This window comes from Brachybacterium sp. GCM10030267 (assembly GCF_042666875.1).
Taxonomy (GTDB): domain Bacteria; phylum Actinomycetota; class Actinomycetes; order Actinomycetales; family Dermabacteraceae; genus Brachybacterium.
On the sequence record NZ_JBHTCX010000005.1, the window covers coordinates 1 to 56331 of the forward strand.

Consider the following 56331-nt stretch of genomic DNA (forward strand, 5'->3'; position numbering starts at 1 on the left):
GCGGTACCACGATCACCACGGCGTCGGCCTGCGGGATCGCCTCGGCGTAGTCGGTCGTCGCCCGCAGCTGGCCCGCCGGGACCAGTTCGCTCAGCTTCTCCTGCAGCTGCGCCTCGCCCGGGAACGGTTCTCTCGCCTGGTTGATCAGCTCGACCTGGCGGGGATTGGTGTCCACGCCGATGACCTCGTGCCCTGCATCGGCGAACTGCACCGCCAGCGGCAGCCCGATCTTCCCCAGTGCCACGACAGCTGTCTTCACGGCGATTCCTCCTCCTGCGGCGCCGACGGGGCGCCGTGTACGCGATGACGGCCACCGGCGGCGGCCCACCGGGACAGGGTATCCTCCTCGGGCGTCCGGGAAGGTCAGTCCCGCACCGTCACGTCGTCGAAGCCGCAGTGTCCGCGCGGCCCCGAGATCCGGGCCGCGCGGAGCCCAGAAGGAGAGCCCTTGAGCACGTCCGAGCCCGAGCGCGAAGGGCCCGATCCGGGAGCCGAGAGCACCTGGTTCGTCGTCCCGCTGTTCAACGAGGGCGCGGTCGTCGGCGACGTGATCCGTGACCTGCGCATGCGCTACCCGCTGGTGGTCTGTGTGGACGACGGCAGCCAGGACGACTCCGCCGCCATCGCGGCCGAGGCCGGTGCCGCCGTGGTGCGCCACCCCTACAACATGGGTCAGGGAGCAGCGCTGAAGACGGGCATCGACTATGCGCTCAGGGACCCGGGCATGCGGCAGGTCGTGACCTTCGACTCCGACGGCCAGCACCAGGTCGATGACGCCGCCTCGATGATCGCCATGCGCGAGGCCGAGGGCGTCGACATCGTGCTCGGTTCCCGCTTCCTCGACGCGCGCACCCAGCCGGGACTGCTGAAGCGGATGGTGCTGCGGGGAGCGGTCTGGTACTCGAACCTCACCAGCGGCGTGCGCCTGACCGACGCGCACAACGGGCTGCGCGTGATCGGCCGGGAGGCGTGCGAGAAGCTCACCATCGAGCAGAACCGGATGGCCCACGCCTCCGAGATCGTCGAGGAGATCGGCCGCCACGGCTTCACGGTGCGCGAGCACCCGGTGCACATCCTCTACACCGACTACTCCCGGTCCAAGGGCCAGTCGATGCTGAACTCCGTGAACATCGTCATCGACATGCTCTTCCGCTGACCTGCGGGAAGCGCGGCGCGGGCCGCAGGGACGTTCCCGCGGGAACGCCTCGGCGACCCCGCGGGAACGTCTCCGCGCGAGCCCGTCCTATCCCTCCGCGGGGGCCTCGGCCGAGCCGTCCTCGATGGAGTCGAAGAACGCGGCGATGTCGTCGTCGTCCGTGAGGATCGCGATCCCGGAGTTGTTCGTCCGGTACTCCGGATCCTCGATCGGCATCGCCAGCGTGGTGCCCTCGTTCATCGCCTTCCGTGCCGTCAGCGCCATGCGGCCGGCGGCGAAGATGCCGGTGCCCTCGCTGGTGATCAGGGCGTCCGAGCCCGCCCCGGCCAGGCGCACCTGCGCGATCGGGTTCAGCAGCACCGAGGGCGAGGTGGCGCGGTCCATCAGCGCGCCGACGAACTGCTGCTGACGCTGCTGGCGACCGATGTCTGCCGTGGGGTCGAAGTAGCGGGCCCGCACGAAGGCGAGCGCCTGCTCACCGCCCACGTCGTGGCAGCCCTCGGTCATGGACAGACCGGACTTCTCGTCCTCGACGTCCTGATCGATGCACAGGTTCACGTGTCCCACGGCGTCGACCATCCCCGAGACGCCGTCGAAGCCGATCTCCACGTAATGGTCGATGGTCAGGCCCGTGAACTCCTCCACGGTCTCGACCAGCAACGACGCCCCGCCGAAGGCGAAGGCGGCGTTGAGCTTGTAGCCCCCGTGCCCGGGGATGTCCACCAGGGTGTCGCGGGGCAGGGAGACGAGATAGCTGTTCCCGCCCGGGGCCTTGTGCAGCAGCATGATCGTGTCGGTGCGGGCGCCCTCGGTGCCGTCGTCGCCGACCGCGTCACCGCCGCGCCGGTCCGAGCCGGCGATCAGGTAGGTCGTGCCGGGCGTGTTCTCGGCCTCCGAGAGGGCGTCGATGTGCTCGATGCGGCTGTTGGCCCACAATCCCAGGCCGGCTCCCCAGCCCAGCACGATGACCAGCAGGAGCACGAGCAGCGTGGCACCCAGCCGCATCGGCCGCGGCACGCGCGACCGGCGCCGGGGGTTGCGGCCCGCCCCGGGAGGCGGTGGCGGGGGAGGGCCGCCGGGGCTGTCGGGTCCGCCCGGATCGGCGAGGCCGCCGGCCTGCCCCGCAGTGCGGTATCCCTGTCCGTGGTGATGGACGGGAGCGCCAGCCGACCCTGCAGGCCGGCCCGGCCCGGGCCGAGGCTCCTCGGCGCGAGGCAGCGGCCGGGTGGGAGCGGGTCCTCCGTTCCGCGGCTCCGCGTTCCCGGGTCGCGGCACGGGGCGGGCGCTGCCTCCGGCGCGGGCGCGGCTGCCCGCAGGTCTGCGGGGTCCTCCGCGTCGCGGGGAGCGGGGCGGCTCCTGATCGCTCACAGCGGTCTCCTCTCCGGCCGGGGCCCGGCTGGTGTCTCGTATAGCGCCCGCCAGAGTAGCGGGCCGTGCGGCCCGACCGTCCGTGCCGTCGGACCGATGCCCGCGATGTCCCGAGAACATTCCGCGAACCTTCACACGTCCGGCATCCGGCCGGTGTCCTGGCCAGTCGTGGTCTCCGTACACTGGGACCCGCGCCGCCGAGGCGGCCACGCTCACCAGCAGGAGGCGACGTGACCCCATCCGCACCCGCAGGCGGCCAGATGCCGTCAGCAGGGACCGCTCACCCCGACGCCGCGACAGCACGGGTCGTCGCCGTGGTCGTCACCTACAACCGCGAGCAGCTGCTGCGCGCGTGCCTGGACGCCCTGGAGGCCCAGGAGCGCCGGCCGGATGCCGTGGTGGTCATCGACAACGCCTCGAGCGATCTCAGTGGCACGGTGGCCGACGAGCACCCGATCGGGGCCGACGTCGTCCACCTGCGGCGCAACGTCGGTGGGGCGGGCGGCTTCGCGGCCGGGATCGCCCGCGCCCTGGCGCGCCACGGAGCCCAGTGGATCTGGCTGATGGATGACGACACCATCCCGCGGCCCGGCGCTCTCTCCGCGCTGCTGAGTGCGCTGGAGGCCTCCCCGGTACGGCTGAGCGTGCTGAGCTCGCGCGCGGTCTGGACCGACGGGCGCGATCACCCGATGAACAGTCAGCGCGTGCGCCTGGGGGCGAGCGCGCAGGAGCGCCGCGACGCGGCTCGTGCGGGCGGTCATCCCATCCGCACCGCGAGCTATGTCTCGGCCCTGCTCAACGGTGAGGACGTGCGCCGCCTCGGGCTCCCGTGCGCGGACTACTTCATCTGGTCCGACGATTTCGAGCACACCGGCCGCCTGCTGCGCCACGGCCGCGGCCTCCACGTGCGCGACTCGGTGGTCGAGCACCGCACCGTGCGCTTCGGGGACGCCCAGGCCAACCCGGGCTCCCGCTTCTACTACGACGTGCGCAACCGGCTGTGGGCGCTGCTGCGCACCAGGTCCTTCACCCCCGTGGAGCGGGTCCTGTACGGCGGGCGCACCGCGCTGGGATGGGCGGGACAGCTCGTGCGCCACCGCGGCGACCTGCTGGGAGTCGGCACCCGCGGACTGCTGGCCGCGCTGCGCCGAGGGCCGCGCCCGACCGCCGTGGTGCTGCAGGCCGACGGGGAGATCGCGGCCGACGTCCGCGCCATCGAACGGGCGGCCGGCCGGTGAGCTCATCCCCGTTCGCGACACCGCCCTTCGCCGTCCTGATGCCCCTGTGGGGGCGCGATGTGCCCGCGCGCGTCGAGCTGGCCCTGGCCTCCGCGACGCTCGAGCAGGAGCTCCGGCCGGAGCTGCTGATCCTCAGCGTCGACGGCCCGCTGCCTCCGGCGCTGGAGCGGCTCGTCGAGCGTGTCGGATCCGGCGAGTTCGGCCCCGCCCGGGTGCTGCGCCACGAGACCCATCGCGGAGTCGCGGCCGCGCTGCAGGACGGGCTGGAGGCCTCGCCCCATGAGATCGTCGCCCGGGCCGACGCCGACGATCTCTGCCAGCCCCAGCGGTTCGCCCTGCAGATCCCGCGCATGGAGGGCTCCGCGCCTCACGGCCACGAGGGAGAGTGCGAGCCGCTCGACCTCCTCGGCGGCGCGATGCGGGAGTTCAGCGACCGGGTCGCACCCGGCCGGGGGCCGCTGCGCACCCGTCCGCTGACGCACCGCGACATCGTCGCCTACATGCCCCACCACAGTCCCTTCCACCACCCCACCGTGGTGATGCGGCGCTCGGTCGCGCTCGCCGTCGGCGGCTACCGCGACCTGCCGCTGCTGGAGGACTACTGGCTCTGGGAGCGCATGATGCTGGGCGGGGCAAGGATGGCGAACCTCTCCGAGGTGGTCGTCGACTACCGGGTCGAGGACGAGCTGTTCGCGCGCCGTGGAGGCTGGCGGCTGTTCTCGAGCGATGTGCGTCTGCAGCGTCGGCTGCTCGCCGACAAGGTCACCTCGCCCGCGCTGTGCCTGCGCAACCTCACCCTGCGCGGCGCCTACCGTTTCGCGCCCGGATGGGCCCGGCGACTGGGATACCGCCAGTTCGTGGAGAAGGCGGTCCAGGAATGACCTCGCGGCACGAACCCACGATGAGCGTGCCCACACTGTCCGACGCGCCGTGCCGACGTGCTCGGGCGCCCCGCCCGCTCCGCTACTGTGATCGGGTCTCCGGCGGACCTCCCGCCTGCTTCGAAAGGATCCTCTGTGTCGACTCCTGATCTCCTCATCGTCGGCTCGGGCCTGTTCGGCCTGACCATCGCCGAGCGCGCGGTGGCCGAGCACGGCGCGAAGGTGACCATCATCGACCGCCGTCCCCATCTCGGTGGCAACGCCTACTCCGAGGCCGATGAGCAGACGGGCATCGAGGTGCACAAGTACGGGGCCCACCTGTTCCACACCTCGAACCCGCGCGTGTGGGACTACGTGAACCGGTTCACCGAGTTCACCGGCTACCAGCACAAGGTGTACACGAACCACCGCGGCGTGGTGTACCCGATGCCGATCAACCTGGGCACCATCAACCAGTTCTTCCAGGCCGCCTACTCGCCCGGCGAGGCGCGGGCGCTGATCGCCGAGCAGGCCGGTGAGCTCGCCGGCACCGATCCCGAGAACCTCGACGAGAAGGGGATCTCCCTCATCGGTCGCCCGCTGTACGAGGCGTTCATCAAGAACTACACCGGCAAGCAGTGGCAGACGGATCCCAAGGACCTGCCCGCCTCCATCATCTCCCGCCTGCCCGTGCGCTACACATACGACAACCGGTACTTCAACGACAAGTACGAGGGCCTGCCCGCGCAGGGATACACGGCGTGGCTGGAGCGGATGGCCGATCATCCCGACATCGAGGTGCAGCTGGAGACCGACTACTTCGACACCTCGCAGCCGCTGAACAAGGACGCCACCCGCGGGAACCTCCCCGTCGTCTACACCGGCCCCATCGACCGGTACTTCGACTACGAGCAGGGCCGACTGGGCTGGCGCACCATCGACCTCGAGACGGAGCACCCCGAGGTGGGCGACTTCCAGGGCACCTCGGTCATGAACTACGCCGACGCGGAGGTGCCCTACACCCGGATCATCGAGCCGCGCCACTTCCACCCCGAGCGCGACTACTACCCGGACGATCGCACCGTGATCCAGCGCGAGTACTCCCGCTTCGCCGAGTCCGGGGACGAGCCGTACTACCCGATCAACTCCGGCGGTGACCGCGAGACCCTGCTGGCCTACCGGGAACTGGCCGACGCCGAGCCGCGCACGCTGTTCGGCGGCCGCCTGGGCACCTATCAGTACCTGGACATGCACATGGCCATCGGCTCGGCCCTGTCCATGGCCGACAACAAGCTGGCCGACCTGCTGCGGGCGTGACCCGCCCGCCCCGCCGAGCCGGGGCACCCCACCAGCGCCGACGAGGAGCACCATGAATTCGACCCCTGCCCCTGCTGCACCGCACCAGGAGGCCGCTGCCTCCGCAGCCAGCAGCGACGGCGTCGCCCCGCAGCGGCTGCTGCAACGGGTGATCCTGCCCGCCGAGGCGTCCCCGGACGTCGTCCCGCTGTACATCGAGGCGGAGGACGCCCGCTCGGGCGTCACCGGCGGCTCGTTCGGCCTCGGCGGCAACGCCGGGACCGCCGGCGGGCAGGAGGAGGCCTCCGGCTCGCGGTTCGGCTCGCACGCACAGGTCGAGATCAGCGAGCTGGACGACCGCCACTCCGTGCGGATCCCCGCCCATGCCATGCGCTCGTTCGGCACCTATTTCAACGCCTTCCCCGCGGCCTACTGGCGTCGCTGGACCCCGGTGCGCAGGATCCGCCTGACCGTGCGCACCGCCGGATCCGGCCACCTGGTGGTGATGCGCTCGACCGCGCGCGGCACCCTCCAGCGCCATGAGTCCCGCACCGTCAGCGGCGCTGGCGACCAGGTCTTCGACCTGCCGCTGACCGCCTTCGGCGACGGCGGCTGGTACTGGTTCGACGCCTACGCGGGCAGCGAGGACCTCACGGTGATGGGCGCGCAGTGGACGGCCGACGCCGACCTCGCCCGCACCGAGGGCAGCTTCTCGATCTCCATGACCACCATGAATAAGGTCGAGTACTGCCTGGACAACATCCGCACGATCGCGGAGGACCCGGACCTGCGCGCCCTGCTGGACGTGATGTACGTCGTCGACCAGGGCTCCGACCGGCTCACCGACCACCCCGACGAGCTCGGCCCGCTCCAGGAATCCCTCGGTGGGCAGTTGCAGATCATCGAGCAGGGCAACATCGGCGGCTCCGGCGGCTTCTCCCGCGGGATGTACGAGGCCGCGACCGCGGGCACCTCGACCTACGTCATCAACTGCGACGACGACATCGTCATCGAACCGGAGTCCCTGATCCGGATGACCACGTTCGCCGACTTCGCGACGAAGCCGACGATCGTCGGCGCGCACATGTTCGACCTCAACAACCGTTCGGTGCTGCACACCTTCGGCGAGGTCGTCGATCCGTGGCGCATCCAGCCCGCACTGGCCAACCCCTCCAGCGAGATGGGGCACGACTTCACCCTCGCCCCGCTGCGCTCGACCCCGTGGCTGCACCGCCGCGCCGACGTGGACTACAACGGCTGGTGGAGCTGCCTGATCCCCACCGAGACGGTGCGCGCGATCGGGCTCAGCCTGCCGGTGTTCATCAAGTGGGATGACGCGGAGTACGGACTGCGGGCCAAGAAGGCCGGATACCCCACGGTCTCGCTGCCCGGCGCCGGCGTGTGGCACATGAGCTGGGTCGACAAGGACGACCTCGTCGGCTGGCAGGCCTACTTCCACGAGCGCAACCGCCTGATCACGGCCCTGCTGCACTCGCCGTACGAGCGTGGCGGCCGGGTGATCAAGGAATCGCAGTTCATGGACGTCAAGCACTTGATCTCCATGCAGTACTACACCGAGGCCGGCCGCCTCATGGCTCAGCGGGACGTGCTCGAGGGCCCCGGTGCCCTGCACCCGGCGATCGGCACCAAGCTGCCCGAGATCCGCGCGATGGCCTCCGACTTCGACGACGCGGTCGCGAAGAAGGATCAGGACCTCTACCCGCCGGTCCACGTCGACAAGCCCCCGCGCAAGGGCCGGCCCTTCACCGAGCCGCGCCGGGTGCTGCTGCCCGCATGGACGGCCAAGACCCTGGTCAAGCAGCTCATCAAGCCGCCCAAGCCGCGGGCCGATGAGAACCCGCAGGCCGCGATCGCCCACCTCGACGCCAAGTGGTGGCGGCTGTCGGCCTACGACAGTGCACTGGTCTCGAACGCCGAGGGCACGCAGGTCGCCTGGTACAAGCGCAGCCCGCAGCAGGTGCGCGAGATGCTTGCCGAGGCGATCCGCGCGCACGTCGAGCTCCACCGTCGCTGGAACGCCCTGGCGCGCGCCTACCGGGAAGCCAGCGGGGCGATCACCAGCTTCGAGGCCTGGGAGAAGACCTTCGCGGACAACCCCGCGCCGGTGCGCGAGATCGATCGCGCAGACGGCCGGGAGTCAACCGGGACGAGCGGAGGCTCGACGGCGTGAACGACGCAGTCGAACCGCGCACTGCGAAGGTCCCCTCGCGCGCCGAGCAGGCCGAGGGGTGGCGGGCGCCGGGGCAGGACGCCGGCTGGCTGAACCCGCTGACCGAGCGCTTCCTGCTGCGGCTGCTGGTGCGCAAGGAGCTTCGGGTGCGCTACCGCGGCAGCGTGCTGGGCATGGTGTGGAGCTACGTGAAGCCCGCCGTGCAGTTCATCGTGTTCTACATCGCGCTCGGGGTGTTCCTGCAGCTGTCCAAGGGGACCCCGGCCTACGCCGTGTACCTGTTCAGCGGCATCGTCGTCATCAACCTCTTCGGCGAGGTGTTCGGCAACGCCACGCGCTCGATCACCGGCAACCAGGCGCTGGTCTCGAAGATCTACCTGCCCAGCCAGCTGTTCCCCTGGTCGAGCATGATCGTGGCGCTGGTGCATTTCGTCCCGCAGCTGCTGGTGCTGGTGGTCGGCGCGCTGCTGATGGGCTGGATCCCCTCGTTCACCTCCGCGGTCGCCTTCGGACTCGGCATGATCATCCTGCTGGTGTTCACGATGGGACTGGGCATGATCACCGCTGCCCTGAACGCCGCCTTCCGGGACGTCGAGAACTTCGTGGACCTCGTGGTCATGGTCGCCACCTGGCTCTCGCCGGTGCTGTATCGGATCTCCATGGTCCAGGAATCGATCGACGGCACGATCTGGTGGTGGCTGTACCAGCTGAACCCCCTGACGATCGTGGTCGAGCTGTTCCACACCGCGTTCTGGCGCTACAGCGAGCCCGTCGTGCTCAAGGTGCCCACGGATCCGACCCTGGTCACGCCCGGGGAGCCCTACGGGCTGTGGTGGGCCGGACTGCTGATCGCAGGGGCCGTCTTCGTCCTCGGCACCATCGTGTTCGAGCGCTCCAAGCGGCGCTTCGCCCAGGAACTGTGAAGGGAGGAGGCCCGTGAGCCCGAACGTGCAGGACATCCCCGACTCCGCAGCCGTCCCCACCGACCGCGAGATGGTGCGCATTCAGCGCGTCACCAAGCAGTTCTCCCTGCGTCATGATCGCGCGCTGAAGGAGCTGGTCTTCTCCGCGCTGCAGCGCAAGAAGCTGGCCGATACCTTCCTCGCGCTGGACGACGTCGACCTCACCGTCCATGCGGGGGAGACCGTGGGCCTGATCGGGTTCAACGGCTCCGGCAAGTCGACGCTGCTCAAGACCATCTCCGGGGTGCTGTTCCCGGACCGCGGGCGGGTGCTGCTGCGCGGGCGCGTCGCCGGGCTGATCGAGGTCGGCGCCGGCTTCCACCCCGACCTCTCGGGACGCGAGAACGTCTACCTCAACGGTGCGATCCTCGGGATGAGCCGCGAGCAGATCGACGCGAAGTTCGACGACATCGTCGCCTTCAGCGAGATCGAGGAGTTCATCGACACCGACGTGAAGTACTACAGCTCGGGCATGTTCCTGCGGCTGGCGTTCGCCGTCGCCGTGCACACCGAGCCGGACATCTTCCTGGTCGACGAGATCCTCTCCGTCGGGGACGAGCCGTTCCAGCGCAAGTGCCTCCAGCGCATCCGCGAGCTGCAGCAGGCCGGGCGCACGATGATCGTGGTCTCCCACGAGCTCGAGATGCTCGAGAAGCTGTGCTCGCGCATCGTGGTGCTGCGCAAGGGCGAGATCGTCTACGACGGCGATCCCACCGAGGCCGTGCGCACGCTCCGCGCGAGCTGACACGGCTGAGCGGGTCGCCCGGCTCAGGCTCGGCCGGTCACCGACTCCTCCTGCGCCTGGCGCTCGCTCACCGCGGCGGCGGGGCCGACGATGCCGCCCCCGGCCAGCAGGGCAGCCAGCACGGCCGGCGCCGATTCCAGCCCGTCCCCGGCCACCAGCAGCCGGGGCGGTGCCGACGTCGACGCAGTCCCGTCGCCGGCTGCTGCAGCCACCGGGTCCGGTCCGCTCCAGGCCGGCAGAGCCACGCCGAGCCGGTCCGAGCTGGCGCGCACCTCCGCCACCCAGTCGTGGGCGAGGGCGGGCAGCTCGGAGGAGAAGCGCGGGGCGAGGGAGAGGGGCTCCAGGGCCAGCACCTCGTCGGCATCCGCGGCGAGCTCGGACTCGGGACGGTCGGTGATCACCACCCGCGGCCCGGTGCGCTCCGGGCCGGCGCCGTGCCCGTCGGCGATCGTCACCTCGGCGCCCAGCGACCAGGAGGCCAGGGCCAGGACCAGTCGCTTCCAGTGCGGCGGCAGATCGATCAGGACGCTGTCGCCGAGCTCCAGCGCGATCTCGTCGTGGAGATGGCCGACGGCCTTGATCACCCAGTTGGCCAGCACATGCCCCGACAGCTCGATGCGGGACGCCTCGCCGTACCAGGCCAGGACGGGATGGGGGCCGCCGCGCTCGAGCGCGGCCAGCAGGCGGGTGGAGAGGTCGACGGTCATCGGGAGTCCTCCTGCGGGTGGGTGACGACGACGGTCAGGGGCGGCAGCGGCGCGGCGATGGCCTCGGCCCCGAGGGCGGTGCGGACCCGCTCGGCCAGTTCGCCCGCGGCGACCCAGTCTGCGGGATCGGCGCCGCCGGGAGTGACCAGGATGCGCCGCGGCTCGCCGCCGCCCTCGGCGGTGGCGTCCTCGGCGAGGTGGGCAGTGGCCGTGCGCGGCCTCCGGCCCGCCCGGGGCAGCGCAGCGACCTCGAGGGCGCGGGCGATCCGCTCCGCGGCAGGTTCCGGGGACATGCGGGCGATCGGCTCCTGGGCCGGGGCGAGCCCCAGCGCCACCCACACCGACTCGAGGCTGGGGCGGCGGAACCAGTCGTCGGCTCCGGTGCGCGAGAGGTCGCGGGCGGGGACGTCGTCAGCGGTCGCGCCGGGCACGCCGCGCACGATCGCCGCCGGGACCCCGGAGGCCTTGCCCTTGACCAGATCCGCGGCGGCGGCCAGCTCGTCGGCCAGGGCGCGTACGGTCACGGTCAGGGGGCGCCCGTCCGCGTCCGCCCCGCCGCGCAGATCCTGCAGGGAGGCGACCCCGGCGGCGCCGAGCGCGATGTCGCCGCTGCCCACCCGCCAGACCCGCGAGGAGGTGTCGGTCAGCACCACCCCGATCCGGACGCCGAGGGCGGCGATGAGTCCGCTGCGCAGCTCGGCGGCGCACGCATCGGGGTCCTCGGGCAGCAGCAGCGGGCCCTCGGGCGCGTTGGAGGAGTCCACGCCGGCGGCCGCGAGCACCGGTCCCGAGGCGATCTGGACGACGGAGGTGACCAGGCGGGTGTGGCGCCGGCGGGCGATGGTCCGCACCGCCGCGGCCTCGATCGCGGCCTCACGCCGGGCGGCGGGGACGGACAGGCCGAGCGACTTCGAGACGATCTTCGTCGAGACGCACAGGACGTCGCCCTCCTGGACGCCGGCCTCCCGGACGGCGGCGGCCAGGACGGCGGGGAGATCCTCGCCCGCCCGGATCTCCCCGAGGCCGGTGACCGGGATGACCTGCACGGGGCCCGGGGCGCGAGGCGAGGATCCGGCGGGGGCCGACGGCCGGTGCTGCGGCACTCGCGACGGAGGGTGCGGGGTGGCGATGAGGGATCCTCCGGGTTCTGTGATTCGGGACCGCCGGGCCGCGGGACGCGCCGGTGCCGCTTGACGGGCCATAACTACACGGGTGTATTTTAGGCCGCATCAGGCCGTCGGTGGTCATCGGTGGGCAATCAGCAGCGGAAGGAGAGGTGGCGATGGACGAGGAACAGGTCGAGGACGACGCGCGTGCAGAGCTGTCCCTGCTCGACTTCGCCGGGCAGGACTCCGACGATACCGAGCTGTCATGGCAGGAGCGCGCCCTGTGCGCGCAGACCGACCCGGAGGCGTTCTTCCCCGAGAAGGGCGGCTCCACCCGTGAAGCGAAGAAGGTGTGCGTCTCCTGCGAGGTGCGCGCCGAGTGCCTCGAGTACGCCCTGGAGAACGACGAGCGCTTCGGTATCTGGGGCGGACTGTCCGAGCGTGAGCGCCGCAAGCTCAAGCGCCGGGTGGTCTGACATCCTTCCCCGGTGAGCGAACCTCATGTCACTGCTGTCGTCCTGCTGAGCGGGTCGACGACCGCGCATTCCCTCAGCACAGCCCTCGAAGCCGTCACCGGCCAGTCCCGGCACGCCGACCGCCTCGTGGTGGTTGCCACCTCCGATCTCTCCGACGACGTCCAGGATGCCCTCGACGCGCAGGTCGCCGACGGGGTGGTCGACGACGTCGTGACCATATCCGCCTCCGCCGGCCCGGCGGGAGCGGTGCGTGAGGCCGCCGATCTGCTCTCGCGGGGTTCGCGCGAGTCGGGCCGCGCCCCCGCCGCCGACGTCGACGCCGGGGATATCGAGGACACCGCCCGGCCCTCCCGGCGACGCGCCCGAAAGGTCGACCGCACCGCGATCGAGAAGCGCCGCACCCAGCAGGCCGAGGACCTCGCCCGCATCCCGCAGCGGCTGCGCACGCGCCGCTCCCGCCCTGGCCGACGCGTCGGCCTCGGGGGCGGCGCCGATTCCGAGTCCTGGTCGTCCTGGCTGTGGTTCGTCGTCGACGGTTCCACGCCGGGGCCGACCGCTCTCGAGCACCAGCTGCGATTCGCCGCCGAATCCCCGAACACCGGCGTGGTCGGGGCCAAGCGCGTGCGTCCTATGGGGCCGGCACCGGACGGCGACGGCCCCGACCGGGACGGCCTCGGCCAGGACGGTCCCGGCCAGGAACGCCTCGATCACGACCAGCTCGATCACGACCGGAACGACGAGAGTGCGCCGGGAACCGCCCCGCATGCCGATGCCCTCGTGGACGTGGGCATCACGCTGACCCACGGCGGCCGCATCATCACCGGGGTCGACCCCGGAGAGATCGACCAGGGACAGGCCGACTGGCGCCAGGACGTGCTCGCCGTGGCGCTGCCGGGCATGCTGATCCGCGAGCAGACCCTGCGCGACGTGGGCGGTCTGGACCCCGACCTGCCCGCTCCGTGGGCCGAGATCGACCTGTGCCGGCGCGTGTGGCGCTCGGGCGAGCGTGTCGCGGTCCAGTCCGCTGCGACGGTCCTCTACCCCGCACCGACGCGGCCGGGCCTGGAGCGCCTGCAGGAGCAGCGCACCGGGCAGATCCTGGTGCTCCTCAAGCATCGCTCCCTCCTCATGGCCCTGGCCATGCTGCTCGTGCTGCCGCTGAGCACGATGCTGCGGATGGCCGGGGCGGTCGCCGCCTCCGCGCCGCGCCGCGCCGGGATGGAGCTGCGAGCCTGGATCGCGGCACTCGCCCGCGCTCCTCGGGTGCTGGGCCGGGGCCTTCGCGAGCGTCGGCGGGCCCGTGTTCCCAGCGGGCGCCTGGCCCCGCTCTACCTGCCCCGCGGTGAGGGCGCCCGGCGCCTGCTCGACGACACCTGGACCCGGCTGGTCGCCGACGACGACCGGATCCGCCGCATCCGACGCACCACCTGGGGCGTCGCCGGGACCCGTCACGGGATCGAGGACGCCGACTACGGTCGCCACCTGGTGTGGACCGTGGTGGTGGCGCTGACCGCGACCGTGCTGGGGCTGACCGCCCTGCGCCGCCTGTTCGGCAGGGGCGAGCTCACCGGCCCCGGGCTGCGAGCGATCCCTGAGAGCTGGGGCGCGCTGTGGGAGGCCGCCTGGTCCAGTTGGATCCCCGGCGGGCTGGGGGAGCGCGGGCCGGGCGACCCGCTGGTGCGCCTGCTGGGTCATCTCCCGCTCGGCGGTTCCCTGTTCATCGAGATCGTCGTGTTCGCCGCGGTGCCCGTGAGCGCGCTGGCCGCCTGGTGGGCGGCCGGCGCCGTGACCCGCGCCGTCGGGGCGCGGCTCGCGCTGACCACGGCGTGGGCAGTGGCGCCGTCGCTGCTGGCCGCTCTGGCGGCCGGGGCGTGGCCGCTGCTGCTGGTGCACATGCTGCTGCCTCTGATCGCGCTGTCGATCGGCCGGGCCGTCGGCCTCCCGCACAAGGTCTCGCAGGCGAGCATCTCGGCCGCCGCGATCGGCGGCCTGCTGCTGCTGGTCGCCGGCGCGATCCAGCCGGTGCTGGTGCTCCTGGGGGCGGTGGCGCTGGTGCTCATCGCACTCGGCGTGCCCGGCCGCCGGGCCCGTCTGCTGTGGGTCCTCCTGCCCTCCCTCGCTCTGCATGCCCCGTACCTGCCTGTCTACCTGGGCCACCCGCGCACGCTGCTGGCCGTGGGAGGTATGCCGGCCCGCGCAGGCACCGCCTCCACGACGGATCTGCTGTCGCTGTGGCCCGTGGCCCCGGGCCTGCAGGACGCGCTGGCGCCTCAGCTGGGGGGACCGGGCGGGACGATCGCCCTGCTGGCACCGGTGCTGCCGGTCGCCCCCGTCATCCTCGCCGCGATCTTCTCGCCCCTGCTGGCCGGGCAGGCGGGGCGGGTCGGCCGCTTCAGCGTGCTGATGGCCGCCGTGAGTCTGCTGACCGTCCTGCTGGCGCGCGAGACGCCGACCGCCCTCGGCGACGAGCAGCTGGTGACCGCTCCGCTGCACGGCCTGCTGAGCGTGACCCTGCTGCTGCTCTGCCTCGGGGCCGCGGCGAGCTTCGACGCCCTCGCCCGGCGGGAACCGGGTGACGGCCGCCTCCGTCGCCTCCTGACCTCGATCACGGGGGCGGCTGTGGCCGCGGTCTGTCTGGTCACCGTCGTCGGCGGGACCGCGCTGCTGCCCGGCCAGCTGCGCGTGGACCGTGTCGAGGGCGGCGAGGTCCCGGCCGCCGCCGCGGACCAGGGCCGCACCTCCGCCCGCGCCCGGGTGCTCGTCCTCGAGCAGGAGGCCGACGGCTCCGTCGGCGCCAGCGTGGTCGTCCATGGCGGCGACACCGTCATCCAGCACGCCGCGATCGACGACGCCCGGCACGTCGAGACCGTCCGCTCCGGAAACGCCCCCGACGAGGATCCCGGCTCCACCGCGCTGCGGGGTGCCGTCGCCGAGATGCTCTCCTCCGGGGCCGACGCGGCCGCGAGCGACGAGGTCCAGCAGGCCACCGCCACTCTCGCCGTCGCCTATGTCGTCGTCGAGGGCGACCCGGAGCAGCAGGCGGAGCTGATGCGGACCCTGGACACCTCCTCGACGTTCGAGAAGGTCACCGAAGGCGCCCGTGGCGGCATGTGGCGGGTCATCGACTCCGCACCCCGCGCCCGAGTCACCGGCGGAGACGAACCCGTCGCGCTGGACAGCGGCGTGATCGGCGCCGAGGGCACCGTTCCCGCCGCCCGGGATGAACGCACCGTGGTGCTCGCCGAGCGCTACGACACCCAGTGGGAGGCGACGCTCGAGGGCACCGAGCTCGAGCCGGTCGTCGTGGACGGCTGGGCGCAGGGCTTCACCGTCCCGCCCGGCACCGGCGGCGACATCGACATCCATCGCGAGCAGCCCTTCCGCCTGCTCTGGCAGGTCGGCCTGTACGCCGTGCTGGCCCTGACCGCGCTGATCGCGATCCCCTGGCGCGTGCGCCCCCGGGCCGCGGAGGAGATGTATGGCTGAGAGCGATCTGCACACCGACCGGGAGCTGGCTCCATCGCGCCGCGCCCCCCACGGTGGTCCCTGGCGCCCGCTGCTGGCCCTGGCTGCTCTGATTCCCCTGGCCGCCGCGGTGGGGGCGATCGCCGCCACCCCGGGGCCGGAACCGACGACACTCGCCCGCGCCGAGGCGCAGTCGCAGCCGGGGGCGACCTCGCTGCAGTGCCCCGGCCCGCTCACGCTGCCCGAGGAGCTCCTCGCGGAGGGGCCGGACGCCGATCTCGCCGTCACCCCGCCCACCGAGACGGTGGACCTCTCCTCCGTGGCCCTGGAACCGGAGTCCTCCCTGCTGTTCGGGGAGGTCAGCGCTTCGGAGACGCTGCAGGAGGACGACGGCTCCGTGCGAGCTCCCGACATCGTCACCGAGGGCAGCGACGGCACGGCCCTCCAGGACCGGACCGCCGCCCAGGACCTGGGAGCAGGCGTGCAGGCCGTGACCGGCATCGAGGATTCCCCGGTGGTGCGTGCGGCGACCTCGCAGGGTGGCCGCCCTGTGGCGGACACCGTGCAATCCACTGCCACCGACGCCGGCGACTATCGCTCCCTGTCGCTGACCCGCTGCGCCGAGCCGACCACGGACGCGTCGTTCCTGGGGGTCTCGACCGCCACCGGCGACAGCTCGGCGCTGGTCCTGCGCAACCCGACGCAGCGGCCGGCCACGGCCTCGGTGCAGGTGTGGACCGAGGACGGACCCGCCGCGATGGAGGGCCGCAGCCAGGTCGTGGTCGCTCCCGGCGCCGAGGAACGGGTGCTGCTGGAATCCGTGGCCGGTGGCCACGACGTCGTGGGCGTGCGCACCACATCGCTCGGCGCGCCGCTGGCGATGCACGTGCAGACGACCGAGCGCGACGGGCTGACCCCCGGGGGCGCCGAGATCCTCCAGCCGCTCGCACCCGCCGCCGAGGAGCAGGTGATGCCGGGTGTGGAGGTCGCCGGGACCCCGCCGGTCCTCGTGCTCGCCAACCCCGAGGGTGCGGACACCACCGCCTCCGTGGACGTCGCCGGTGACGACGGCCCGGTCGACGAGGCCGCCCTCGAGGATGTCGAGGTGCCCGCGGGCGCTGTCGTCAGCGTGCCGCTGGAGTCTCTGGGTGATGGCACCTTCTCCGTCTCGGTCACCTCCGCGGATCCGGTGCTGGCGGTCACGCGCTCCTCCGCCACGGGCGCGGACCTGCCGGGGGACACGGTGGGCAGCCCGGTCAATTTCACCCTCGTCGGCTCCGCGCCTGCCATCGCGTCCCACGCCATCACGGCCCTGCCGGCCGAGGGCGCGGCGGGGGAGCTGACCCTGGCGGCGACGGCGGATTCCGCGGTCACCGTCATCCCGATTGCCGCGGACGGGTCCGCCGGGGACCCGGTCCGGACCGAGGTCAGCGAGGGCGGCTCGACCTCGGTCGTCGCCGCCGACCTGGAGATCGACGGGCAGTCCGCGGCCGGTCTCACCGTGGTGCCGGACGTCCCCGGTGCCGTGCATGCCACCTGGATGCAGCGCGAGAGCGACGGCGCCGGCGGCGTGCTGCTCTCAGCCCTGCCGGTGCACACGGCGCGCAGCGGCGGCGACCCGCTCACGGTGCGGCTGCAGGAGTGAACCGCGGGGGAGCCGGGACCGATCGAGGTCACTCGCTCCAGGCGCCCGGATCCACGTCCTCGGGAGCGATGTTCAGCAACGACCCGATCTGCTCGGCGAGCACCTGACGCACCAGCAGCTCCAGGTCCTGCTCGCCGGCGCAGCGGGTCTGGACCGGCCGGCAGTAGACGATCACCCGCGCCGGATGCTCGCGGGTGGGCGGCAGCGCCCGTCCCAGCAGCACCGTAGCGTCCTCCCACGGGGCCGCGTCGGCGGGAGGCACCTCCTCGACCAGCACCTGCAGATGGGCCAGGCGACGCGGGAAGCGCTCCGTGAGGTCCGCCCCGGCGTCGGCGACCAGGTCGTCGAACTGCTCGCGGCGGGTCCGGTAGCCGGGAAGATGCGGCGGGATCAGATCCCAGCGCCTGCCGCGGCCCCGGCGATCGCGGCGACGCGGCCCCGGGCGCGGTCCCGGCACCGCGGGTCGGATCGGCTCGACATCCATGGAGGCACTCTAACGGCCTGGGGGCGACGCCCGGAGGTCAGGGCGCGCCGCCGCCCGAGGGTCGGTTCGCCTGCGTACACTGCTGGACGTGCCTGCTCGTGAATGCTCCCGGACCTCCTGCTCGAGACCGGCCGTCAGCTCGCTGACCTTCGTCTACGAGGACTCGACGGCGGTGCTGGGGCCCTTGTCGCGCACCAGCGAGCCGCACGCGTACGACCTCTGCAGCGAGCATGCCGGCCGCATGACCGCGCCCCGCGGCTGGGAGATGCTGCGGGTGCCCGGCGGCTCCGACGTCAGCGATGATCTCGTGGCCCTCGCCGACGCGGTCCGACAGCGCCCGGCCCCCTCCGGACAGCCCGCGCCGAGCGCGGGGCCGGCGCCGCGCAGCGGCACTCGGACGCATCGCACCGCGGGGCCCGACGAGGTGCCGGAGCGCCACCTCCGCGTCGTCAGGAGCACCGATGACTGAGCGCCCTGCAGCCTCGTCCCCGGACCTCTCCGCACTGGTCACCGCCAATGACGTGCGCGGCGTCGCGGGCGAGGAGCTCAGCGAGGGCGTCGCCCGCGCGCTCGGCGCCGCCTTCACCGACTTCCTGGACGGCGATGCGCTGATCGTCGCCCACGACATGCGGATCAGCTCGCCGGATCTGTCCCGTGCGGTCATCGAGGGGGCCGTCCGGCGCGGGGCCATCGTCGGTGACGCCGGGCTCGCCTCCACCGACCAGCTCTACTGCGCCTCCGGGCTGCACCGTGCAGCCGGCGTCATGGTCACCGCCTCGCACAACCCCGCCGCCGACAACGGGCTCAAGCTGTGCCTGCCGGGCGCCCGGCCCCTCAGTCGCGACACCGGCCTGGACGAGATCCGCCGGGCCGCCGAGGCGTACCTGGCCGCGGGGGAGATCCCGGAGCGGGGCGAGGGTCGTACGCAGCCGCTGGACACGCTGCCCGACTACGTCGGGACGCTGCACGGCCTGGTGAGCGTGCCGGATCGCCGGCCGCTGCGGGTCGCCGTCGACGCCGGCAACGCGATGGCCGGCCTCACCGCCCCTGCGGTCCTCGAGAGCCTCGAGCAGCTCGACGTGGTCCCCGTCCACTTCGAGCTCGACGGGACGTTCCCGAACCATCCGGCCGATCCCCTGGACCGCGGCACGCTGCGCGACCTGCAGGACGCGATCCTCGCCCACGGTGCGGATCTCGGACTCGCCTTCGACGGCGACGCCGACCGCTGCGTGGTCCTGGACGAGACGGGCGCGGCCGTGCCGCCCTCGGCGATCACTGCGCTCATCGCCCGCCGCGAAGTGGCCCGCGCCCGTGCCGCAGGCGAGGAGCGGCCTGTCGTCGTCGCCAACCTCGTCTCCTCCCGCCACGTCGCCGAGGCCGTCCTGGAGGCCGGGGGAGAAGCGGTCCGTTCGCCCGTCGGCCACTCGCTGCTGAAGGCCCTGATGGCCGAGCACGATGCCGTCTTCGGCGGCGAGCACTCCGCGCACTACTACTTCCGGGACTTCTTCTTCGCCGACTCCGGCATGCTCGCCGCCCTGCACGTGCTCGCCGCACTGGGGGAGAGCGACGGACCGCTGTCCGCCCTGATCGCCGAGCACGACCCCTATCCCTCCAGCGGCGAGATCAACACCCGCGTCCAGGACCCCTCCGCTGTCAGGGAGCGGGTACGGGAGCACGTGGAGAACCTGCCCGGGGCGCGTCTGGACGACCTCGACGGGATCACCGCCGTGCACTGGGATCCCGGCTCCCTGCCCGAGGACCGCTGGTGGTTCTCGCTGCGCTCGTCGAACAACGAGCCGCTGCTGCGGCTGAACGTCGAGGCCGAGCTGGAGACGACGATGATCCGGATCCGCGAGGAGATCCTGGCGATCGTCCGCGACCAGGACCTCACCACGGCCCCGTCCTCGGCCGACGCCGACGCAGCGGACTCCGACGGGGGGTCGGTGCCGCCGGCGGAGTCGGAGCTTCCCCCCGGCGCTAGCGGAGCCGACGTGCCCAGCTGGGTGCGCTCGCGTCTGCGCTGCCCCGACTGCGGAGGCGAGCTGCGAGACGTCGACGCGGCCCTGCAGTGCACCGGATGTGCGCGCCGGCACCCCGTCGAGGACGGGATCCCGGTCCTCATCGCCGGTCGCCACGACTCTCCGTCGGCCTGAGCAGGAGCCGCACCGGTCGGCTCAGGCGGAGAACGGCACCGCGCGGACCTCGGCGGACAGCTCCCGCTGACGCTCCTGGCCGCGCCGCAGCCGCTCCTCGTCCCGGCGGGACCGTTCGGCGATCACCGCAGCCAGGAACTCCTCCGGATCCGTCCCCGGCGGCGGGGCCGGAGCGACATGGGGCAGGGTGCGCCGCAGCAGATCGCGCGAGAGCTCGCGGCGCGAGGTCGGGTGAATGGTCGCCGCGCGCGGCAGGAACGAGCGGATGTCCTGCATCAGCGTCACGGGGAGCCGGCCGACGTCCGCCGCGCGGACCCACTCGCTCAGCGCGGCCGGCACCTGCACCCGGCTCGCCTCGAGATCCCGCATCCGCTCCTGGATCACCATGGTCCCGGCCAGCAGATCACCCACCCGGCGTGACCTGCGGTCGATCACCGAGCAGGTCAGCGCGAGCGAGCCCGCGGTGGACCAGATCTCCAGCATCGCCATCACGGCCCGCAGCAGGCTCTGGCGCACGTGGACAGGGCCGCCGTCGTCCCGCACCACTCGGGTGCCCATCACGAGGCGGCCGACGGAGCGTCCCTGCAGCAGCAGCTCGCACAGGACCGGGTAGCCCACATAGACCAGCACCGAGACCAGCACCACTGCGGCGGCGACCAGTCCGTCATCGAGATCGGCCCGCGCGGCCGACCAGGCCACGGCGACCGTTCCGGCGATCAGGATCGCCAGCTGCACCGCGCCGTCGACGGCGGCCGAGAGCATGCGCGTGGCGAACGTGGCGGTGCGCAGGTCCAGCAGCACGGCATCGCCGGTGATCAGTGCTTCCCGATCGGGGCGCGCGGGTACCGCCGCCGTCGAGCCCATCGTTGCCATGCCCCCATCCTGGCAGGATCGGCCCGCGCCGGTGAGCGCCGAGCGTCGGCTTCCGACGGCGGGGCCTCCGACTTTCGTCGGCCGCCGCCGGGCGGCTGCGGATCCTAGGCTGACCCCGTGGACACCGACGCCTTCATCGCCGTGCACCGCCCGCAGTGGGAACGTCTGCGGGAGCTGACCCGCGCCCGGAGACTGGACGCGGCCGGCATCGACGAACTGCTCTCGCTCTACCAGGAGACCGCCACCCACCTGTCCACGGTGCGCTCGACGAATCCGGACCCGGCCCTGACCGCGCGACTCTCGCTGCTGGTCCATCGTGCCCGGCTGCGGATCACCGGCACTCGGACCCCGCTGTGGAAGCACGCGCGCAGCTTCTTCTGGGAGGACCTGCCGGCAGCCCTGTACCAGGCCCGGTGGACGGTCGCGCTCGCAGCCGGGATCTTCCTGCTCGCGGCGGTCGTCACCGGTGTCTACTTCGGCACGGACGCCACCGCTCGCGAGCTCGTGATCTCCGAGGCGGATCAGCGCGACCTGGCCGAGCACGACTTCGTCGCCTACTACTTCCAGGGCGAGGCCTCGGGCTTCGCCGCCCAGGTGTGGACGAACAACGCCTGGATCACCGTGCAGGCCGTGGTGTTCGGCGTGACCGGCATCTGGCCCGTGGTCATGCTGCTCCAGAACGCTCTGAACGTGGGCCTCTCCGGCGGGGTCATGGGCGCCTACGACGGGCTGGGCACGTTCTTCGTGTTCCTGCTGCCCCACGGTCTGCTCGAGATCACCGCCGTGCTGGTCGGGGCCGGGGCCGGGCTGCGGACGTTCTGGGCCTGGGTGCGGCCCGGGCCGCTGCCACGGCTCTGGGCGCTGTCCCGCGCCGCGCGCGCCCTGGTGACCGTAGCGATCGGGCTGGTCCCGGTGCTCCTGGTCTCCGGAGTGATCGAGGCCTTCGTGACGCCGAGCTCGCTGCCGCCCGCGGTGCGCATCGCCATCGGGGTCCTCGCCTGGCTCGCCTTCCTCGTGGTCATGTTCGGCCGCGGCCGGCAGGTGCACCGTCAGGGCGTCACCGGCGACCTCCCGCAGGAGATGGTGGGCGACCACGTCGCCACCGCCGGCTGAGGGGATCGCCCGGCGCTCAGAGGCGCCCGGCGGCCTTGAGGGCGAGATAGGCGTCCGCGAGCGCCTGCGGGGCCCGGTCGGGCGGAGCGTCGGCCACATGGGCACCGACCCGTTCCAGCGCGCGGGCGACCCCCGCCCGCTCGGCCCGAGCCTGCTCGGCGGCGGCAGCGCTGTAGACCGCCTCGACGTCTCCGCGGCCGGCGGCGAGCGCCTCCAGGGCGGGATCGGCGACGGAGGCCACCAACAGCGGATGGTCCCGGGCGATCCGGGCTGCGACCGGCAGCAGACCGGTGTGCACGACGGACGCCTCGACCGGGGTCACCAGGACCACCAGCGCACCGCGCCGCGAGCGCTCCGAGATGGCGCGGGCGGCGCGTTCCCAGTCGGTCTCGACCAGCGCCGGGTGCACGGCCGCGGTGGCGGTGACCATGTCGTTCAGCACCCGGGTGCGGTTCGCGCCCAGCACCGAGACGTGGGTGATGCGATCGATGCACATCAGGTCGACCCGGTCTCCGGCCTGGCCGGCGAGCGCGGTCAGCAGCAGTGCGGCGTCGAAGGCCGCGTCCAGGCGGGTCGAGTCGCCCAGACGGCTCGCCGAGGTCCGGGAGGTGTCCACGACGATCAGCACGTGGCGGTCCCGCTCCGGGCGCCACGTGCGCACCACGACGCTGCGCCGGCGGGCGGTCGCGCGCCAGTCGATCGAGCGCACGTCGTCGCCGTCCACGAAGTCCCGCAGGGAGTCGAACTCCGTGCCCTGACCGCGCTGATGGACGGCCGCGAGACCCTCGATCTCGCGCAGCCGCTGCACCCGCGAGGGCAGGTGCCGCCGGGAGCCGAAGGGATGCAGGGCCAGCATCCTGCCCGGGGCATCGACCCGCGCCGTGCGGCGAGCGAGGCCGAGCGGGCCGCACGAGGCGACCAGCAGCGCGCGGGAGCTGTGCTCGCCGCGACGGGTGGGTGTGAACGACTGGGTGAGGGCGCGCCGCTCCCGGGCGGGGATGCGCAGTGCGGAGCGCTGCCGGTCGAGCCCGGCCGTCGGATTCCAGGCGTCGCGCACCTCCAGGTCCGCGGTGCGGCCGGTGGGATTGGTCAGCAGCAGCCGACCGGAGGTCTCTCCGCCCAGCCGTACCTGCAGCGGGGCCTCGCGGCGCACCCGGATCGCCCCCGGACGCGGGGCGGCGAACGCATCGGCGAGAACCACCAGCGCCCACAGCCCCAGCAGCACCAGCAGCACCCACCAGATCGGCCACAGGACGATGACGGGCAGAGCGAGCAGCGCCAGCAGCGCCGCGCGCGGGGTCAGCGAGATCCTCATCGACGCGTCCCTCAGCGGGGCACCGGGACGGAGGCGAGGGTCGCGGCGAGCACGGACTCGACCTGGGTTCCCTCCAACTCGGACTCGGTGGTCAGGCGGACGCGGTGGGAGAGCGTGGCCGGGGCCATGGTCTTGACGTCGTCGGGGGTGATGAAGTCACGGCCGGCGAGGTAGGCCCAGGCGCGCGCGGTGCGCAGCAGGGCGATCGCGCCGCGGGGGGAGACACCGAGCGAGAGACTGGGCGAGCGGCGGGTGGCACGGCACACGTCGACGATGTACTGGACGACCTGATCCTCCGCGACGACGCGGGCGACGTCCTGCTGGGCACGGTGCAGGGACGGCACATCGACCACGGGGCCCAGTCCCATCGCGGCGAGGTCGCTGATGTCGAAGCCCTCCGCGTGGCGGCGCAGCACGTCGATCTCGTCGTCGCGCTCGGGCAGCGGCATCACGGCCTTGAGCAGGAACCGGTCCAGCTGCGCCTCCGGCAGGGCATAGGTGCCGTCGAACTCGATGGGGTTCTGGGTGGCGATGACCAGGAACGGGTCCGGCAGCGGACGGCTCGCCCCGTCCACGGTCACCTGCCGCTCCTCCATGGCCTCCAGCAGCGCCGACTGGGTCTTCGGGGGAGTGCGGTTGACCTCGTCGGCCAGCAGCAGGTTGGTGAACACCGGGCCCTCACGGAAGACGAGGTCGCTGGTGGTGTTGTCGTAGATCAGGGACCCGGTGATGTCGCCGGGCATCATGTCCGGCGTGAACTGGACGCGACGCATCCGCACGTCGAGAGCGGCGGCCAGGGACCGCACCAGGAGCGTCTTCGCGACCCCGGGCACGCCTTCGAGGAGCACGTGCCCACGGCACAGGAGAGCGACGACGAGGCTGGTCACGGCCGCTTCCTGCCCGACGACGCCCTTGTGGATCTCGGTGGCCAGACCCTGCAGCTGATCGCGGGTGTCCACGTCGACGGCGGGGCCGGTGGTGGGACCTGCGTCTGCAGTCCGGGGCGGGTGCGGTGCGGCGGGGGTGGGGTCGGTCATCGGTCGATCTCCTTCTCGAGACTGTCCAGGTCCTGGGCGAGGCGCACGAGGTCCTGGTCGCTGGTGACAGGGGTGGGGCCGAGCAGCGTCCGCAGCTGCTCGGGGGTGCGGTCGACATGGGACGCGAGTGCTGCGATCAGGCCGTCCAGAGCGGATTCGCGGCGCAGGCCGAGGCGATCGGCGAGCCGGGTCGAGGCCGCCGAGCGCAATGCCGTCGCGGCCGCGTCCCGCGCTTCGGCCTGCTGCAGCAGGCGGGCCCGTCCCAGGACCAGCTCCTGGGGGCGGACCGTGACCGGCAGGGGCTCGACCACCACGGGGCCGAAGCGCCTGCCCAGCGCGAGCAGCGCGATCGTGCCGGCTACGAGGATCCACAGTGCCAGCGGACCGGCCCAGTCGGGCAGGTACGTCAGGATGCTCTGCGCGCCCGAGTTCATCGGGTCGCTGGCCGAGGGCAGGTACCAGCTCAGCTCGCCGGAATCGCCGAGAGCATTGAGGACGACGGCGGAGTTGTCGGCCTCGCCGACGCCGTCGTTGGTCAGCAGATCCGCGCTGCCGAGGACCAGAAGACGGTCCTCGCCCACCACCAGGGCCCCGTCACCGGAGAGGAAGCAGTTCTCGCCCCCCTCACCGGCGCGGTACAGGGTGGAGCGCCCCCGCAGCCCGTCCTCACCGGGCACCCGCAGCTGGCGCGCCCCGTGGGCGAGATCCCCGCAGCCGGCACCGGCCTCCAGCTCGGTGGGGCTGCGGAGGGCGCCTGCGGGACTGATCCCCGTGCTCAGGGAGGACAGCGTCATCTCGTCCGGCTGCACCAGCACCATGCGGCCGCCCCCGTCCTCGTGGGCCTCGGCCAGGGCGTCGAGCTGTTCGGCGGTGAGGCTGTTCGGGGCCGCGACCAGCACCGTGCGGCCGGCCCGGAGGGAGTCGGCGGTATCGGCCGTGAGACGTTCGACCTGCACGTCGACGCCGAGATCTCCGAGCACCTGGACCACGGCCTTCGAGCCCTGTCCGGTGGGCGCATCGGGCTCCAGCGGTCCGTCGCGGTAGATGCCGCGGGCGATGGAGGCCACCACCGCGGCGACCACCGCGAGCGTCACGAGCACGATGAGCCAGGGGCGGCGGCGCCCTGCCTCGGGGCGGGGAGCGGCCGGCGAGCTCATGAGGCGGCTCGTTCGTCGGCGGCCGACAGGTCGGGGGTCGACTCGGAGATGTATTCGGCCAGACGCAGCAGGTCGTCGGCCTGCTTCGGCGACGTCGCGCGGCGGGAGTAGGCGGCGGTGTCGAAGGCATCTGCCCCGCGCAGCAGGCGGCCGCGAAGGTCGGGGAAGGACTGGGCGGCGCGGTTCGCGGCCTCGTGCGCCGTCATCCCGGCGGCCACGTCCAGCAGGGTGCGCTCGTCGAGATCGCGCACCAGCGCGCGCAGGGCGAGCACCGTGCCGTCGTCCGTCCGGCCCGCATCGATGGCGGAGCGGGCCGACGCGCGCAGCTCCGAGGCGCTGAGCACCGGCTGCGCATCGAGTCCCGCGGGGACGGCGAGGGTATGGCTGCGGCGGATCAGCCCGGTGCGCCGCAGCACCAGGAACGCCGCCAGCAGCAGGGCGAGAGCCACGGCGACGGCGAGACCGGCCTGGGCGGCGGAGGAGCCGTCGATGCCGTCGACGAGGTTCGTCAGCCACCGCTCGATCACGCCGAGCAGCCAGCTGACGAAGCCGGGGGAGTCGTCGTACTCGGATTTGGACAGCTCCTCGAGGATGCGGGAGCGGGCCTCGTCCGGGTCCAGGGGCGGGGGGCCGGCAGGGTTCATCGCATGCCGCCGGTGTCCCAGTTCTCCCGCGAGCGCCGCGTCAGCTCGACGTCCCACGCCTCGTGCCGCATGCGGTTGTCGGCGTAGACCGCCGCGAACCCGGCCGAGAGGAACGGCGCCAGCAGGAACGTCGCGATGTAGCTGCCGATCATGGTGATGAGTGTGAGCACGGTCATGGCGACCACGAGCGCCTGCATCGAGCTGCCCAGGAGGATCGCGACGTAGACGATGCCGCCGACGAACCCGAACACGCCGGCGACGACCTGCAGGGCGATGGTGTAGACGAGGTAGAGCAGCGCACCCGTCCCCAGCACCCGCCACAGCCGGCGCCCCCGGGTCATGGCGAAGCTGCGACGCAGTGACCCCAGGATCCCGGCGTCCTCCACCACCAGTGCCGGGACGGCCAGGATCGTGCGGGCCCAGATCCAGATCATGGCCAGCACGCCGAGGGCCAGCCCGAGCAGGACCGCGCCGATCGTGACGACGCCGGCCTCCTGCACCAGCAGCACCGGCAGCGCGCCGAGCGCCAACGGCACGGAGAAAGCGAGAATCGAGGCCACGGCGATCAGGGCGCTGATGGCTATCGCCGGCACGGCCAGGCGCCGGGCGGTGGACCACATCTGCGAGCCGGAGACGGGTTCACCGGTGGCCTCGCCGATCGCGACGCGGGTCAGGGCCACGGTGACCAGGGATGCGGCGAACATCGAGATGATCCCGGAGATCGCCGAGGAGACGACGGTCAGGACGAGATCCGAGGCATCCGGCCCGATGGGCGCCGCATCCGGGTTGTCCATGGTGGCCTGCATCTCACCGATGAACGGAACCATCCCCGCCCCGGTCAGGACCGTCGTCAGAGCGAACGCGACGCCGTAGACGGCCGCTGCGAGCCCGAGGACGGTCTTCGCGCGCAGCCGGTAGATCCGCACGGCGGCGCCGAACACCTCGCCGAGGCTCAGAGGCCGCAGCGGGAACAGCGGGACGTTCTCGGCCAGCTCCCGCCGTGGTCCCCCAGGGTGGCCCGCCTCGCCGTTCGCGCCCCCGGGCACCTCGTGAGAAGCGTCCTCGGAGGTCTCCGGGGCTCCGGGGCCGGGCTGATCGGAGCTCCCGCTCGTTCCCGGTGCGGTCCATCCGGTGCTCATCGGTTCCTCCTGCTGCTGGTGCCGTCCTGGGCTCTCTCCTGGGCCCTCGCAGGACAACTTACGGACTCCCGGCCCGGTACCCGATCCGACGAACGTCGATGACCATGTGTCGTGCGGTGGCACAATGAGGCGCATGACGACGCCTTCACGGATCCTCGTGGTCGACGACGATCAGGCGATCGCCGAGATGGTCGGCATCGTTCTGCGCGGCAAGGGCTACGAGGTCGCGACCTCCCCCGACGGCGCCTCCGCACTGGAGACGTTCCCGCGACTTCGCCCCGACCTCGTCCTGCTCGACCTCATGCTCCCCGGGATGGACGGGATCGAGGTGTGCCGGCGGCTGCGCCGGGACTCCGGGGTGCCGATCATCATGCTCACCGCGCGCACCGACACCGCCGACGTCGTCGAGGGCCTCGAGGCCGGCGCCGACGACTACCTCACCAAGCCCTTCGAGCCCGAGGAGCTGGTCGCCCGCATCAAGGCGCGGGTGCGCCGGGTCGAGCCGCCCACCACGGAGCAGCTGAGCATCGGCGACCTCGTCATCGACGTCGACGGGCACGAGGTGCGCCGGGGCGATGAGCTGATCTCGCTGACGCCGCTGGAGTTCGATCTGCTCACCCAGCTCGCCCGCAAGCCGTGGCAGGTCTTCACCCGTGACGTGCTGCTGCGCGACGTGTGGGGATACCGGCACAGCGCGGACACCCGACTGGTCAACGTGCACGTCCAGCGGCTGCGCTCCAAGGTCGAGCACGACCCCGAGAACCCGCGCATCGTGGTCACCGTGCGCGGCGTCGGCTACCGCGCCGGGGGCGTGTCCTGACATCGCCGGAGGATCCGTGATCACCCGGGCCGCACCGGCGACGCGCGCGGCGGATCCGCGCAGCTGGCCGCTCGCGCTGCGCGTCGTGCTGGTGACCACGCTGCTGTCGATCGTCTCGATGCTCGCCGTCGGCGCCTACCTCTCCTCCGTCATCGCCGACGGCCTCTACGAGCAGCGCCGCGACCGCGTCCTCGAGGAGACGGTGGAGGTCCGCCGCGACCTCACCGAGACCCTGGGGCAGCTCTCCGGCGCCACCAGCACCCAGCAGCAGGATGCGGCGAACGCCTTCGTCCAGACCGCGGGCGGCCAGGGCGGCGGTGACCGCCGCGAGGTGGCGCTGGTCCCGGTGCAGACCTCCGGCGTCGCCTTCCCGGTCGCCTCCTCGGACCGAACACTGTTCGACGAGGTCGATGAGGACTTCACCGCCGCCATCGCCGATCAGCCCGACGCCGTCTCGTGGCGATCGATCGGCCGCGAGGACAGCGAGGGCAACACCGAGCCGGCCCTGCTGGTGGGCACCCGGGTCCTCGTGCCCGGCGTCGGATCCTACGACCTCTACCTGGTCTACTCCCTGCAGGAGGAGCAGGACACCCTCGCCTTCGTCCAGCGCGTGATCCTCGGCGGCGGGGCCGTGCTGCTCGCCCTGATCGTCGGCATCGCGATCGTGGTCGCCCGCATGGTGACCACACCGCTGAAGCGGGCAGCGGGAGCCGCGGAGCGACTGGCCGGAGGGGACCTGACCAGCCGCGTCGAGGTCGCCGGCGCGGACGAGCTGGCCAGGGTCGGGGAGTCGTTCAACGACATGGCCCGCAGCCTGGAGTCGAAGGTCGAGGACCTCACCGAGCTCTCCCGGGTCCAGCAGCGCTTCGTCTCCGACGTCTCCCACGAGCTGCGCACGCCGCTGACCACGATCCGGATGGCCGCCTCGGTGCTGGACGGCAAGCGCGACGAGCTGCCCGGGGAGCTCCAGCGCACCGTGGAGCTGCTCTCGGCCCAGGTCCAGCGCTTCGAGGTGCTGCTGACCGACCTGCTGGAGATCTCCCGCTTCGATGCCGGCGCCGCCGAGCTCGAGGCGCAGCGGGTGGATCTGGACGCCCTGGTGGTCCGCGCCGTCGATGACGTGCGGCCGCTCGCCGGTGCCCGCGGCTGCCTGCTGGACGTCCGCCTGGCCGGGGAGGGGATGGACGCCGTGGTCGACACCCGGCGTGTGGACCGGATACTGCGGAACCTGCTGACCAACGCGATCGAGCACGGGGCAGGCGGTCCCGTGCTCGTGGAGACCGGGTTCAGCGACGACGCGGTCGCGGTGGTGGTCCAGGACCACGGCCACGGGATCTCCCCGGAGGCGGCCGAGCGCGTCTTCGACCGCTTCTGGCGCGCCGACCCGTCCCGGGCGCGGACCCTCGGCGGCACCGGGCTGGGGCTGTCGATCTCCGTCGAGGATGCCGGACTCCACGGCGGCTGGCTCCAGGCCTGGGGCCAGGAGGAGGAGGGAGCCGTGTTCCGGCTGACCCTCCCGCGCCGGCCCGGCGGCGCCCTGGCCCGCTCCCCGCTGCGCCTGGAGCGCTCCTTCGACCGTGACGCCCGCGAGAGCAGCTCGAGCACACCCACCGGGGAGATCCTCATCGGCCCCGGCCTGGTCCCCGACCTCACCGAACCCTCCGGCGAGCCCGGCCCGGGCCCCGGCTCCACGACGGCAGGAGGAGAGCGATGATCCCCGCCCGACGCGACATTCTGCGCGCGGCAGGTGCCGCGACCGTGCTCGGCCTCGGTGCCGCCTGCGCCCGTATCCCGACGTCGTCCCCGATCGACAGCCGTCCCTTGAGCGCACGCTCCCAGCCCGGCGTCCCCTACGTCCAGGCGCTCCCGCCGCCGGCGGACGCCACGGCGGAGCAGGTCGTCTCCGGCTTCGTGCAGGCCGGGGTGGGATCCGAGGGCGACTTCGCCGTCGCCCGCGAGTACCTCACCGACGAGCTCAGCGAGGTCTGGGAGCCCACCGCCGGGATCACCGTCTACTCCGGCAGCCGAGAGCTGGAGGTCGAGGCGATCAGCGACACCGAGATGGTGCTCGTTCTCGAGGTCCTCGCGCTGGTGGACTCCGAAGGCGTGCGCAGCCTGCTGGCGGGACCGACCTCGCGGGAGATCGAGGTCGGCGTGGAACTGGTCGAGGACCAGTGGCGCCTCAGCGACGTGCCCGATGGGATCTTCCTGTCCGAGGCAGCCTTCGAGACCCTGTACGCCCCGGCGCGGCTCTACTTCATCGATGCCCGTTCCCAGCACCTCGTGCCCGACCACCGGTGGTACCCGCTCCAGCGCGGCGCGGAGGCCGTGCTGGAGGGACTCCGCGGCGGCCCGGTCGACTTCCTCGACGGAGCCGTGCACACCGAGGTGCCCGGCAATTCCGGAGTGGCCGACACCGAGGTCTCCACCGGCGCCGACGGCACCGCACAGCTCACGGTCCCCTCCGCGGTGGCCTCGCTCGCTCCGGGCCGCAGAGCGCTGGCACTGACGCAGCTGGAGTCCTCGCTGCGCTCCCTGCGCACCCTCTCGGGGGTCCGGCTGGTGCGGGACGGGGCAGACTTCGCTCCGAGCGAGGACGCCGGGATCGAGCGCGCTCTGCCGGGGCACCGCCCGATCGCGGCAGGTCCGACGGGCGTCATCTCGCTCGCCGATCCCGGGACCGACGCCCCCGCGACCCAGCTGGTTCCGGACCTGGCCGAGCTGGCGCTGAGATCTCCGGTGATCGCCCAGGACGGGGTGCTCGCCGCGGCCCTGACCAAGGAGGCCTCGGTGGTGCTGCTCGCCTCGACCGACGGCTCCGTGCCGCTGCGTGAGGCTGCCACCGGGGGCCTGTTCGTCCCTCCCCGGGTGGATGACGCGGGGTACGTGTGGACCTCCACCCGCTCCAGCGCCGGTGTGCTGATGGCATTGTCCGCCGACGGACCCGAGAGCGACGCCAAGGTCGACGCCCCATGGCTGGACGGCCGCGAGGTCCAGGAGCTCGACGTCGCCGCCGATGCCACCCGGATGATCGTGCTCTCCTCCGACGCCGGCGGGTCACGGCTGGACCTGTGCTCGGTGATCCGTGACGGCAACGGGGTCCCGCAGTCGGTGACCGAACCGGTCCAGGTGCGCACCTTCCTCTCGGACGTGACCCAGGCCAGCTGGTACGACGAGATCGCGGTCATCGTGCTCGGCTCCGATCCCGGCACGGGCGAGCAGCGCGCTCAGATCGTGGATTTCGCCACCGGGCGCGAGCCGCTCCCGTCGCTGCGACCCGACACCGACCGCATCGCCGGCACCGTCGTCGGCGAGACCATCTGGGCCGGCACGGCCGACGGCTCCCTGCTGCGCAACGACGGGGACGGGTGGACCACGGTCGACCTCGAGGCCCGCGACCCCTGGTTCTACTGAGCGGGCGGCTCCGGTGAGTCGGTCGTCCTCGGCAGCGCGCGGCACCGCTGATCGGCTCGTGCCACCTGTCCTCCCCACAGCTCGTCCGTCCCCGAACGGCCCCGGCCCCTCGTGCGCCGGGTCGGCGTGCGATGGGATCGGGAGATGGACGATGCGAGAGGCGGTCTGCTGCCGAGGATCCGTGAGGTCGCGGCCCAGACCTGCGCACTGGTCGCGCCGCGGCAGTGCCCGTGCGGCACGGACGGGGCCTGGCTGTGCCCGGGCTGCGCCGCGGCGCTGGAGTCCCCTCCGGTCCGCGTCGAGTCCTGCTGCGATGCTCTCCAGCAGCTCTCCGCGGCGCGCGTCCGCGAGGAGGGGGCGCACCGTCCCGCCGGCGTGGACCACACCAGCCTGCTGCCCGTGCTCGCCCTCGGGGAGTATGCGGGCGACCTGCAGCGCATGGTGCTCGCCTGGAAGAACGGCGGGATGCTCCATCTCGGCCGCCGGATCGCGCCGGCCCTCGCCCCGGCGGTCACCACCCTGGCGGCCGAGGCGCGGGTGAGGCGCCCCCTGCTGGTGCCGGTGCCCTCGCGCCGCAGCGCCCGGCTGCGCCGGGGCGAGGATCACACCGGCGAGCTGGCCCGGGACCTGGCGCGGCTGGGCGCGGGCCGGGCCCGGCTGCTGCGAGCAGTTCCCACCACCGGCCAGGAGGGGCAGGGAGCCCGGCAGCGCCGCACCCGTCGGATCCGGCTGTCCCCGGCGGCGGCCCGGCGCGCCGGGGAGGACCGCGCCCCGGTGGTGATCGTCGACGACATCGTCACCACCGGCGCGACCCTGCGCGGGATGCACGAGGCGCTGACCGAGGCGGGGGCGAGGGTGCTCGGCGCCGTGGTCATCGCCTCGGCGCGCGTTCCGGCACCGGCCGTGCCGCCGGGCGCAGCACCGTGAAGCGATGGCCGCACCCTCCTGCGGGAACACGGCGGATCCGCACGGACCCCATGCAGCGCACGCCGGGATTTTTTTTGGTCCCAGGGGCGCAAGGCCAGGAAACGTCGAGCAAAACGTGGCATGCTGGTGCGTCTCGTCACAGGATGACGAGTCCCTCTCTCTCAGGAGGTGCGCACCCCAGCCGACGAGCCACTGCGGCCGGGCTCAGAGCGGCCGCACCCGGATTGGAGGAGAACATCTCATGGAGATCAATGTCGTCGGACGTCACATGGACGTCCCGGATCGTTTCCGTCGCCATCTCACCGACAAGCTCGACAAGGTCACCCAGTTCGCCCCCACGGCGCTGCGAGTGGATGTGGAGATCTCACAGGAGAAGAACCCCAGGCAGAGCGAGCTCAGCGACCGTGTCGAGCTCACCGTCCATGACAACGGCGCCGTGATCCGCTCGGAAGCGCGGGCGGACGACCTCTTCGGCGCCCTCGACATCGCCTACGGGAAGCTGCTCGAACGCCTCCGCCGTGCCAGGGACCGGCGCAAGGACCGTCACCGCGGTCGCGACCGCGCCCATCACGGAACCGGTGCCAGCGTGCGCACCATGCCCGCGGACCAGGAACTGCCCGTCCCGCTCCAGGAGACGCCGGTGGAACCCGCCACCGAGCCGCGGGCCGCCGCCGGCGCAAGCGTCTCCGGGGCCGACGGGACCCGGAGAGAGACCGATGATCCCGAGCGTCCCGAGAACCCGGACCAGTCGGAGGCTGCGAACCCTGCGGACGTCTCCGAGCTGGATGTGGCCGAGTCCGGCAGCCCCGTGGTGATCCGCGAGAAGAAGCACCCCGCCACACCCATGGCCGTCGATGATGCCCTGTACCAGATGGAGCTCGTCGGCCATGACTTCTTCCTCTTCGTCGATGCCGACTCCGGCAACCCCAAGGTGGTCTACCGCCGCAAGGGCTGGAACTACGGTGTGATCGAGCTCGATTCGGAGCTGCAGTCGTCCTGAGACCCCGAGACGCCTCCGGGCGGGAGGAGCGAGATACGCGCCCTCCCGCCCGGTGCTGTGGGACCCCTCGTCCCGAACCCTCCGTCCCCGCACCGCCCGACAGGGAGACCCACTGGTGACCTCCACGATCAGCTGGACGCAGGCACGGCGCATCGCCCTCCGCGCCCAAGGGATGGGGCCCGCGCGCCGTACGGCCGTCCCGTCGGCGGCCGCCAGTCGCCGCGCGCTGGAACGCACCCTGGCCCGCACCCATCTGCTCCAGATCGACTCCGTCAGCATCTTCGCCCGCGCCCACCACCTGCCGGTCTTCACGCGCACCGGCAGCTGGGACCCCGCGGTGCTGGATCGGCTGGCCCGCCCCGGCCCGGCCCGACTGGTGCGCGAGGCCCTCGCCCACGAGGCGGCCTATACGACCCACGAGGTTCATCGCCTGCTGGCCTTCCGCCGTCGCGCCGCGGCCCGCCAGGACTGGGGCGCAGTGCGCGCGGCCGCGGCGTCCTCGCCGCAGCTGCTGGCGAACATCCTCGCGACCCTCCGTGAGCTCGGCCCCGCGAGCGCCGCGGCCGTGTCCCGGCATCTGGGCGACACCGAGCGCGGCGACGGGTGGGGGTGGCGGCGCACCTCCAGCCAGTGGGCCGTGGAGTACCTGTTCCGCTCCGGAGCGCTGGACGCCGTCGGCCGCAATTCCCAGTTCGAACGGCTCTACGTGCTCGACGAGGACGCGGCCCCGTCCGCGCTCGACCCTGCGACGGCCGGCGAGCAGGATGAGTCCGGCAGCTCGGGGGAGGAGCCGACGGCCGAGGCCCCGGAGGTCTCTGGCACGCCGGGTGCACAGAACGAGGCCGACGCGGTCCGGGCGCTGGTGGCCCTGGCGGCCCGTTCGCTCGGCATCGCCGACGTCGGGGCGCTCGCCGACTATTTCCGGCTGCGGATGCGCGAGGCGCGGCCCGCCGTCGAGGATCTGCTGGCCACCGGGGAGCTCACCGAGGTCGAGGTCGTCCACCCTGCCGGTCGCCTTCCCATGCTGCTGCACCGGGAGGCGCCGCGGCCGACCCCGTTGCGCACCGCTGCCCTGGTCAGCCCCTTCGACCCGATCGTCTTCCACCGGCCGCGGCTGTCCCAGCTGTTCGACGTGGAGTACCGCATCGGCATCTATACCCCCGCACACCGCCGCACCACGGGGTACTACTCGCTGCTCTTCCTGCAGGGGGACGTCATCCCGGCTCGGGTGGATCTCAAGGCGGACCGCGCCCGCGGCGTGCTCGAGGTCCGCGGCACCTTCCGCGAACCGCTGCCCCACCTGCCCTCGCGACAGCGTCCCGGGGATGACTCCGTGGCCCGGGCGCTGGCGGGGGAACTGCAGCGCGCGGCCCACTGGCAGGGACTCGAGCGGATCGATGTGCTCACCGGGCCCGGGACCGGCGAGCTCGCCCGTGCCCTGGCCGAGCACGTGGAGGCGGCGACCTGGGCCCCGCCGGCGTTCACAGCAGACTCAGCGGACGCAGCAGACCCAGCGGACGCAGCAGACGCGGAGGATCTGACACCGTCTGCCATAGACACCGCAGATCCTCCCACCGGCACCGCAGATCGTGTCCCGGCGGTGTCCGCCCGGGTCGCCGCGGACGGCGCCGCGCAGTGACGGTGCCCGCATCCCGTCATCTCCACTTGCCCTGACGCTTACGATGGGTCAGGCACCAACCGTCCGCGAGGACGTATACAGACATTCACGGGAGCACGAGTGGTCAACCTCTTCGACAAGATCCTGCGCGCCGGCGAAGGCCGGGAACTGCGCCGGCTCGAAGTCATCGCGCGGAAGGTGGGTCAGGCTGGGGACGTCTTCAGCGAACTCAGCGACGACGAGCTGCGGGAGGAGACCGACCGCTTCACGGAGCGGCTGGAGGACGGCGAGACCCTTGACGACATTCTGGTCGAGGCCTTCGCAGCGGTCCGCGAGGCGGCCGACCGCACCCTGGGCCAGCGCCCCTTCGACGTGCAGATCATGGGCGGTGCCGCCCTGCACCGCGGCAGCATCGCCGAGATGAAGACCGGTGAGGGCAAGACCCTGGTCGCCACCCTGCCCGCGTATCTCAACGCGCTGGCCGGCAAGGGCGTCCACATCGTCACGGTCAACGACTACCTCGCCGGCTACCAGAGCGATCTGATGGGCCGCGTGTTCCGCAGCCTGGGCCTGACCACGGGGGTCATCAAGTCCGGCATGACTCCGGCCGAGCGCCGTGAGCAGTACGCCGCCGACATCACCTACGGCACGAACAACGAGTTCGGCTTCGACTACCTGCGCGACAACATGGCGCTCTCGCCGGACGACCGGGTCCAGCGCGGGCACAGCTTCGCGATCGTCGACGAGGTCGACTCCATCCTCATCGACGAGTCCCGGACCCCGCTGATCATCTCCGGCCCGGCCAGCGGTGACGCCAACAAGTGGTACAGCGAGTTCGCCAAGGTCGTGAAGCTGCTGCGCCGTGACCGCGACTACGAGGTCGACGAGAAGAAGCGCACCGTCGGCGTGCTCGAGTCCGGGATCGACAAGGTCGAGGATCACCTGGGCATCGAGAACCTCTACGAGTCCCTGAACACGCCTCTGATCGGGTTCCTCAACAACGCGATCAAGGCCAAGGAGCTGTTCAAGAAGGACAAGGACTACGTCATCCTCAACGGCGAGGTGCTCATCGTCGACGAGCACACCGGCCGCATCCTTGCCGGCCGTCGCTACAACGAGGGCATGCACCAGGCCATCGAGGCCAAGGAGGGGGTGAAGATCAAGGCGGAGAACCAGACTCTGGCCACGATCACCCTCCAGAACTACTTCAAGCTCTACGACAAGCTCGCGGGCATGACCGGTACGGCCGAGACCGAGGCCGCCGAGTTCATGAACACCTACTCCCTCGGTGTGGTGCCCATCCCCACGCACAAGCCGATGCAGCGCGAGGACCAGCCCGACCGCATCTACCGCACCGAGAAGGCGAAGTTCGACGCCGTGGTCGAGGACATCGTCGAGCGCCACGACCGGGGACAGCCGGTGCTGGTGGGCACCACCAGCGTCGAGAAGTCGGAGTACCTCTCCAAGCTGCTGACCGCGCAGGGCGTCGACCACGAGGTGCTCAACGCGAAGAACCACGCCAGTGAGGCCGCCATCATCGCGATGGCCGGCGCCAAGGGCGCCGTCACCGTGGCCACCAACATGGCCGGTCGCGGCACCGACATCATGCTCGGTGGCAACGTCGAGTTCATGGCGCACGCCGCGCTGGAGAAGCGCGGTCTGGACGCCGAGGAGGACCCTGAGGCCTACGAGGCCGCCTGGGACGAGGAGCTGGAGAAGGCCAAGGAGGCCGTGGCCGAGCAGCACGATGAGGTCGTCGAGCTCGGCGGCCTGTACGTGCTGGGCACCGAGCGCCACGAGTCCCGCCGCATCGACAACCAGCTGCGCGGCCGTTCCGGCCGCCAGGGCGACCCGGGCGAGTCCCGCTTCTACCTGTCCCTGCAGGACGACCTGATGCGCCTGTTCAACTCGGGCGCGGCGGAGTCCCTGCTGGCCCGCGGCGGGGTCGACGAATCGATCCCACTGACGGGCCGCATGGTCTCCGGCGCCATCCAGCGTGCCCAGAACTCCATCGAGTCGCGCAACGCCGAGATCCGCAAGAACGTCCTGAAGTACGACAACGTGCTGACCAAGCAGCGCAAGAAGCTGTACGAGGAGCGCGCCCGCATCCTCGAGGGCGAGGACCTCGACGAGCACGTTGAGCGGTTCATCGACGAGGTCATCGGCGGCACCATCGACGCTCACACCAAGGGCAAGAACCCCGAGGACTACGACCTCGAGGAGCTGTGGGGCGCGCTGCGCCCGGCCTACCCGGTCTCGATCACGGCGGAGGAGCTGATCGAAGAGGTCGGCGGCAAGGAGGACCTCACGGCCGCCGTGCTCAAGGAGGAGATCCTCGCCGACGCCCGCGTCGCGTACGAGAAGCGCGCCGAGGAGCTCGGCGAGGAGGGTCTGCACCAGCTGCAGCGGCGAGTGCTGCTGTCGGTCATGGACCGTCGCTGGCGCGAGCACCTCTACGAGATGGACTACCTCAAGGAGGGCATCGGCCTGCGAGCCATGGCCCAGCGCGACCCGCTCATCGAGTACGAGCGCGAGGGCCACCTGATGTTCAACGAGATGATCGCGGGCATCAAGGAGGATGTGGTCGGCTACATCTACAACCTCGAGGTGCAGGTCGAGAAGACCGAATCCGTGGTCCCGCAATCGGTGAGCAACCTGCTGCGCCCCTCCGGCGGCCAGAAGGCCGTGGTGGGAGCGGCGGCAGCGTCGAGCAGTACCGGCACGTCCGCGGCTGCCGATGGTGAGGCCGCCGACGAGGCGGCGGACGACGGGACGGCCGACGCGGGGGCGGGCATTGACAGCTCGGGCTCGGCGACAGGCGCCGACGCCGACACTGAGGCCGAGGCCGACGAGCCCCAGGCGGCGACTCCGGAGGAATCCGCTGAGGAGGCCGACGCGCCTTCGGACGTCCTCGCGGAGGAGAACCAGGTCGTGATCACCGCCAAGGGTCTGGATGACCGTCCCAGCTCGGGGCAGCTGCGGTACACCTCGGCGGAGGGCACCGGCGTCCAGGATGACTCGACGCTCTCTCGTGCCCAGCGTCGCCGACAGGCACGACGAGCCAAGAAGGCTCCCGCCGGCGAGCGCGCCGTCAGTGATACGCCGCAGGACAAGCCGGAAGGCGCTCCCACGGGAGCCGGGCAGAACCGGTCCCAGCGCCGCAGTCGCCGCCGGCGCTGATCAGGCTCGCCCGAAGGGCTGTTCGGCTCGTCGGGCGAGACCGCTGCCGTGTCGCGGTGACGTTCGGCTGTTCAGCCGATCTCCAGAACCGTGACGCGCCATCCTGAGTGCCGCAGCTCCCATCGCATCGCGAGGAATCGCGCGCGGTCCGGTTCGCGCAGGACGCAGCTCGCCTCGACGGTCTGCTCGTTGACCACGCAGGTGCGCACGCCGGTGACCAGGAGTCGCTGCGGCGGAGCGTAGCCCGTAGCTGCCCGCAGCCGGCGCGTCAGGGCCGCACGGCGGGACAGCAGCTTCGCGACCTCCGGGGTCACGATCCGGGCCAGTGCGTTCTCCGGGCGCATGTCGCGCACGATCTCCACGGCCCGGCGGGCCACGGGCTCCACCATCCGTTCGACCACGCGGGGATCGTCGGCGGGCAGGGTCTCGGAGGCGTCGCCCGCGCGGGCGGCGCGCTGGTCGGTGGTCGTCATGGCTGCTCCTGGATGGGAATGGTCGAGGGCACGGTGAGCTCCTGCCCGGGTTCGAGATGGTCGGGATCGGTTCCGACCTCGCCCCGGTTGGCCTCATACAGCAGTGGCCACGCGGCGGCGATGTCGGCGGGGTCGTCGGGCGCCGTGCCGAGCAGATCGTCCGTGATGCTCCAGAGGTTGTCTCCGGGGCGCACGATCACGGTCCCCTCGGTCCGGGGTGACGAACCGGTCGCGTCCGGTCCGCTGTCGGGTGCGTTGCCAGCACCGGGGCTCGCACCCGGCTCCTCCGTCGGCTCCGGGTCCGAAGCTCCGTCCGCGGGCCGGGAGTTCTGCCCCTCCGGATCCGTGTGGCCACTGGCGGCGGGACCGTCGCCCCACCCCAGCCCAGGCAGGGTCCCCTCGTCCTCCTCGCTCGAGGCGGGAGCCGCTGCCTCCGGGTCCGGATCGGATTCGGAGGGAGCGGAGGGCGTCAGCTCGGAGGACATCGCGAAGGACGGCGACGCCGCACCGGAGGACTGCGCATCGGGGCTGGCGGCCGTGGCAGGCACGAGCGCCAGCCCGGTGGCCGTCGTCGCCACGGCCGCACTGACGGCCACGCGGCGTGCCATCCGGGGTGCCAGCAGGCGCAGAGCGGCCAGCAGTGCAGCGCCGACCCGGGTGGCCGGCCCCGCGATGAGTACGGTCGAGGCGAGTGCCCACACCAGGGTCAGGTACAGGCAGAGCAACGCGCCTGATCCGGCGGCAGCCACGAGGACCCACGCGATCAGTCCTTCCTCGCCGTGGCCCGTCAGCGCCGCGGGCAGCAGGCTGGATGCTGTCGTCGCCATCGCAATCGTCCCTGCGGCCGCCAGTACGGTGCTCAGCAGCGACGACGCAGGCCGTGTGCTGCGCGGCGCGTCCGCGTCCTCGTCGACCCCCATGGAGTCCCCCCGTCGTGATGCGACACGTCCTCTGCAGTCCATGTCGTTTGATGCAGTTTGGTGTCATTCACGGTGCTATAGAGCAAACTAGCGTGCCGTGGCCCACAGCACAACGTCTGTTCAACGGTTGTGCAGAATCGTGATGGGGGAGGAACGGTGTCGGAGGCGGCCGCGTCTACAGTGGCGTCATGCGATTCGAGCGGATCTTCGACGATCTCGAGGGGCGCTTCGCGCACCACGAGCGGGAAGAGATGCGAGCGGTCTCCGAAGATCTGGCCCGTGCCGAGCGCGCACAGCTGACGCTCGCCGATCGGCTGCGCGGTGCCGGGGAGCACTCGATCACCCTGCATCTCGGCCAGAGCCTTCGGCTGTCCGGGGTGGTCGAGGACGTCGGTCAGGAGTGGCTCTCGCTGCGGGAGGAGGGCAGCGGACAGCGAGCCGTCGTCCCTCTGGGAGCCATCGCGCTGGTGCAGGGGTTATCCACGCGCGCCCGGCCGCCGGAGGAGTCTCTGCGCTCGCCGCTGGGACTGGGGTCGGTGCTGCGCGCGATCGCGCGGGACCGGAGCACCGTGAGACTGGAGACTGCGGCGGGGAGCATCACGGCGCGGATCGCCGCCGTGGGTGCGGACACCGTCGATGTGAATTCCCTGCCCACCGGAGAATCCGGCACCGTGCCCGGATCGACCCGGATCACCGTGGCTACCTCGGCCCTGCTCGCTGTCATCCCGCGGTGAGCGCGGAACCGGGCACCGGAGCCTGGAAGCAGCTGGGGCGGGGGCAGATGGGTCTGGGCGCGGGTCGATCGAGAGCAGCGAGTCAGAGGCGTTCGTCCGACGTCCGCCGCTCCTGTTCACGCTCCTGCTCGAGGGCGTGGGCGGTCGCGGCGTAGCTGCGCTCGATGTAGGACTCGATCTCCGAGACCTCCACCCTCCACTGTCCGCGCCCTCCGACCTTGATGGCCCTCAGCTCGCCGGACCGGACCAGGGAATATGCCTGTGAGGCAGAGATCGAGAGCATCTCGGCGACATCGGACAACGGTACGAAACGAGGTGCCATCGTCCCTCCTTCCGATCGGATCCACCTTGGCAGACCTGCATATTCTCGCACCCTCGGCGCCTGTGGCGATCAGGCGGTGTGGACAACGTCGCCGCAGGTGCCTCGCGGAGGGAGTTGTCCACATTCCACGGCGAACACGGCCGGGGGAGCGCCGAGGGGTTGTAGCCTCGCCGGCAGAGCCGGGCCATACGGGTCGCGGCCAGGGGGCAGGAGGATGCCGTGGGGGCCACCGCACCGATGATGAGGCTGCGCCGGCCGCGCTGGAAGGACCCGCGCCTGATCGTCGGGATCGTCCTCGTGCTGGCCAGCGTACTGATGGGCGCCCTACTGGTCTCCCGTCTGGCCGAGACCACACCGGTCCTCGTCGCGCGCTCTGCCATCGTCCCCGGGGACGAGATCACACCGGATGACCTCACGACCGTCGACATGCGGCTCGGCGACCACACTGATCATTACGTCGGCAGCCTCGAGGCGATCCCTGACGGTGCGGTGGCGACCCGCACGATCGAGGGCGGCGAACTCCTTCCCACGTCCGCCGTGGGACAGGCAGGTGATGTCCCGCTGCGCCCGGTCGTGATCCCCGTGGACGAGACCGTTGCCGAATCCGTGAGACCGGGCGCCACGGTCGAGCTGTGGCACACCGGTCCGGGAGACGAGAGCGGCGGCACCGGGACGGCGGAGCTGCTGGTCTCCGACGCTGTGGTCCGGAGCATCGACGAGGGAAGCTCCTTGGGAATGAGGTCGATGGCTGTGGAGGTGCTGGTGCCCCGCGACAGCCTGGCCGGGGTTCTCGAGGTTCTCTCGCAGGAGGAGCGGCTCGACGTGATCGGCGTGCCCGGCGCCTACGGAGTCGACCCGTGATCGACGTCGTGCTCTGCGCCTCCGGCCGGGACGAGGTGCGCATAGTCCACGACCTGGCCCATGACCGGAGCCGGACGGCCCGCGTGGTGCGCCGCTGCGCCGACCTCGCCGAAACGCTGGCCGTGGTCGCCGCGGGGATCGGTGATGTCGTGCTGATCGATGTCTCCGTGCGCGGGCTCGGGCGTGACTCGATCGCTGCGATGCTCCGGGACGCCGCCGTCGTGGGTCTGCGTTCGCAGGACACCGCGGAACGCACCAGTCTGGGTCTGCGGCACATCCTGCCCTCCGACACCCCGAGTGAGGAGATCCTTGCGGCGCTGAGCGCAGCGGTCGCCTCGGATGAGGAGGACGCGACCGCCTGGGTGCAGGAGGCGGCCACGGAGACTGCGCAGCGCGTCGGCCGGCTGGTCGCCGTCTGGGGGCCGACGGGCTCCAGCGGCCGTTCGACGATCGCGGTCAACCTCGCCGCGGAGGCGGCGCTCGCCGGTCAGGAGACACTCCTGGTCGATGCCGATACCTATGGGCCATCGCAGAGCCAGATGCTGGGCGTCCTGGACGAGACTCCCGGCCTCGTCGCCGCCTGCCGCGCCCACGATCGGGACACCCTCGACGAGGAGACCCTGGAGTCTCTCCTGCCGCTGGCACAACCGCGCCTGCGGCTGCTCAGCGGAATCGGGGTCCCAGCTCGCTGGGCCGAGCTGCGGCGCACCTCGATGGACGGCGTCTGGCACGCTCTCGCCCGTCGGGGAGGGCTTGTGGTCGCTGACGTGGCAGCTGTGCTCGAAGAGGACGAGGAGCTCAGCTACGACACCGCGGCGCCGCAGCGCAATGCGGCCGCGATCAGCGCGCTGGAGAGTGCCGACGCGGTGGTCGCGGTCGTGACGGCGGACCCCGTGAGCATCACCCGCTTCCTGCGCGACCACGCGCGACTCGAGGAGCTCGGAGTGGACGAGCTGCACGTGATCGTCAATCGCGTGGGAGCGCCGATCCCGGGAGACAAGGTCCGCGACCTGATCACGTCGCGGGTGTCGGTGACCACGCTGAGCCTGCTGCCGGACGATCCGGTCTCGTGCCGCACCGCGACCTGGGACGGAGCCCTGCTGGCCGAGGCCGCCCCGCGGTCCGCCCTGCGCAAAGGGCTGCAGGAGATCGCGGCGTCCCCGACCGTGCTCGGGCAGAGTGCCCCGGCGCTCGCCGGGGAATCCATCCCGTCGCCCGGGTGAGAAGATGACCGTATGAGGATCTATCTGCCGCTGACCACCGGGGACCGCCGCGCACTGGAGAGCGCTGGCTCGGACCTCGAGCTGGCACCCGGGCGCGCCGCGTGGGCCGTGACGACCCCGGCCCGAGCGGATCGTCCCGACGAGGACGAGGAGGACCTGGAGTACGAGGCGCTGCAGGACGCCGTGCACGTCGCCTTCAGCGCGAGTGCAGCGTCAGACCGGGCACTCGTGATCGCGGCCGACGTGCCCGACAGGATCACCCGGCCCGCCGACGAGGAGGGCGGCGCGTTCGGAATCGTCCTGAGCGGGTCCACGCGCGCGAGGATCGCGAGCCTCCACGTCACCGAGCTGGATGCCGCCTCGGCCGAAGCCGACGACACCGACCCGGCCCTGCTGTGGTTCGACGCGTCGGAAGGGTCCGAGGCGCTGGCATTCCTCGACGGCGCGGCGGACGACGGCACGCTCGAGAGCTGAAACGACTGGAGCTGGCGACGACCGGAGCTGGCCACAACCGGCGCGTCCGACACGTCGGGGCCGGACTGCCGCGGCGCGGAGCGTCCCGTCGTCGGCCACTCGGCCGAGCGTCTCGTGGCCGTCACTCAGCCGGACGCGCCGCCGGCTCAGTCCGTCTGCGCGGCGCTCGCCTGGTACTTCGCGGCAGATTTCTCCTCCGCGCAGAGCACCTTGGTGACGTAGGGCGCGGCGGCCTTCTCCAATCGCGAACCCAGCAGCGGAATCTTCGCCGTCAGCTCCCCGTCGATGACGACGCCGCTGGCCTGCTCGCCCGCCGGGGTCAGGCGCAGTGACGCGGTCATTCCTGCGGGAGTGCCTGCGACTTCGAGCTTCGTGGTGCCACTGCGGCTGCCGTCGGCCTCCGGTGCGGACCAGGTCTGGACCTCGTGGATGGTGACCGACGACCCCACGAACGGGCGCACGACGTCCGGGACCCGGTCGGTCGGCATGGCGAGCTCGGTACGCACGGTGAAAGCGCCGGCCGGGTCGCCGTCGGCCGTGGCCTCGGCGCGGGTGGCGCCGAGCGTCTGCTTGCGGATCTCGGCATATGCCGGATCGGTGTACATGGCGGCAGCGGCACGGGCCGACAACGGCAGGTTCAGTGTCTCGCGAAGCTTCATCCTCGTCCTCCCCAGGGGTTTCGTCAGCCCTCAGCCTAGGCCAGCTCCGCACCCGGTACGACACGAGCTTTCAGCGCAGCGCACTACCCTGGGACCATGCCGAGCCTGTCCAAATTCCTCGCTGACAATCGCGATCTCTCCGAGAAGGAGGCCGACTGGTTGCAGCACCTGGTCGGAGACTGGAATCTGGTCTCCGATCTGCTCCGATCCGACCTCGTGCTGTGGATCAAGGGGGAGGACGGCCCGCTCGCCGTCGCCCACTGCCGCCCTGCGACCGGTTCCACCGTGTATTACGAGGATCCTGTGGGCAGTGGCCTCGAGGATGCCGGCGGCTCCGAGATCGCCGCACTGCTGGATGGCGCCGAGCCGTCCGGCGAGATGGTCCCGATCGAGCGCGAGGGCCGTGAGGCCACGGGCCTGCTGGTGCCCGTGCGCAAGAGCGGGCGGACCCTCGCGGTCCTGGCCGTCGAATCGCCCGTCGCGGACGGGGCACCGTCCTCGAGCGCGGTGAGGGAGCGCCAGCTCGGCATGCGGCTGCTGACGATGCTCGAGAACGGCGCGTTTCCCATCGATGGCGCCCCGATCCCGCCGCGCCGCGGAGCCCCACGCGTCGGGGACGGGGTCGTCGAGCTCGACGGCGCCGGTGTCGTCCAATGGACCTCCCCGAACGCGCTGTCGGCCTTCCACCGATTCGGGATCGAAGGGGACATGGAGGGCATCACCCTGGCCGAGCTCTCGACCGACGTGCTGCAGTCGCGAGCACCGGTGGATGAGTCGTTGCCGCTGGTGCTGATGGGTCGGGCCGCCTGGCGCTCGGACATGCAGGCACGCGGCGGGACCCTCTCGCTGCGCGCGGTGCCGCTGACCGAGCGTGGCCAGCGCACCGGAGCGATCGTCCTGGTGCGTGACGTGACGGAGCTGCGGCGCCGGGAGCGCGAGCTGATCACCAAGGATGCGACGATCCGCGAGGTCCATCATCGCGTCAAGAACAACCTGCAGACGGTGGCGGCGCTGCTACGGATGCAGTCGCGGCGGATGAAGACGGACGAGGCGCGCGACGCTCTCACGGAGGCCATGCGAAGGGTCTCGACGATCGCCCTGGTCCATGAGTCGCTGCTCCAGGGCTCCCAGGAAGCGGTCCACTTCGACGAGGTGATCGATCGTTGCCTGCGCCTGGCCGTCGACGCCGCCAGTGCCACCGTCCATCGCGCCGGGACCCCGCGGCTGACGGAGACCCAGGTGGAGGTGCGCACCGAGAAGATCGGCCGGGTCGGGTCGATCCGGGCGGAGGAGGCTACGCCGCTGGCCCTGGTGGTGACCGAACTGGCCACGAATGCCGTCGAGCACGGCTTGTCCGAATCCGGGGGGACCCTGACCGTCCGCAGCGAACGGACCGGTTCGCATCTCGTCATCGATATCGAGGACGACGGGACCGGCATGGCCGGGTCGAAACCGACCGGGCTGGGCACGAACATCGCCCACACGCTCGTGCAGGGTCAGCTCGGCGGGACGCTGACCTGGCAGGGACGGCCCGAGGGCGGGACCCGGGCCACGATCGACGTCTACTTGGACCCGCTGACCGTCTGAGATCCGCTGACCGTCTGAGGCTCAAGCCTGTTCTCCCGCGGCTCCGTCACCGGCGCAGCCGGGAGCGGGCCGCAGGAGCGCGAGTCAGCTGGCGCGGCGGGCGCGCGCGTTGCGGCGCTTGAGCGAGCGGCGCTCATCCTCGGAGAGGCCGCCCCAGACGCCGGAGTCCTGGCCGGTCTCGAGAGCGAACTTCAGGCACGCCGTCATGACGTCGCACCGCTGGCACACCGCCTTCGCCTCCTGGATCTGCGTGATCGCCGGCCCTGTGTTCCCGATCGGGAAGAACAGCTCGGGATCATGGTTGAGGCACTCGGCACGGTGGCGCCAGTCCATCGTCACTCTCTCTTTCCAGAACGCCACGCCTCGCCCCGTAGGGGTGCGACGCGGCGAGGTTCGCTCCGGGTGGGGCGTTGTCGGGTCACCGGCTCGGCGCCACGAACCCGTGAGCGGCACAGGCTGCTGCGGGTCACGGTGGGGGTTTCGAGCCGTAATCCATTGTCTGAGCCGGTCGCGGCGCCGACAAGGGCCTACGTCCTCGACCTGGGTGGTACTTCCCACACGGCGCGATCCCGTGCCATCGCGGGCGTGATGCCCGGCACGGAGGCGTTGCGCTCGAGCCGATGGAGTGCTTCGGCGGGCCGGTCCTCGCGCCGCCGGGCAGCGGCCCGCGGACGCGCCCCGGGCACGCCGCGACCTCTCGGGCCTCTCGCGAGCTGCGATGAGAGATCGGGTGAGGGGGATGCCGGATACAGTTCCCCCATGCCCCGAGACGCCCGTGCACGCAGCTCCGCCGCCTCGGACACCGGCGTGTCCGGCCCAGCCGACGCCGCCGATCCAGGCCCCCGGACCCGGCCGGGCGCCGCAGTGCTGCTGGTGGTCGAAGCCCTGATGCTGACCGGGGCCGCCACCTTCTGCTTCGTGATGGTCACCGCTGGTCAGCTCCAGGCCCGTCTCGGCACGGGACTGGGACTGTTCCTCGTGCTCTTCGCGATCGCCTGCGCGGTCGCGGCGCGCTCCGTGCTCACCCGGGGACGGTTCGGGCTCGGCTTCGGTCTGACCTGGCAGATGTTCCAGGCTCTCGTCGGCGCGAGCATGCTGCGCAGCCAGATGTACTGGCAGGGCACGCTCGCTCTGGTGCTGGCGATAGCCCTCTTCATGCTGCTGACCCGGCTCGTGCGCTCCACGCCGCTGCCGCGTGGCGAGGACTGAGCGGGCCCGATCACGAAAGGACTCGCACCGGAACGGTCCGGTGCGAGTCCCTCCCGCCTCGAGCTGGCGGCCGTTCTCGAGCCGCCGGCCCATCCGGCGTCAGCTCACCCCCGTGGGCTCACTCGCCACCGGCGAGAGCAGCGGCCGGGGCCGTGCGGGCGGCGGCTCGCCCCGGCAGCACCGAGGCCACCCCGCCGGCGACGATCGCCAGCAGCAGCACCAGTCCCACCTGGCCCCACGGGATCGTGACCGAGACCGGGTAGGCCGAGCCCAGCAGGGCATTGATGCCCAGAACGCCGTAGACGGTGCCGATCACGATGCCGAGGACCGCTCCGACCAGAGCGAGCAGCACGCCCTCCCAGCCCAGCATGGAGCGCATCTGACGCTTGGTGGTGCCCAGGGCCCGCAGCAGCGCATTCTCGCCGGTGCGTTCGATGACGCCGAGGCTCAGAGTGTTGGCCACCCCGACCAGCGCCACCAGTACGGCCACCGCGAGCAGCCCGATGGTGATGCCCAGCAGGACGTTCAGGATCTGTGCGTAGGACTCCCGCTCCAGACCGCCCATGTCGGCCTGGCCCTGGACGAAGCCGTCGCTGGCGGCCGTGTCCCGGATGTCCCGCGCCAGATTGGTCATGCCCACGCCGTCCCGGTCGGGGGAGCCGGGGTCGGCGAAGTCGCCGAGGACGACCGGCGTGGCCGCATCTCCGACGAGCTCTTCGAGCGTGCCCGGGGTGACCAGCGACATCTGGAGATTCGCATCGACCTGGACGCGCAGCTCGTGCGGGGCACCGTCGGCGCCCTCGATCTCCAGCACCTGGCCGTCGGTGAGCCCGAACTCCTCGGCGCGTTCCTGTCCGAGCAGGACCACTCCCTCGCGGAGCTCGTCGGCCATCTCCGGTCGGTGCGAGGTATCGCGCACCGCTTCCGGGTCGGCGCCGTACAGGGTCATCGGGATTTCGGCTCCCACCTCGACGTCCCCGCGCGCGGCAGTGTGCGTGGCGTCCATCCCGTCGATCGCGGCCACCTGCTCGGCGGCGTCATCGGGCATCTGCTCGGCGGACAGGACCATGTCGATGGGCCGGCGCGAGTCGAGCTCGGAGGTCAGGGTCGCCTCGGCGCTGCGTGCGCCGACGGCCATCATCGTCATCAGGGTGGTCCCGATCAGCAGGGCCGCGACCGTGGCGGCGCTGCGCTTGGGGTTGCGGGCCACATTGGCTCCGGCGATCCTCGCGGGCAGACCCCCGATCCGGGCCATCACCCGGGCCACGAGAGCCGACAGGGGGCGGGTGAGGACGATCAGGGAGGCCAGCACACCGCTGAAGCTGATCACGCCGCCGGCCATGGCGAGCAGGATGCCCGGCCCCGCGGTGCCGTTGAGCGCCAGCGCGGTGCCTCCGGCCAGCGCTGCGACTCCGACGACGACGGCGACCAGCCCCAGCACACCCTGCACGCCGAGACCCCGGTGCTGAACGGGCGGGGCCGGGCGCAGCGCCTGCAGCGGAGCGACCCGGGTCGCTGCACGCATCGGTGCCAGGCTCGCCGCCAGGGTGATCAGCATCCCCGCGAGCAGCGGGAGCGCCACCGAGAGCACGCTGACGGGCACCAGGGCGACCCCGTCGAGCCAGCCCAGCCCGGCGGCCGCGGCGAGCGCGGCCTGGACCAGCAGGTGCCCGCCGAGAGCGCCGGCGACCCCGCCGATCAGTCCCACCGTCAGCGACTCGCGCAGCACCACGCCGCGCACCTGGGAACGGGTGGCGCCGAGAGTGCGCAGCAGTGCCAGGCTGCGGGTGCGCTGGGCGATCGTGACGGCGAACGTGTTGGCGATGACGACGGCACTGGTGAACAGGGCGATCACCACGAACACCGCGAGGATCAGGCCCACGGCACCGAACCCGGCGAGGGCCTGCTGGGTGGCCTCTTCCTCGGCCTCTTCCACCGTGCGCACGGTGACGTCGCCGGAGTCGGCGTGCGCCGCGACCTCGGCGGGGTCGGTGCCCTCGGGGACGGTCGCCAGCCAGGTCTCGGTCAGCGTCCCCTCGGTCGGACCGTTCAGCTTCTCGGCGTTGACGTCGGAGATGAGCACGCGCGGGGTCGCGCCGAACGCCGATCCGTCGGCCGCGGGGGCGAGGCCGACCACGGTGAAGGTGGCTTCCTGCCCGTCCATGGACATGTCCGCGGGCATGGTGACGGTGTCGCCGAGGCCCACGCCCAGCTGCTCGGCGGCGGCCGTATCGAGCACGATCTCGGACTCCGAGCTCGGCAGCTGTCCCTCGGACAGGCGCTCCTGGCCGGTCCCGTCCGGCGGGAGCATCGTGGAGGTGAGGAAGATGTCCTCGCCGGAGCCGGAGGTGAGGACGAGGGAGCTGCTCAGCTGGGGCCATACGGCCTCTGTGCCCTCGACCTGCGGCGCCTCGAGAGGCTGCTGGGACTCGTAGTCCTCGTCGGAGAGCGGGCGCTGGATCTCAAGGTCCGCGCCCTCGTAGTCCTGGGCGGTCAGGGTGGACATCGCCGAAGTCATGAGGTTTCCGGCGACCACCATGACGGCGACGAACGCGCAGGACAGGGCGATGGTGATGACGGCGGCCAGGTGCCGCCGCAGCGGGGTCAGCTTCACGGAGGTGCGCAGTGCCATCAGCGCTGCCCTCGCAGGTCTTCGTCGCTGGCGATGCGGCCGTCGGCGAGGGTCACGATGCGGTCGGCGCGCTCGGCGGCCTCGCGCTCGTGGGTGACCATCACGACGGTCTGGCCGAACTCGTCGACCGACAGCCGCAGGAAGGAGAGCACTTCCTCGGTGGTGTGCGAGTCGAGGTTGCCGGTGGGCTCGTCGGCGAAGACGACGGCGGGGGAGGTGACCAGCGCGCGGGAGATCGCCACCCGCTGGACCTGCCCGCCCGAGAGCTGCGAGGGCAGGTGGGAGAGACGATCGGTGAGACCGAAGGCGGAGGTGATCGTCTCCAGCCAGGCCCGGTCCACCCGCTTGCCGGCGAGCTCGAGCGGCAGCAGGATGTTCTGCTCCGCGCTCAGCATCGGCAGCAGGTTGAAGGACTGGAACACGAAACCGATGCGCTCGCGGCGGAGCTTGGTCAGCGCGTCATCGCCCAGGCCGGTGATCTCGGTGCCGTCCAGCCGGATGGAGCCGTGGTCGACGACGTCGAGACCGGCCAGGGTGTGCAGGAGAGTGGACTTGCCCGACCCGGAGGGACCCATGATCGCGGTGAATGCGCCGCGGGCGATGTCGAGGTCCACCGCGTCCAGGGCGGTGACCGTCCCGGCACCGGTGCCGTAGGTGCGGGTGACGTTCCGGGCGACGATGGCGGGGGCGGCGTCTCCGGTGGGGGCGGCGGGGGCGGCCTGAGGTTCGGCGGTCATCGGTGTCCTTCGCGAGGAGGTGTGCGGTCACCACCGATGTTTCCGTACCGGGGCCAGGGCCGACGTCCTCCTGCGGTCTCGACGCTGCGAGGCGGCCGCGACCACAGGATGGGGTGGTGTCATACCGCAGGCTGACACACCGGGCCATCCGCGAAGGGGCGGGCATCTCAGTCGGCTCCGGGAGCGACCAGTCCGGTCTCGAACGCGATGATCACGGCCTGGACCCGGTCGCGGGCCCCGAGCTTGGCCAGCACCCGTCCGACGTGGGTCTTCACCGTCGCCTCCGCGACGAACAGCTCGGCGCCGATCTCCTGGTTGGAGAAGCCGCGCCCCATGAGCGTGAGCACCTCGCGCTCACGGTCGGTCAGCTCGTCCAGGACGGAGGTGTCCTTCTGCTGCGGCTCGGGGGTGGCGACCACACGGGCCAGCAGCCGGCGGGTGGCCGATGGGGCGATCACCGCGTCCCCTCTGTGCACGGTGCGGATGGCCCCGAGCAGATCCTCGGGCTGGGCATCCTTGAGCAGGAACCCGCTGGCTCCGGCCCGGATCGCAGCGACCACGTATTCGTCGAGGTCGAAGGTCGTCAGCACCACCACGCGCGGGGCGCGTCCTTCGGGGGCCTGGACGAGGATCTTCTCGGTGGCCTCGATCCCGTCCATCCGGGGCATGCGCACGTCCATCAGCACGACGTCGACGGTGCGGGCGCGGAGCTGGTCGACGGCGGCGGCGCCGTCGGCCGCCTGGACGACGACCTCCATGTCCTGCTGCGAGTCGATGACCATGGCGAACCCGGCGCGCACCAGCGGCTGGTCATCGACCAGAGCGATGCGCAGGGGGCGGTCGAGGGGCTCGGTCATGGGGTCTCCTCCGGAGGAATGCGGATGGTTCAGGGGTTCAGGGACTCAGGGGCTCTATGCGTCAGGGGTTCGGGGAGGGAGCCTGCCCGGGAGGGGGCGGCACGGATCGGTTCTGCGGGGACCGACTCGGCGAGGAGTGGCTCAGCGCGGACCGGGCGGGCGCCGATGGGATCGTGCCGGAAGAGGGCGCGGCGCCGTCCAGAGGCACGGTGGCGAGCACCCGGTATCCGTGTCCCGGCAGGGGCCCGGCCTGCAGGACCCCGCCGAACACGGCGACGCGCTCACGCATCCCGGTGAGCCCATGGCCCTGCCCGTCGGAGCCGGCAGCGGCGCCCTGGCCGTCGTCGACGATCTCGACCTGGAGGCGCTGGGGGTTCCGGGTGATCCGCACCGCGGCGCTGGCACCGGGCCCGGCGTGCTTGAGGACGTTGGTCAGTGCTTCTTGGACCAGGCGGAACAGTGACATCCCCAGCGCCTGGGGCAGGTCGTCCAGCCGGCCCTCGATCTCGAGGCTGACCTCGAGGCCTGCGGCGCGCACCCGCTCGGTGAGGTCCTGGAGCATCTCGGGTCCGGGTTGGGGTCCGTACCCGGTCTCGTCCTCCTGGCGGAGCACGCCCAGCAGCGATCGCATGTCCGACAGTGCGGCGCGGCCGGTCTCCCCGATGGTGCTCAGCACCTCGCCTGCCTTCTCGGGTTGCTGGGAGGCGATGAAGCGGCCGCCGTCGGCCTGGGCGATGATCACCGAGAGCGAGTGGGCGACGACGTCGTGCATCTCGCGGGCGATGCGGGCACGCTCGTCGGCGACCGCGAGCGCCGTGCGCTGCTCGCGCTCACGCATGGCCTGCTCGGCGCGCTCACGGGTGAGGGCCAGCTGGCGCACCCGGGCACGCTGAAGGTTGGCCAGGGCCCAGATCGCGGTGATGGTGACGATGCCGACGACGAACAGGCCCGCGGATGTCCCGGCCGCCTGGAGCGGATCCCCGTACGGGTCGCTCGCGAGGAATATGCCCCAGTACCCCGACTGGACCAGCACGCCGAGGAACCCCGCCGCCATGCCCAGGGCGTGGACCGCTGGCCTGCCGTACGCGACGGCGCAGAACATCGCGTAGAACGTGAGGACGTCTCCGAGGACGACCGGGACGACCGGGACGTGCATCACGGCCAGGCACCCGATGAGGATCACGCCGAGCCCGGGCCGGACCCGGCAGACGGCGGCCGAGACGATCATCGGCAGCGAGAACAGGGTCCACCAGCCGATGCCTCCGGAGCCCGCGGCGAACAGCAGCACGAGGAATGCGGCAGCGGAGAAGACGATCGCATCGACCTTGCCGGGATTCTCGATGATCCAGCGGAACGGGTCGCGGAACCGGACGCGCCTGGCCGGTGCGTCCGGCCGTGCATCGGGTCCGTTCGTCATGGCCACGAGGGTACGGGGGCGGGGCAGCGGGCGCGTCAGACCGCGGTCGGATCCCGCGGGACAGGCCTGCTGGGCTCAGAATCCTTCCCGCGGGCCGCTCACAGACCGCGTGTCGTCGACTGCGTCAGTGCTGCCGGTCGGTCCCGTTCGCCCCGTCGGACTCGTCGGGCCCACCGGTCCCCTCATGGTCGGGCGTCACGGTCGGCACGCCGTGGCGCGGAGTGAGTCGGGCATCCTCGCCCGTGTAGGCGTCCGCGTCGCGATGGAGATTGCGCAGGCGGATGTCGCGCCCCTGGTCGATGAGGTCCTCGTGCTTCGCCTCGGCCTTCTGGGCGCCCTTGTCCTCGCGCAGGGGTAGGTCCAGGCTCTCCTCGGCCGGCTTCCCGGCCTCCAGCTCCCGGGCGCGCTCGAACTCGGCGTCGACCTCCGCACCGATCAGCACGACGATGTTCATGACCCACAGGGCGAACAGCACCGCCATGATGCCGCCGATCGCGCCGTAGCTGGAGTAGCCCGCGACCGTGGTCATGTAGATCGACAGCGCCACGGCCGCGAACGCGATGCCCAGGATCGCGACCACGCCGCCGGGCGAGATGAGCCGGAACGGCTTGTCCACGTTCGGCGCGCCCCAGTACAGGATCGAGATCAGCGCGAAGGCGAGCAGGAGGATCACCGGCCACTTCACCCACGCCCAGATGGGCAGGAACGACTGGGTGAGGAAGATCAGCAGATCATTCATGCCCAGCGGGGTGGCGATCGGGCCCAGTAGGCCTTCGATGATGGACTGGCTCAGCAGCAGGGAGACGAGCATCAGCAGGATGCCCAGGATCATCACCACGGTCAGCCCCAGCATCCAGGCGTTCATCCGGATCGCGCCGCGGCCCTCGGGGATCTCGTAGATCAGGTTGGCCACCCGCCCGTAGGCCTTCACATAGGCCGACGCCGACCACAGTGCCGTGGCGACACCGATGATCAGACCGATCGTGCCACCGGTGGAGGAACCCATCAGCGACTCCACCGTCGAGTCCACGGCATCGCCCATCTGCATGCCGCTGCCGCCGACGGCGGCCTGGATCGTGTCCTTGAGCAGATCGGCGATCTGCTCCTGGAACCCTCTCAGCAGCAGCGTGGCCAGGGAGAACAGGGCCAGCAGCGTCGGTGCGATGGAGAGCACCATGTAGTAGGTGAGCTTGGCCGCCTGATCCGTCCCGCCGTCGCGCGAGAACTCCGCGAGGACGCGCTTGGCCATGTACTTGAGGGTGGGAACGCTCAGGCGCGGGGCTTTGGTGCCGGGGGACTCGGCCATGAGGAGGCCTCCTGGGGTGTGGCGATCTCGCGGGCGGATGCATTGTCATCCTGCCATGAGTGCGAGCTGAGAGAGTTGTCCACAATTCTCGGGAGAAGCGAGCAGGGGATCTGCCTTCATGCATACAGTGGCGGTCGTGTGCGAGATGCAGCACACACCGGGCCGGGGACGAGGGGTCCGGGGACACGGGGCCGGGAGGGGACTGGATGGATGCCGCCACCATCATCGAGAGCGAGTCGCGCGAGCTGATACGCCGCCGCGGCCTCGATGCGCACGCCGACCAGCTCGAGCCGCTGATCCGCGAGGTGGTCGCCGACTACGACCGGCGCTCATCCTCCGGCGAGGTGCCCGTACTGCACGGCGATGACTCCACGGTCGCCGAGATCGCCGCGAGGATCGGCGGCTTCGGCGCGCTCCAGGAGATGCTCGATGATCCGACCATCGAGGAGATCTGGCTGAACTCGCCCAGCCAGGTGTTCTGCGCCCGCAACGGCCGCAGTGAGCTGACCACCATCGTCCTGGGGGACGCCGAGGTGCGCGGGATCGTCGAACGCATGCTCGTCAGCTCCGGCCGCCGGCTGGACATGAGCACCCCCTTCGTCGACGCGCTGCTGCCCGATGGCTCGCGCCTGCACGTGGTGATCCCGAGCGTGACCCGCACGCACTGGGCGATCAACATCAGGAAGTTCGTCGCGAAGGCACAGGATCTGCAGGGGCTGGTCGCACTGGGGTCGCTCACGCCCCAGGCGGCAGATTTCCTCGACGCGGCCATCGCCTCCGGCCTGAACGTCATCGCCAGCGGCGCTACCGGCGCGGGCAAGACGACGTTCCTGCGCTGTCTCGCACAATCCGTGGGCGCACGGGAGCGCGTGGTGACCATCGAGGAGGTCTTCGAGCTCGACCTCGGGCTTCGCGATGTGGTCGCCATGCAGACCCGCCAGGCGAACCTCGAGGGGACGGGGGAGATCTCCATGCGGCGTCTGGTGAAGGAGGCGCTGCGGATGCGCCCCAGCCGCGTCATCGTCGGCGAGGTGCGCGAGGCCGAGTCGCTGGACATGCTGATCGCGCTGAACAGCGGCTTGCCGGGTCTCGCGTCGATACATGCGAACTCGGCCCGCGACGCTGTCACCAAGCTGTGCACCCTGCCGCTGCTGGCCGGGGAGAACGTCTCCAGTCGTTTCGTCGTGCCCACGGTGGCCAGCGCCATCGACCTCGTGGTGCACCTGGACATCATGGCCGACGGCCGTCGTCGCGTTCGGGAGATCGCCGGCCTCAGCGGACGGGTGGAGGACGACGTCATCGAGGTCTCCGACCTGTTCTCCCTGCGCGGCGATCGGCTCATGCGCGGGGACGGACGCCCGCCGCATCCGGACCGCTTCGCACGTGCCGGCTTCGATCTGACGGCACTGCTGGGGCGTGCGGAGGCGGCATGAGCGACGGCGCATTCCTCGGGCTGGTCCTCGGGCTCGGCCTGCTGGCGATCTGGTGGTCGCTGTGGGAGCAGGATTCCCGCCCGACCCGTCGCGGTCTGGTCACTGCCGTGACAGAACGGGTCCGCGACGATCTCATCGCCGTCGGCCTCGCGTCCGTCCCGCCGGCCGCGGTGCCCGCACTCAGCGCAGGCCTCGGCCTGGTGGTCGCGGCCGCGCTGTGGGCCGTCTCCGCCGCCGTGGTCCCCTCCGTGACGATCGGGACGGCGACCATGATTCTTCCCCCGGTGCTGCTGCACTCCGCTGCCCGCCGTCGCGCCACGGCGATGCGCGAAGTGTGGCCGGAGGCAGTCGACCACATCAACTCCGCTATCCGCGCCGGGCTCTCGCTGCCTGAAGCCCTCGTCCAGCTCAGCCGCAAGGGTCCGGAGGAGCTTCGCCCCGCCTTCGTCGAGTTCTCCTTGGACTACCAGGCCAGCGGCGACTTCGCCGCCTGTCTCGATCGGCTGAAGGTGCGCCTGGCAGACCCCGTCGGCGACCGCATCGTCGAGGCGCTGCGGATCACGCGCGACGTCGGCGGCACGGACCTCGGCGGTCTTCTGCGCACCCTCGCCGCATTCCTGCGGGAGGACGCCCGGACGCGGGCCGAGCTCGAGGCCCGCCAGTCCTGGACGGTCAACGCGGCACGTCTCGCGCTCGCCGCCCCGTGGGTGGTGCTGGCGCTGATGGCGACCAGGCCGCAGGCGGCGCAGGCCTACGACTCCCCGATGGGGATGGTGATGATCCTCGTCGGTGCGGCGGTCTCCCTGGTCGCCTACCGGATCATGATCCAGATCGCGCGACTGCCGCAGGATGAGCGGGTGCTGCGATGACCGGATCCGGAACTGTACTGGTCGGCGCGGCACTGGGCCTGGTGCTCGGCATGGGCCTGGCGCTGGTGGCCGGGCAGCTTCCGTGGCTCCGCTCGCGCGACCTGGCGGCGCGCATCGACCCCTACCTCCGCAGTTCACGGTCCACATCGCTGTTCGAGGCACCGGCTGCGACCAGTCGTGCCCGTATCGTCGCGGAGAACCTGCTGGGGCCGGTCGCCCACCGGGTCCTCGGCGTTCTCGAACGTCTCACCGGGGGAGCGGACCAGCTCGAGCGGCGCCTGCGACTGGCCGGGCGACGCGCTTCTGCCGACTCGTTCCGCATCGAGCAGGTCGTCTTCGGAGTGATCGGCCTGGCGGCCGGGATCGTCCTCGCCCTCGGCGCCATCGGCCTGCGCGGGGCCAGTCCGCTGCTGGGGCTTCTGATCGTCGCACTCGGCGCGCTCAGCGGAGTGCTGCTGCGGGACTACCTCCTGGGCGTCGAGATCAAGCGCCGAGCCTCGCGGATGATCCGCGAGTTCCCCACGGTCGC

50 protein-coding genes (1 of these 50 only partly in view) are annotated in these 56331 nt (G+C 71.8%); 29 read left to right on the forward strand and 21 right to left on the reverse strand.

Going from position 1 to position 56331, the window contains the following annotated elements; translation table 11 throughout:
- Nucleotides 1-259: NAD(P)-binding domain-containing protein (locus ACFQS2_RS04065; protein WP_377792824.1), on the reverse strand; the 259-nt coding region annotated here is incomplete at its 3' end.
- A gap of 189 nt (nt 260-448) precedes the next feature.
- Here ACFQS2_RS04065 and ACFQS2_RS04070 point away from each other — a divergent pair.
- The gene (locus ACFQS2_RS04070; protein WP_377792825.1) at nt 449-1156 is read left to right on the forward strand and encodes a glycosyltransferase family 2 protein; all 708 of its coding nucleotides are present in this window, start codon (nt 449-451) and stop codon (nt 1154-1156) included.
- A gap of 87 nt (nt 1157-1243) precedes the next feature.
- Here ACFQS2_RS04070 and ACFQS2_RS04075 read toward each other — a convergent pair whose 3' ends face one another.
- Nucleotides 1244-2161 carry an LCP family protein gene (locus tag ACFQS2_RS04075; RefSeq protein ID WP_377017300.1) on the reverse strand — a complete coding sequence of 306 codons (918 nt, stop codon included), beginning with the start codon at nt 2159-2161 and terminating at the stop codon, nt 1244-1246.
- A gap of 593 nt (nt 2162-2754) precedes the next feature.
- On the opposite strand from ACFQS2_RS04075, the gene ACFQS2_RS04080 reads away from it, so the two are divergent.
- From ACFQS2_RS04080 to ACFQS2_RS04105, 6 genes are all read left to right on the forward strand, one after another.
- Nucleotides 2755-3762 carry a glycosyltransferase gene (locus ACFQS2_RS04080; protein WP_377017302.1) on the forward strand — a complete coding sequence of 336 codons (1008 nt, stop codon included), beginning with the start codon at nt 2755-2757 and terminating at the stop codon, nt 3760-3762.
- Complete coding sequence (locus ACFQS2_RS04085; protein WP_377017304.1) at nt 3759-4643, forward strand: glycosyltransferase; 885 nt, start codon at nt 3759-3761, stop codon at nt 4641-4643. Before ACFQS2_RS04080 ends, ACFQS2_RS04085 begins: the two co-directional genes overlap by 4 nt.
- A 135-nt stretch (nt 4644-4778) precedes the next feature.
- Nucleotides 4779-5939, forward strand: a complete 1161-nt coding sequence (gene glf, locus ACFQS2_RS04090; protein ID WP_377017306.1) for a UDP-galactopyranose mutase — start codon at nt 4779-4781, stop codon at nt 5937-5939.
- A 52-nt stretch (nt 5940-5991) separates the two neighbouring features.
- Entirely contained in the window at nt 5992-8109 is a 2118-nt protein-coding gene (locus tag ACFQS2_RS04095; protein ID WP_377017308.1) for a glycosyltransferase, read from the forward strand.
- The gene (locus tag ACFQS2_RS04100) at nt 8106-9032 is read left to right on the forward strand and encodes an ABC transporter permease (RefSeq protein ID WP_377017310.1); all 927 of its coding nucleotides are present in this window, start codon (nt 8106-8108) and stop codon (nt 9030-9032) included. The genes ACFQS2_RS04095 and ACFQS2_RS04100 overlap by 4 nt, the downstream gene beginning before the upstream one ends.
- A 70-nt stretch (nt 9033-9102) precedes the next feature.
- Nucleotides 9103-9816: an ABC transporter ATP-binding protein gene (locus ACFQS2_RS04105; RefSeq protein ID WP_377017610.1), complete on the forward strand. Its 714-nt coding sequence runs from the start codon at nt 9103-9105 to the stop codon at nt 9814-9816.
- 23 nt (nt 9817-9839) lie between these two features.
- On the opposite strand, the gene ACFQS2_RS04110 is transcribed toward ACFQS2_RS04105, so the two are convergent.
- Nucleotides 9840-10523 carry a TIGR03089 family protein gene (locus ACFQS2_RS04110; RefSeq protein WP_377017312.1) on the reverse strand — a complete coding sequence of 228 codons (684 nt, stop codon included), beginning with the start codon at nt 10521-10523 and terminating at the stop codon, nt 9840-9842.
- On the reverse strand, nt 10520-11569 hold the full coding sequence (gene cofE / locus ACFQS2_RS04115; RefSeq protein WP_377792826.1) for a coenzyme F420-0:L-glutamate ligase: 1050 nt from the start codon (nt 11567-11569) through the stop codon (nt 10520-10522). Before cofE ends, ACFQS2_RS04110 begins: the two co-directional genes overlap by 4 nt.
- A gap of 236 nt (nt 11570-11805) precedes the next feature.
- Between cofE and ACFQS2_RS04120 the strand changes: the two genes are divergently transcribed.
- The 3 genes from ACFQS2_RS04120 to ACFQS2_RS04130 are packed head-to-tail and all read left to right on the forward strand — an operon-like array spanning nt 11806 to nt 17215.
- Nucleotides 11806-12105, forward strand: a complete 300-nt coding sequence (locus tag ACFQS2_RS04120) for a WhiB family transcriptional regulator (RefSeq protein WP_377017316.1) — start codon at nt 11806-11808, stop codon at nt 12103-12105.
- A 12-nt stretch (nt 12106-12117) separates the two neighbouring features.
- On the forward strand, nt 12118-15591 hold the full coding sequence (locus ACFQS2_RS04125; RefSeq protein ID WP_377017318.1) for a hypothetical protein: 3474 nt from the start codon (nt 12118-12120) through the stop codon (nt 15589-15591).
- Nucleotides 15584-17215 (forward strand): DUF5719 family protein, encoded by a 1632-nt coding sequence (locus ACFQS2_RS04130; RefSeq protein WP_377792827.1) that lies wholly within the window; start codon nt 15584-15586, stop codon nt 17213-17215. The genes ACFQS2_RS04125 and ACFQS2_RS04130 overlap by 8 nt, the downstream gene beginning before the upstream one ends.
- A 28-nt stretch (nt 17216-17243) precedes the next feature.
- Here the strand turns inward: ACFQS2_RS04130 and ACFQS2_RS04135 are convergent, their stop codons facing one another.
- Entirely contained in the window at nt 17244-17699 is a 456-nt protein-coding gene (locus ACFQS2_RS04135; protein WP_377792828.1) for a metallopeptidase family protein, read from the reverse strand.
- An 88-nt stretch (nt 17700-17787) separates the two neighbouring features.
- On the opposite strand from ACFQS2_RS04135, the gene ACFQS2_RS04140 reads away from it, so the two are divergent.
- A complete protein-coding gene (locus ACFQS2_RS04140; RefSeq protein ID WP_377017324.1) occupies nt 17788-18168 on the forward strand; it encodes a DUF3499 domain-containing protein in 381 nt (126 codons plus the stop codon).
- Entirely contained in the window at nt 18161-19852 is a 1692-nt protein-coding gene (locus ACFQS2_RS04145; RefSeq protein WP_377017326.1) for a phosphomannomutase/phosphoglucomutase, read from the forward strand. The genes ACFQS2_RS04140 and ACFQS2_RS04145 overlap by 8 nt, the downstream gene beginning before the upstream one ends.
- Before the next feature lie 21 nt (nt 19853-19873).
- Here ACFQS2_RS04145 and ACFQS2_RS04150 read toward each other — a convergent pair whose 3' ends face one another.
- A complete protein-coding gene (locus ACFQS2_RS04150; RefSeq protein WP_377017328.1) occupies nt 19874-20725 on the reverse strand; it encodes an RDD family protein in 852 nt (283 codons plus the stop codon).
- 117 nt (nt 20726-20842) lie between these two features.
- Between ACFQS2_RS04150 and ACFQS2_RS04155 the strand changes: the two genes are divergently transcribed.
- A complete protein-coding gene (locus tag ACFQS2_RS04155) occupies nt 20843-21838 on the forward strand; it encodes a stage II sporulation protein M (RefSeq protein WP_377017330.1) in 996 nt (331 codons plus the stop codon).
- A 16-nt stretch (nt 21839-21854) separates the two neighbouring features.
- Here ACFQS2_RS04155 and ACFQS2_RS04160 read toward each other — a convergent pair whose 3' ends face one another.
- Genes ACFQS2_RS04160 through ACFQS2_RS04180 form a run of 5 tightly spaced genes read right to left on the reverse strand, consistent with a single transcriptional unit; the run spans nt 21855 to nt 27130 of the window.
- Nucleotides 21855-23153 carry a DUF58 domain-containing protein gene (locus ACFQS2_RS04160; protein ID WP_377017332.1) on the reverse strand — a complete coding sequence of 433 codons (1299 nt, stop codon included), beginning with the start codon at nt 23151-23153 and terminating at the stop codon, nt 21855-21857.
- Nucleotides 23154-23164: 11 nt separating this feature from the next.
- Nucleotides 23165-24190, reverse strand: a complete 1026-nt coding sequence (locus ACFQS2_RS04165; RefSeq protein ID WP_377792829.1) for an AAA family ATPase — start codon at nt 24188-24190, stop codon at nt 23165-23167.
- The gene (locus ACFQS2_RS04170) at nt 24187-25347 is read right to left on the reverse strand and encodes a DUF4350 domain-containing protein (protein WP_377792830.1); all 1161 of its coding nucleotides are present in this window, start codon (nt 25345-25347) and stop codon (nt 24187-24189) included. Before ACFQS2_RS04170 ends, ACFQS2_RS04165 begins: the two co-directional genes overlap by 4 nt.
- Nucleotides 25344-25991, reverse strand: a complete 648-nt coding sequence (locus tag ACFQS2_RS04175; RefSeq protein WP_377792831.1) for a DUF4129 domain-containing protein — start codon at nt 25989-25991, stop codon at nt 25344-25346. The genes ACFQS2_RS04170 and ACFQS2_RS04175 overlap by 4 nt, the downstream gene beginning before the upstream one ends.
- The gene (locus tag ACFQS2_RS04180) at nt 25988-27130 is read right to left on the reverse strand and encodes a glycerophosphoryl diester phosphodiesterase membrane domain-containing protein (protein ID WP_377792832.1); all 1143 of its coding nucleotides are present in this window, start codon (nt 27128-27130) and stop codon (nt 25988-25990) included. Before ACFQS2_RS04180 ends, ACFQS2_RS04175 begins: the two co-directional genes overlap by 4 nt.
- Before the next feature lie 124 nt (nt 27131-27254).
- Between ACFQS2_RS04180 and mtrA the strand changes: the two genes are divergently transcribed.
- From mtrA to secA, 7 genes are all read left to right on the forward strand, one after another.
- The gene (mtrA, locus tag ACFQS2_RS04185) at nt 27255-27950 is read left to right on the forward strand and encodes an MtrAB system response regulator MtrA (RefSeq protein ID WP_377017342.1); all 696 of its coding nucleotides are present in this window, start codon (nt 27255-27257) and stop codon (nt 27948-27950) included.
- 16 nt (nt 27951-27966) lie between these two features.
- Nucleotides 27967-29664, forward strand: a complete 1698-nt coding sequence (mtrB, locus tag ACFQS2_RS04190) for an MtrAB system histidine kinase MtrB (RefSeq protein WP_377792833.1) — start codon at nt 27967-27969, stop codon at nt 29662-29664.
- Entirely contained in the window at nt 29661-31364 is a 1704-nt protein-coding gene (locus ACFQS2_RS04195; protein ID WP_377792834.1) for an LpqB family beta-propeller domain-containing protein, read from the forward strand. The genes mtrB and ACFQS2_RS04195 overlap by 4 nt, the downstream gene beginning before the upstream one ends.
- Before the next feature lie 144 nt (nt 31365-31508).
- Nucleotides 31509-32291, forward strand: a complete 783-nt coding sequence (locus ACFQS2_RS04200; protein WP_377017348.1) for a ComF family protein — start codon at nt 31509-31511, stop codon at nt 32289-32291.
- A gap of 241 nt (nt 32292-32532) precedes the next feature.
- Nucleotides 32533-33291, forward strand: coding sequence for a ribosome hibernation-promoting factor, HPF/YfiA family (hpf, locus tag ACFQS2_RS04205; RefSeq protein WP_377017350.1), 759 nt, complete (start codon nt 32533-32535; stop codon nt 33289-33291).
- Between the two features lie 115 nt (nt 33292-33406).
- Nucleotides 33407-34930 (forward strand): winged helix-turn-helix domain-containing protein, encoded by a 1524-nt coding sequence (locus ACFQS2_RS04210; RefSeq protein ID WP_377017352.1) that lies wholly within the window; start codon nt 33407-33409, stop codon nt 34928-34930.
- 99 nt (nt 34931-35029) lie between these two features.
- A complete protein-coding gene (secA, locus tag ACFQS2_RS04215; RefSeq protein ID WP_377017355.1) occupies nt 35030-38089 on the forward strand; it encodes a preprotein translocase subunit SecA in 3060 nt (1019 codons plus the stop codon).
- A 71-nt stretch (nt 38090-38160) separates the two neighbouring features.
- Here the strand turns inward: secA and ACFQS2_RS04220 are convergent, their stop codons facing one another.
- Together ACFQS2_RS04220 and ACFQS2_RS04225 are read right to left on the reverse strand one after the other, a co-directional pair.
- Nucleotides 38161-38562, reverse strand: a complete 402-nt coding sequence (locus ACFQS2_RS04220) for an Rv3235 family protein (protein WP_377017357.1) — start codon at nt 38560-38562, stop codon at nt 38161-38163.
- Nucleotides 38559-39389, reverse strand: coding sequence for a LysM peptidoglycan-binding domain-containing protein (locus ACFQS2_RS04225; protein WP_377017359.1), 831 nt, complete (start codon nt 39387-39389; stop codon nt 38559-38561). The genes ACFQS2_RS04220 and ACFQS2_RS04225 overlap by 4 nt, the downstream gene beginning before the upstream one ends.
- Nucleotides 39390-39670: 281 nt before the next feature.
- Here ACFQS2_RS04225 and ACFQS2_RS04230 point away from each other — a divergent pair, with 281 nt between their 5' ends.
- On the forward strand, nt 39671-40216 hold the full coding sequence (locus ACFQS2_RS04230) for a hypothetical protein (RefSeq protein WP_377017361.1): 546 nt from the start codon (nt 39671-39673) through the stop codon (nt 40214-40216).
- Between the two features lie 82 nt (nt 40217-40298).
- Here ACFQS2_RS04230 and ACFQS2_RS04235 read toward each other — a convergent pair whose 3' ends face one another.
- Complete coding sequence (locus ACFQS2_RS04235) at nt 40299-40538, reverse strand: helix-turn-helix domain-containing protein (RefSeq protein ID WP_377017363.1); 240 nt, start codon at nt 40536-40538, stop codon at nt 40299-40301.
- Nucleotides 40539-40757: 219 nt separating this feature from the next.
- On the opposite strand from ACFQS2_RS04235, the gene ACFQS2_RS04240 reads away from it, so the two are divergent.
- From ACFQS2_RS04240 to ACFQS2_RS04250, 3 genes are read left to right on the forward strand one after another with little or no spacing between them, the layout of a single operon-like run.
- Nucleotides 40758-41399 carry an SAF domain-containing protein gene (locus tag ACFQS2_RS04240; RefSeq protein ID WP_377017365.1) on the forward strand — a complete coding sequence of 214 codons (642 nt, stop codon included), beginning with the start codon at nt 40758-40760 and terminating at the stop codon, nt 41397-41399.
- Nucleotides 41396-42622, forward strand: coding sequence for a CpaE family protein (locus ACFQS2_RS04245; RefSeq protein ID WP_377017367.1), 1227 nt, complete (start codon nt 41396-41398; stop codon nt 42620-42622). Before ACFQS2_RS04240 ends, ACFQS2_RS04245 begins: the two co-directional genes overlap by 4 nt.
- 12 nt (nt 42623-42634) lie before the next feature.
- Nucleotides 42635-43096 (forward strand): DUF6912 family protein, encoded by a 462-nt coding sequence (locus ACFQS2_RS04250; RefSeq protein WP_377017369.1) that lies wholly within the window; start codon nt 42635-42637, stop codon nt 43094-43096.
- Nucleotides 43097-43242: 146 nt separating this feature from the next.
- Here ACFQS2_RS04250 and ACFQS2_RS04255 read toward each other — a convergent pair whose 3' ends face one another.
- A complete protein-coding gene (locus tag ACFQS2_RS04255) occupies nt 43243-43755 on the reverse strand; it encodes a DUF2505 domain-containing protein (protein ID WP_377017371.1) in 513 nt (170 codons plus the stop codon).
- A gap of 96 nt (nt 43756-43851) precedes the next feature.
- Here ACFQS2_RS04255 and ACFQS2_RS04260 point away from each other — a divergent pair, with 96 nt between their 5' ends.
- Nucleotides 43852-45342 carry a sensor histidine kinase gene (locus tag ACFQS2_RS04260; protein ID WP_377017374.1) on the forward strand — a complete coding sequence of 497 codons (1491 nt, stop codon included), beginning with the start codon at nt 43852-43854 and terminating at the stop codon, nt 45340-45342.
- Between the two features lie 84 nt (nt 45343-45426).
- On the opposite strand, the gene ACFQS2_RS04265 is transcribed toward ACFQS2_RS04260, so the two are convergent.
- Nucleotides 45427-45675, reverse strand: coding sequence for a WhiB family transcriptional regulator (locus ACFQS2_RS04265; RefSeq protein WP_377017376.1), 249 nt, complete (start codon nt 45673-45675; stop codon nt 45427-45429).
- Between the two features lie 426 nt (nt 45676-46101).
- Here ACFQS2_RS04265 and ACFQS2_RS04270 point away from each other — a divergent pair, with 426 nt between their 5' ends.
- Nucleotides 46102-46551, forward strand: coding sequence for a hypothetical protein (locus ACFQS2_RS04270; protein ID WP_377017378.1), 450 nt, complete (start codon nt 46102-46104; stop codon nt 46549-46551).
- 118 nt (nt 46552-46669) lie between these two features.
- On the opposite strand, the gene ACFQS2_RS04275 is transcribed toward ACFQS2_RS04270, so the two are convergent.
- From ACFQS2_RS04275 to ACFQS2_RS04295, 5 genes are all read right to left on the reverse strand, one after another.
- The gene (locus ACFQS2_RS04275; protein ID WP_377792835.1) at nt 46670-49183 is read right to left on the reverse strand and encodes an ABC transporter permease; all 2514 of its coding nucleotides are present in this window, start codon (nt 49181-49183) and stop codon (nt 46670-46672) included.
- Nucleotides 49183-49920, reverse strand: a complete 738-nt coding sequence (locus ACFQS2_RS04280; RefSeq protein WP_377792836.1) for an ABC transporter ATP-binding protein — start codon at nt 49918-49920, stop codon at nt 49183-49185. The genes ACFQS2_RS04275 and ACFQS2_RS04280 overlap by 1 nt, the downstream gene beginning before the upstream one ends.
- A gap of 167 nt (nt 49921-50087) precedes the next feature.
- A complete protein-coding gene (locus ACFQS2_RS04285; RefSeq protein WP_377792837.1) occupies nt 50088-50777 on the reverse strand; it encodes a response regulator in 690 nt (229 codons plus the stop codon).
- A 61-nt stretch (nt 50778-50838) separates the two neighbouring features.
- On the reverse strand, nt 50839-52194 hold the full coding sequence (locus tag ACFQS2_RS04290) for a sensor histidine kinase (RefSeq protein ID WP_377792839.1): 1356 nt from the start codon (nt 52192-52194) through the stop codon (nt 50839-50841).
- A gap of 124 nt (nt 52195-52318) precedes the next feature.
- Nucleotides 52319-53500, reverse strand: a complete 1182-nt coding sequence (locus ACFQS2_RS04295) for a YihY/virulence factor BrkB family protein (RefSeq protein WP_377792840.1) — start codon at nt 53498-53500, stop codon at nt 52319-52321.
- A 206-nt stretch (nt 53501-53706) separates the two neighbouring features.
- Between ACFQS2_RS04295 and ACFQS2_RS04300 the strand changes: the two genes are divergently transcribed.
- The 3 genes in view from ACFQS2_RS04300 to ACFQS2_RS04310 are tightly spaced (each overlapping or abutting the next) and all read left to right on the forward strand, a layout consistent with a single transcriptional unit that may run on beyond the window.
- Nucleotides 53707-54933: a CpaF family protein gene (locus tag ACFQS2_RS04300; protein ID WP_377792842.1), complete on the forward strand. Its 1227-nt coding sequence runs from the start codon at nt 53707-53709 to the stop codon at nt 54931-54933.
- Complete coding sequence (locus ACFQS2_RS04305; protein ID WP_377792844.1) at nt 54930-55802, forward strand: type II secretion system F family protein; 873 nt, start codon at nt 54930-54932, stop codon at nt 55800-55802. The genes ACFQS2_RS04300 and ACFQS2_RS04305 overlap by 4 nt, the downstream gene beginning before the upstream one ends.
- Nucleotides 55799-56331, forward strand: the 5' portion of a protein-coding gene (locus ACFQS2_RS04310; protein ID WP_377792845.1) for a type II secretion system F family protein. The gene runs 412 nt beyond the window's last position; 533 of the gene's 945 nt are visible here — the first part of the coding sequence; its start codon is at nt 55799-55801; the stop codon falls past the right edge of the window. The genes ACFQS2_RS04305 and ACFQS2_RS04310 overlap by 4 nt, the downstream gene beginning before the upstream one ends.

Excerpts from the sequence above, each read along its gene's own strand:
- ACFQS2_RS04200 (WP_377017348.1), top strand. The coding sequence starts at position 31,509 with ATGGACGATGCGAGAGGCGGTCTGCTGCCGAGGATCCGTGAGGTCGCG.
- ACFQS2_RS04230 (WP_377017361.1), top strand. The coding sequence starts at position 39,671 with ATGCGATTCGAGCGGATCTTCGACGATCTCGAGGGGCGCTTCGCGCAC.
- ACFQS2_RS04105 (WP_377017610.1), top strand. The coding sequence starts at position 9,103 with ATGGTGCGCATTCAGCGCGTCACCAAGCAGTTCTCCCTGCGTCATGAT.
- mtrA (WP_377017342.1), top strand. The coding sequence starts at position 27,255 with ATGAGGCGCATGACGACGCCTTCACGGATCCTCGTGGTCGACGACGAT.
- ACFQS2_RS04145 (WP_377017326.1), top strand. The coding sequence starts at position 18,161 with ATGACTGAGCGCCCTGCAGCCTCGTCCCCGGACCTCTCCGCACTGGTC.
- ACFQS2_RS04260 (WP_377017374.1), top strand. The coding sequence starts at position 43,852 with ATGCCGAGCCTGTCCAAATTCCTCGCTGACAATCGCGATCTCTCCGAG.
- ACFQS2_RS04250 (WP_377017369.1), top strand. The coding sequence starts at position 42,635 with ATGAGGATCTATCTGCCGCTGACCACCGGGGACCGCCGCGCACTGGAG.
- ACFQS2_RS04180 (WP_377792832.1), bottom strand. The coding sequence starts at position 27,130 with ATGAGCACCGGATGGACCGCACCGGGAACGAGCGGGAGCTCCGATCAG.
- ACFQS2_RS04280 (WP_377792836.1), bottom strand. The coding sequence starts at position 49,920 with ATGACCGCCGAACCTCAGGCCGCCCCCGCCGCCCCCACCGGAGACGCC.
- ACFQS2_RS04235 (WP_377017363.1), bottom strand. The coding sequence starts at position 40,538 with ATGGCACCTCGTTTCGTACCGTTGTCCGATGTCGCCGAGATGCTCTCG.
- ACFQS2_RS04295 (WP_377792840.1), bottom strand. The coding sequence starts at position 53,500 with ATGGCCGAGTCCCCCGGCACCAAAGCCCCGCGCCTGAGCGTTCCCACC.
- ACFQS2_RS04265 (WP_377017376.1), bottom strand. The coding sequence starts at position 45,675 with ATGGACTGGCGCCACCGTGCCGAGTGCCTCAACCATGATCCCGAGCTG.
- ACFQS2_RS04270 (WP_377017378.1), top strand. The coding sequence starts at position 46,102 with ATGCCCCGAGACGCCCGTGCACGCAGCTCCGCCGCCTCGGACACCGGC.
- ACFQS2_RS04195 (WP_377792834.1), top strand. The coding sequence starts at position 29,661 with ATGATCCCCGCCCGACGCGACATTCTGCGCGCGGCAGGTGCCGCGACC.
- ACFQS2_RS04160 (WP_377017332.1), bottom strand. The coding sequence starts at position 23,153 with ATGAGGATCTCGCTGACCCCGCGCGCGGCGCTGCTGGCGCTGCTCGCT.
- ACFQS2_RS04290 (WP_377792839.1), bottom strand. The coding sequence starts at position 52,194 with ATGACGAACGGACCCGATGCACGGCCGGACGCACCGGCCAGGCGCGTC.
- ACFQS2_RS04220 (WP_377017357.1), bottom strand. The coding sequence starts at position 38,562 with ATGACGACCACCGACCAGCGCGCCGCCCGCGCGGGCGACGCCTCCGAG.
- ACFQS2_RS04300 (WP_377792842.1), top strand. The coding sequence starts at position 53,707 with ATGGATGCCGCCACCATCATCGAGAGCGAGTCGCGCGAGCTGATACGC.
- ACFQS2_RS04165 (WP_377792829.1), bottom strand. The coding sequence starts at position 24,190 with ATGACCGACCCCACCCCCGCCGCACCGCACCCGCCCCGGACTGCAGAC.
- ACFQS2_RS04135 (WP_377792828.1), bottom strand. The coding sequence starts at position 17,699 with ATGGATGTCGAGCCGATCCGACCCGCGGTGCCGGGACCGCGCCCGGGG.
- ACFQS2_RS04255 (WP_377017371.1), bottom strand. The coding sequence starts at position 43,755 with ATGAAGCTTCGCGAGACACTGAACCTGCCGTTGTCGGCCCGTGCCGCT.
- ACFQS2_RS04150 (WP_377017328.1), bottom strand. The coding sequence starts at position 20,725 with ATGGCAACGATGGGCTCGACGGCGGCGGTACCCGCGCGCCCCGATCGG.
- ACFQS2_RS04170 (WP_377792830.1), bottom strand. The coding sequence starts at position 25,347 with ATGAGCTCGCCGGCCGCTCCCCGCCCCGAGGCAGGGCGCCGCCGCCCC.
- ACFQS2_RS04120 (WP_377017316.1), top strand. The coding sequence starts at position 11,806 with ATGGACGAGGAACAGGTCGAGGACGACGCGCGTGCAGAGCTGTCCCTG.
- ACFQS2_RS04175 (WP_377792831.1), bottom strand. The coding sequence starts at position 25,991 with ATGAACCCTGCCGGCCCCCCGCCCCTGGACCCGGACGAGGCCCGCTCC.
- ACFQS2_RS04075 (WP_377017300.1), bottom strand. The coding sequence starts at position 2,161 with ATGCGGCTGGGTGCCACGCTGCTCGTGCTCCTGCTGGTCATCGTGCTG.
- ACFQS2_RS04275 (WP_377792835.1), bottom strand. The coding sequence starts at position 49,183 with ATGGCACTGCGCACCTCCGTGAAGCTGACCCCGCTGCGGCGGCACCTG.
- ACFQS2_RS04285 (WP_377792837.1), bottom strand. The coding sequence starts at position 50,777 with ATGACCGAGCCCCTCGACCGCCCCCTGCGCATCGCTCTGGTCGATGAC.
- ACFQS2_RS04095 (WP_377017308.1), top strand. The coding sequence starts at position 5,992 with ATGAATTCGACCCCTGCCCCTGCTGCACCGCACCAGGAGGCCGCTGCC.
- ACFQS2_RS04110 (WP_377017312.1), bottom strand. The coding sequence starts at position 10,523 with ATGACCGTCGACCTCTCCACCCGCCTGCTGGCCGCGCTCGAGCGCGGC.
- hpf (WP_377017350.1), top strand. The coding sequence starts at position 32,533 with ATGGAGATCAATGTCGTCGGACGTCACATGGACGTCCCGGATCGTTTC.
- ACFQS2_RS04305 (WP_377792844.1), top strand. The coding sequence starts at position 54,930 with ATGAGCGACGGCGCATTCCTCGGGCTGGTCCTCGGGCTCGGCCTGCTG.
- ACFQS2_RS04225 (WP_377017359.1), bottom strand. The coding sequence starts at position 39,389 with ATGGCGACGACAGCATCCAGCCTGCTGCCCGCGGCGCTGACGGGCCAC.
- ACFQS2_RS04130 (WP_377792827.1), top strand. The coding sequence starts at position 15,584 with ATGGCTGAGAGCGATCTGCACACCGACCGGGAGCTGGCTCCATCGCGC.